The 57,671-nt window shown below is 48.7% G+C and carries 52 protein-coding genes and 3 pseudogenes (1 of these 55 running past the window's edge); 2 read left to right on the top strand and 53 right to left on the bottom strand.

Going from position 1 to position 57,671, the window contains the following annotated elements:
- From L2082_RS02715 to L2082_RS02495, 45 genes and pseudogenes are all read right to left on the bottom strand, one after another.
- Positions 1–1,046, bottom strand: the 5' portion of a protein-coding gene (locus L2082_RS02715) for a hypothetical protein (protein ID WP_446008812.1). Its footprint begins 868 nt before the window's first position; 1,046 of the gene's 1,914 nt are visible here — the first part of the coding sequence; its start codon is at positions 1,044–1,046; its stop codon lies beyond the left edge, outside the window.
- Between the two features lie 66 nt (positions 1,047–1,112).
- Entirely contained in the window at positions 1,113–1,523 is a 411-nt protein-coding gene (locus L2082_RS02710) for a desulfoferrodoxin family protein (RefSeq protein WP_446008811.1), read from the bottom strand.
- 27 nt (positions 1,524–1,550) lie between these two features.
- Positions 1,551–1,988, bottom strand: a complete 438-nt coding sequence (locus L2082_RS02705) for a DUF2304 family protein (RefSeq protein ID WP_446008810.1) — start codon at positions 1,986–1,988, stop codon at positions 1,551–1,553.
- A pseudogene (locus tag L2082_RS02700) lies at positions 1,985–2,860 on the bottom strand (DUF808 domain-containing protein). Before L2082_RS02700 ends, L2082_RS02705 begins: the two are co-directional and overlap by 4 nt.
- Before the next feature lie 694 nt (positions 2,861–3,554).
- The gene (locus L2082_RS02695) at positions 3,555–4,832 is read right to left on the bottom strand and encodes an APC family permease (protein WP_446008809.1); all 1,278 of its coding nucleotides are present in this window, start codon (positions 4,830–4,832) and stop codon (positions 3,555–3,557) included.
- Positions 4,833–5,074: 242 nt separating this feature from the next.
- Positions 5,075–6,409: an APC family permease gene (locus L2082_RS02690; RefSeq protein WP_446008807.1), complete on the bottom strand. Its 1,335-nt coding sequence runs from the start codon at positions 6,407–6,409 to the stop codon at positions 5,075–5,077.
- A 90-nt stretch (positions 6,410–6,499) separates the two neighbouring features.
- Entirely contained in the window at positions 6,500–6,913 is a 414-nt protein-coding gene (locus tag L2082_RS02685; protein WP_446008806.1) for a DUF1499 domain-containing protein, read from the bottom strand.
- 255 nt (positions 6,914–7,168) lie between these two features.
- Complete coding sequence (locus tag L2082_RS02680; RefSeq protein WP_446008816.1) at positions 7,169–7,441, bottom strand: hypothetical protein; 273 nt, start codon at positions 7,439–7,441, stop codon at positions 7,169–7,171.
- A 60-nt stretch (positions 7,442–7,501) separates the two neighbouring features.
- A complete protein-coding gene (locus tag L2082_RS02675; protein WP_446008805.1) occupies positions 7,502–7,903 on the bottom strand; it encodes a hypothetical protein in 402 nt (133 codons plus the stop codon).
- A 112-nt stretch (positions 7,904–8,015) separates the two neighbouring features.
- Positions 8,016–9,662, bottom strand: coding sequence for an FAD-dependent oxidoreductase (locus L2082_RS02670; RefSeq protein WP_446008804.1), 1,647 nt, complete (start codon positions 9,660–9,662; stop codon positions 8,016–8,018).
- A complete protein-coding gene (gene hflC / locus L2082_RS02665) occupies positions 9,659–10,618 on the bottom strand; it encodes a protease modulator HflC (protein ID WP_446008803.1) in 960 nt (319 codons plus the stop codon). The genes L2082_RS02670 and hflC overlap by 4 nt, the downstream gene beginning before the upstream one ends.
- Complete coding sequence (gene hflK, locus L2082_RS02660) at positions 10,615–11,661, bottom strand: FtsH protease activity modulator HflK (RefSeq protein WP_446008802.1); 1,047 nt, start codon at positions 11,659–11,661, stop codon at positions 10,615–10,617. The genes hflC and hflK overlap by 4 nt, the downstream gene beginning before the upstream one ends.
- Before the next feature lie 184 nt (positions 11,662–11,845).
- Positions 11,846–12,154 carry an SHOCT domain-containing protein gene (locus L2082_RS02655; RefSeq protein ID WP_446008801.1) on the bottom strand — a complete coding sequence of 103 codons (309 nt, stop codon included), beginning with the start codon at positions 12,152–12,154 and terminating at the stop codon, positions 11,846–11,848.
- Between the two features lie 19 nt (positions 12,155–12,173).
- Entirely contained in the window at positions 12,174–12,563 is a 390-nt protein-coding gene (locus L2082_RS02650; protein ID WP_446008800.1) for a DUF302 domain-containing protein, read from the bottom strand.
- 36 nt (positions 12,564–12,599) lie between these two features.
- Positions 12,600–13,328: pseudogene (locus L2082_RS02645) on the bottom strand (HAD-IC family P-type ATPase); the annotation flags it as partial.
- Between the two features lie 296 nt (positions 13,329–13,624).
- A complete protein-coding gene (locus L2082_RS02640; RefSeq protein ID WP_446011430.1) occupies positions 13,625–15,295 on the bottom strand; it encodes a heavy metal translocating P-type ATPase in 1,671 nt (556 codons plus the stop codon).
- Positions 15,296–15,663: 368 nt separating this feature from the next.
- Positions 15,664–16,410 (bottom strand): PRC-barrel domain-containing protein, encoded by a 747-nt coding sequence (locus L2082_RS02635; RefSeq protein WP_446011429.1) that lies wholly within the window; start codon positions 16,408–16,410, stop codon positions 15,664–15,666.
- A gap of 128 nt (positions 16,411–16,538) precedes the next feature.
- Positions 16,539–17,426 carry a F0F1 ATP synthase subunit gamma gene (locus tag L2082_RS02630; RefSeq protein WP_446011428.1) on the bottom strand — a complete coding sequence of 296 codons (888 nt, stop codon included), beginning with the start codon at positions 17,424–17,426 and terminating at the stop codon, positions 16,539–16,541.
- A 108-nt stretch (positions 17,427–17,534) separates the two neighbouring features.
- Positions 17,535–18,749, bottom strand: a complete 1,215-nt coding sequence (locus L2082_RS02625; RefSeq protein ID WP_446011427.1) for an AI-2E family transporter — start codon at positions 18,747–18,749, stop codon at positions 17,535–17,537.
- Positions 18,750–18,821: 72 nt separating this feature from the next.
- A complete protein-coding gene (locus L2082_RS02620) occupies positions 18,822–19,997 on the bottom strand; it encodes a class I SAM-dependent methyltransferase (RefSeq protein WP_446011426.1) in 1,176 nt (391 codons plus the stop codon).
- A gap of 139 nt (positions 19,998–20,136) precedes the next feature.
- Complete coding sequence (locus L2082_RS02615; RefSeq protein WP_446011425.1) at positions 20,137–21,312, bottom strand: baeRF3 domain-containing protein; 1,176 nt, start codon at positions 21,310–21,312, stop codon at positions 20,137–20,139.
- Between the two features lie 150 nt (positions 21,313–21,462).
- Entirely contained in the window at positions 21,463–23,061 is a 1,599-nt protein-coding gene (locus L2082_RS02610) for an alternate F1F0 ATPase, F1 subunit alpha (RefSeq protein ID WP_446011424.1), read from the bottom strand.
- A gap of 20 nt (positions 23,062–23,081) precedes the next feature.
- Positions 23,082–23,246: a YqaE/Pmp3 family membrane protein gene (locus tag L2082_RS02605; protein ID WP_446011432.1), complete on the bottom strand. Its 165-nt coding sequence runs from the start codon at positions 23,244–23,246 to the stop codon at positions 23,082–23,084.
- A 185-nt stretch (positions 23,247–23,431) separates the two neighbouring features.
- Positions 23,432–24,217: a F0F1 ATP synthase subunit delta gene (locus L2082_RS02600; protein ID WP_446011423.1), complete on the bottom strand. Its 786-nt coding sequence runs from the start codon at positions 24,215–24,217 to the stop codon at positions 23,432–23,434.
- 4 nt (positions 24,218–24,221) lie between these two features.
- Positions 24,222–24,503, bottom strand: coding sequence for a F0F1 ATP synthase subunit C (locus L2082_RS02595; protein ID WP_446011422.1), 282 nt, complete (start codon positions 24,501–24,503; stop codon positions 24,222–24,224).
- Positions 24,504–24,542: 39 nt separating this feature from the next.
- Complete coding sequence (locus L2082_RS02590; RefSeq protein ID WP_446011421.1) at positions 24,543–25,229, bottom strand: F0F1 ATP synthase subunit A; 687 nt, start codon at positions 25,227–25,229, stop codon at positions 24,543–24,545.
- Positions 25,213–25,557 carry an N-ATPase subunit AtpR gene (locus L2082_RS02585; protein ID WP_446011431.1) on the bottom strand — a complete coding sequence of 115 codons (345 nt, stop codon included), beginning with the start codon at positions 25,555–25,557 and terminating at the stop codon, positions 25,213–25,215. The genes L2082_RS02590 and L2082_RS02585 overlap by 17 nt, the downstream gene beginning before the upstream one ends.
- Positions 25,550–25,897: an AtpZ/AtpI family protein gene (locus L2082_RS02580; protein ID WP_446011420.1), complete on the bottom strand. Its 348-nt coding sequence runs from the start codon at positions 25,895–25,897 to the stop codon at positions 25,550–25,552. The genes L2082_RS02585 and L2082_RS02580 overlap by 8 nt, the downstream gene beginning before the upstream one ends.
- Positions 25,890–26,297: a F0F1 ATP synthase subunit epsilon gene (locus L2082_RS02575; RefSeq protein WP_446011419.1), complete on the bottom strand. Its 408-nt coding sequence runs from the start codon at positions 26,295–26,297 to the stop codon at positions 25,890–25,892. Before L2082_RS02575 ends, L2082_RS02580 begins: the two co-directional genes overlap by 8 nt.
- Positions 26,269–27,804, bottom strand: a complete 1,536-nt coding sequence (atpD, locus tag L2082_RS02570; RefSeq protein ID WP_446011418.1) for a F0F1 ATP synthase subunit beta — start codon at positions 27,802–27,804, stop codon at positions 26,269–26,271. Before atpD ends, L2082_RS02575 begins: the two co-directional genes overlap by 29 nt.
- A gap of 96 nt (positions 27,805–27,900) precedes the next feature.
- A complete protein-coding gene (locus tag L2082_RS02565; RefSeq protein WP_446011417.1) occupies positions 27,901–28,764 on the bottom strand; it encodes an ADP-polyphosphate phosphotransferase in 864 nt (287 codons plus the stop codon).
- Between the two features lie 510 nt (positions 28,765–29,274).
- Positions 29,275–30,441, bottom strand: a complete 1,167-nt coding sequence (gene clsB, locus L2082_RS02560) for a cardiolipin synthase ClsB (protein WP_446008912.1) — start codon at positions 30,439–30,441, stop codon at positions 29,275–29,277.
- A 46-nt stretch (positions 30,442–30,487) separates the two neighbouring features.
- Positions 30,488–31,858: a DUF2254 domain-containing protein gene (locus tag L2082_RS02555; RefSeq protein WP_446008913.1), complete on the bottom strand. Its 1,371-nt coding sequence runs from the start codon at positions 31,856–31,858 to the stop codon at positions 30,488–30,490.
- Between the two features lie 186 nt (positions 31,859–32,044).
- The gene (locus L2082_RS02550; RefSeq protein WP_446008914.1) at positions 32,045–32,815 is read right to left on the bottom strand and encodes a potassium channel family protein; all 771 of its coding nucleotides are present in this window, start codon (positions 32,813–32,815) and stop codon (positions 32,045–32,047) included.
- Positions 32,758–32,934 carry a hypothetical protein gene (locus L2082_RS02545; protein WP_446008915.1) on the bottom strand — a complete coding sequence of 59 codons (177 nt, stop codon included), beginning with the start codon at positions 32,932–32,934 and terminating at the stop codon, positions 32,758–32,760. Before L2082_RS02545 ends, L2082_RS02550 begins: the two co-directional genes overlap by 58 nt.
- A 1-nt stretch (position 32,935) precedes the next feature.
- Complete coding sequence (locus L2082_RS02540; RefSeq protein ID WP_446008916.1) at positions 32,936–34,222, bottom strand: TrkH family potassium uptake protein; 1,287 nt, start codon at positions 34,220–34,222, stop codon at positions 32,936–32,938.
- Between the two features lie 483 nt (positions 34,223–34,705).
- Positions 34,706–38,386, bottom strand: a complete 3,681-nt coding sequence (locus tag L2082_RS02535; protein ID WP_446011416.1) for an N-6 DNA methylase — start codon at positions 38,384–38,386, stop codon at positions 34,706–34,708.
- 127 nt (positions 38,387–38,513) lie between these two features.
- Positions 38,514–38,912, bottom strand: a complete 399-nt coding sequence (locus L2082_RS02530; RefSeq protein ID WP_446008918.1) for a YbaN family protein — start codon at positions 38,910–38,912, stop codon at positions 38,514–38,516.
- Positions 38,912–39,352 carry a hypothetical protein gene (locus L2082_RS02525; protein WP_446008919.1) on the bottom strand — a complete coding sequence of 147 codons (441 nt, stop codon included), beginning with the start codon at positions 39,350–39,352 and terminating at the stop codon, positions 38,912–38,914. Before L2082_RS02525 ends, L2082_RS02530 begins: the two co-directional genes overlap by 1 nt.
- Before the next feature lie 64 nt (positions 39,353–39,416).
- Positions 39,417–39,632 (bottom strand): annotated as a pseudogene (locus L2082_RS02520) (KilA-N domain-containing protein); the annotation flags it as partial.
- Positions 39,633–39,741: 109 nt separating this feature from the next.
- Positions 39,742–40,797 carry a hypothetical protein gene (locus L2082_RS02515; protein ID WP_446008920.1) on the bottom strand — a complete coding sequence of 352 codons (1,056 nt, stop codon included), beginning with the start codon at positions 40,795–40,797 and terminating at the stop codon, positions 39,742–39,744.
- Between the two features lie 16 nt (positions 40,798–40,813).
- Complete coding sequence (locus tag L2082_RS02510) at positions 40,814–41,776, bottom strand: DNA cytosine methyltransferase (RefSeq protein ID WP_446008921.1); 963 nt, start codon at positions 41,774–41,776, stop codon at positions 40,814–40,816.
- Positions 41,777–42,633: 857 nt separating this feature from the next.
- Positions 42,634–43,329: a TPR end-of-group domain-containing protein gene (locus tag L2082_RS02505; protein WP_446008922.1), complete on the bottom strand. Its 696-nt coding sequence runs from the start codon at positions 43,327–43,329 to the stop codon at positions 42,634–42,636.
- Positions 43,330–43,648: 319 nt separating this feature from the next.
- Positions 43,649–44,323, bottom strand: coding sequence for a glycosyltransferase family 2 protein (locus tag L2082_RS02500; protein WP_446008923.1), 675 nt, complete (start codon positions 44,321–44,323; stop codon positions 43,649–43,651).
- Positions 44,324–44,338: 15 nt separating this feature from the next.
- A complete protein-coding gene (locus tag L2082_RS02495) occupies positions 44,339–45,775 on the bottom strand; it encodes a DUF4139 domain-containing protein (RefSeq protein ID WP_446011415.1) in 1,437 nt (478 codons plus the stop codon).
- A 386-nt stretch (positions 45,776–46,161) separates the two neighbouring features.
- Here L2082_RS02495 and L2082_RS02490 point away from each other — a divergent pair, with 386 nt between their 5' ends.
- On the top strand, positions 46,162–48,234 hold the full coding sequence (locus tag L2082_RS02490) for an AAA family ATPase (protein WP_446010161.1): 2,073 nt from the start codon (positions 46,162–46,164) through the stop codon (positions 48,232–48,234).
- Positions 48,235–48,286: 52 nt separating this feature from the next.
- Here L2082_RS02490 and feoB read toward each other — a convergent pair whose 3' ends face one another.
- The 5 genes from feoB to L2082_RS02465 all read right to left on the bottom strand — a co-directional run bounded on the left by feoB (position 48,287) and on the right by L2082_RS02465 (position 51,611).
- Positions 48,287–50,449 (bottom strand): ferrous iron transport protein B, encoded by a 2,163-nt coding sequence (gene feoB, locus L2082_RS02485; RefSeq protein WP_446010160.1) that lies wholly within the window; start codon positions 50,447–50,449, stop codon positions 48,287–48,289.
- 2 nt (positions 50,450–50,451) lie between these two features.
- A complete protein-coding gene (locus L2082_RS02480; protein WP_446010159.1) occupies positions 50,452–50,685 on the bottom strand; it encodes a FeoA family protein in 234 nt (77 codons plus the stop codon).
- A gap of 154 nt (positions 50,686–50,839) precedes the next feature.
- Positions 50,840–51,064, bottom strand: coding sequence for a FeoA family protein (locus L2082_RS02475; protein ID WP_446010158.1), 225 nt, complete (start codon positions 51,062–51,064; stop codon positions 50,840–50,842).
- On the bottom strand, positions 51,061–51,246 hold the full coding sequence (locus L2082_RS02470; protein ID WP_446010157.1) for a FeoB-associated Cys-rich membrane protein: 186 nt from the start codon (positions 51,244–51,246) through the stop codon (positions 51,061–51,063). Before L2082_RS02470 ends, L2082_RS02475 begins: the two co-directional genes overlap by 4 nt.
- 59 nt (positions 51,247–51,305) lie before the next feature.
- Entirely contained in the window at positions 51,306–51,611 is a 306-nt protein-coding gene (locus L2082_RS02465) for a FeoA family protein (protein WP_446010163.1), read from the bottom strand.
- A 311-nt stretch (positions 51,612–51,922) separates the two neighbouring features.
- Between L2082_RS02465 and L2082_RS02460 the strand changes: the two genes are divergently transcribed.
- Complete coding sequence (locus tag L2082_RS02460; protein WP_446011414.1) at positions 51,923–53,197, top strand: GGDEF domain-containing protein; 1,275 nt, start codon at positions 51,923–51,925, stop codon at positions 53,195–53,197.
- A 112-nt stretch (positions 53,198–53,309) separates the two neighbouring features.
- On the opposite strand, the gene hisF is transcribed toward L2082_RS02460, so the two are convergent.
- The 3 genes from hisF to L2082_RS02445 form a co-directional block, all read right to left on the bottom strand.
- On the bottom strand, positions 53,310–54,887 hold the full coding sequence (gene hisF, locus L2082_RS02455; RefSeq protein ID WP_446010669.1) for an imidazole glycerol phosphate synthase subunit HisF: 1,578 nt from the start codon (positions 54,885–54,887) through the stop codon (positions 53,310–53,312).
- A gap of 210 nt (positions 54,888–55,097) precedes the next feature.
- On the bottom strand, positions 55,098–56,582 hold the full coding sequence (locus L2082_RS02450) for a radical SAM protein (protein WP_446010668.1): 1,485 nt from the start codon (positions 56,580–56,582) through the stop codon (positions 55,098–55,100).
- 107 nt (positions 56,583–56,689) lie between these two features.
- Positions 56,690–57,376: a protease inhibitor I42 family protein gene (locus L2082_RS02445; protein WP_446010667.1), complete on the bottom strand. Its 687-nt coding sequence runs from the start codon at positions 57,374–57,376 to the stop codon at positions 56,690–56,692.
- Between the last annotated feature and the right edge of the window lie 295 nt (positions 57,377–57,671).

Here is a 57,671-nt window from a genome sequence, read left to right as displayed (position 1 = left end):
ATATCTTCTTTGGAATGATGATAAAATCCCATAGCTCTCACCCCAGGAGCCCAGGAATAATTGTATTGCTGACTTTTCTTTTTTGAACCGGAGCGGACAAGCAGGGCCTTGAAATGGAGCTTAAGACGAAATAAATCTGCGTAAAGAAACAAATCTGTTTGGGCTGGTCGCTCTTTCTCCACCCGTATGTACTCTTGATTCAGCAACAGATCCTTTCGTTGATCCAGAAAATGCCCGAAAAAAAGAGCAATACTTTCCTGTATCCGCTGTTGGGCAAAGGACAGAACAATGTTGCCGCCCATTGCAGTAAGATAGATTTTTTGCCTCTTTTGCAGCTGTACAACATACACAGTCATGCCTGCGATATTTTGTGCTGTCTGTCTTCCCTGAAAAATTTCAAGCAAGGCTGCAAGTATCGGCTCAGGATTATCCTGCCCAACGTCCATGACAATAAGGAGATCTTCCAACAACGGCTGTGACTGCTTCTTTTCCTGAATAAATGAAGAAAATGATGAAAGCTGAGCAATAAAGAGGGGCCTGTTAAAAAGCTGACCAAATAAGGGGTGGCCCAGTACCTCCATCAGGCATGAAGTATTTTGCTCCAGCGATCGACGGAGGGCACTTTTTATCGTGAGCCGTTGCAAAACAGCAGGCCAGTTGATGGCATTAAGGGTTTGTCCAAACCGGGAATCAAGAAAACTTTTTCCTGTTGCTGCTGCATCTGGTAACTCCAGAACGAGCATCGCATGGTGAGGAATCAACTGCTGGGGCCGCAGTGATCGGGAATGGAGGTGCAATTGTTGCGCTATCCCCTGAGCAATCACTCGGGATACTGTTGACTGATCGTTTCTGATAAGGCGACGAACAATCCCTGTGTTGAGCAGATCCTCACCTGTGGAAAAAATTTTTTGCCAATATATCAGCTGGGCATCTTCCTGGGTATTTCTTCCAGAGGGTTGAATACCCTTCTCAAAATAAACAGCAAACAGAGACAGGACCAGGCACAGAGCAAGAAAGGGATAAACAACAAAGAACGAGCGCTTCATGGAGATAAACGGCAGAAGAACATTTTGCCCTCCTGCCGATAAAGGATTATCACTGCTTCTTCCAGGTCAAACCGTGAACTCGGTTACCCAAAGGTCATGGAGATTGCAAAAACTGGTTGCACAGGCCTTGCCTTTATAGCCTTCAGGCAAATCAAAGCTTGATTCCGGTTTATCGGCATGAGTGAAGGTCTTACCACCGATAACTGTACCATCTTCAAGCACAACGGTATGGCGAACAATGAAATGCGGTTCTGTCATGGGATGCGCTGTCACAACAGAAACCTTACCTTCAGCCACTGTTACTTTGGGCGCATGGCTGCCTGCCTTTCCTTCCCATTTTCCCTGTTGTTGCTCAGTGTACACGATTCCGGCATGGGATGCTGCTGTCTCGCCAGCAAACACAGGAACAGTTGAGGCAACAGCAACAGCTGAAGCAGCAACAGCACTGGTTTTCAGGAACTCTCTTCGATCAATCATCTTAGATCCTCCAAGTTGTAACATGGTTTATGTTTTTTTGTGCAAACGAGATATATCCTGCTCTGGTTTGCACAAAGCTTTGCATCCTTGCTGGGCTTTGATCTCTTTTCGCATTTCTTCAATCCTGTCATGGGCAGCATGCAGGGCCTCTTTTCGTGTTATTTCAGAGACGTTCTGCTCAATCTTCTCAATAGCTGACAGCAACTTAAACAACATCAGGAAGACCATGAGAAAACCCATGAGGACCACAGCGTTAAAATTATCAACCACACCCATAATCCGGGCAAGAATCAGGGTGAAATTAGGGTAAATAGCGATCAAGGCCATTCCGCCCCAGACAGCTAACCGGACAAAGAGCTTGAAAAGGGTCTGACCGGTTTCCCGGTTGACAAACTCTTTAATGCCCAGATAAAGCATGGTTGATGAAATAGCGACAACAATGACCTGATAAAGGTGTATTTTCATTTTTTCTTTATTTCTGGGGCATGGTGGAGAATGAACAGGACAACAGAACCAATCACCAGACCTGCCACAAGACTGGCAAGCATGGTTGGCATAAAATGGAGTCCATCATGCACCACTGCAATATTATGTACGTACATGCCTCCACCCACGAGGAGCATGGCGATGGTGCCCACAAATTCGAGCAACCTGATGATCTTCGGGAGCGAGGCTATGAGAAGCTTGCCCACCTTGGTAAGTATTGTAGACAGCAATCCCGTTATTGACTGTGCATACTGAACCAGATACAACCCCATGTCGTCAAGCTTAACCAACAAAGCAACAAGACCATAGACACCAACTGTGGCTAATAAGGCTATGAAACTCACCACCAAAAGCTGCATAACCAATTGCTGATCCATGACTGATTCCAGGGCGATAACGATGATTTCTATGGAAAGAATGAAATCTGTTCTTACAGCAGAGCGTATTTTTTCTTTTTCAGAGAGTTTTTTTACGGAGGAGGGATGGGAAGCATCTCCATGCGCATTTTTTGCAAAACGATGGAGAAGCCATTCGTAAATTTTTTCTGTTCCTTCAAAGCAAAGATAGGCTCCACCCAGGAGAAGAATGGGAACGATGAGTCAATCCATATAGGTACTCAGGAGGAGGGCTGCGGGCAGGATGATGATTTTATTGATCAGAGATCCTTTGGTGATGGCCCAGATGACCGGGAGTTCCCGCGAAGCGTGGAAGCCAATGGCTTTTTCCGCATTGGCCGCTAGATCATCGCCCAGAAGACCAGCGGTTTTCTGGGCTGCTATCTTGCTCATGGCAGAGGCATCGTCCAGCAGCATGACTATGTCGTCTAATACTGCAAGTATACCGCTCGGCATGTTTTATCCTCTCATGAACGTCGATTTTCCTCATATGTTCTTATGTGCTTGTTTGTGGCGGCAATGGGTAACTGTACTCGTTTTTTCTATTCCATGCAGAGATTTTTTTCTCTCTGGATTCAACTGATAAACGCATGACATGTATTTTCTTGAATATCAGTTATATAGATAGAGGTTGTAGACTTATTATACGAATTCAGGCTTGCTATCGGGTGTTGTAGAATTTCCGGTTTGTCAGAATGATTTTCAGCGGAACGTTTCGCATATTTAAGTTTGGCAGTAATAGCGTTATCAGCGATTCACGGGCCGTACAGATATAAATATCTAAAACAACTAAACAAGATTAAGAAAACCTCACGAAATGATTTTCTATCTTGCTGATTTTATAGAACTAGCTGACCTTTCACTTTCTTTTTATAAAAAAATATCTTACAAAACTCTTTCATTAATTATTTTGCAATATACAATAATTACAATATTTTAAGTCGTTTTGGTATAAATTCTCGATAAATACAAGAAAGTAGTAAAATCAAATTGTTACAGACGTAAAGGCACTGTTATACACAAGGGATCTAGAAGCTAGATGTAGTAAATCCAGGGTGCTCACGCCTTAATACATTAAAATAGTTAATTTTAAATAAATTGCAAGAAATTACGTTTTGGTCCGGGAATAGCTGTAGCGTTATCTACCCGCTCAGCTAGGACGGCTTTCCGTCTTTACGTGACGGAGCAGTAGCGGACGCCCGAATATAGCGATGAGCACCAGCAGGCCGAGGAAAACGAGTGCCAACGGATCAGTTGAGATCAAGCGAACAACAAGAGCAACTGAAGCAGCGGTCGCGGCCAAGGCACCCGATCCTGTGATGATCCGCAGACCTGCCCGCTGCTTGAAAGCAAGGCCGCAGACAACGGCAAATGTGAAGAGAAACGAGAGGCTGGCAGCCTCAACAAGGCTGGTGAGCGTTCCGACAGCGGCAAGGACTGCTGCCGCCGCACCGAGTCCGACGACCGCCCGATTCGGTATGCCCTTTGCGTTCTTGTGATCCAGCACGGCTGGCAACTCGCCATCCTCGGCCACCCTGTATGCGAGACGTGCTGTGGCGAACAGGGTGGCATTGATGGCCGACCCGGTGGAAAATGCCGCAGCAATCGTGACGATAATGACACCGACTGTTCCGAATGCCTGTCGCCCGGCAATAGCCAGCGCGACCTCCTTGTGCAGGACCACCTGATCCGCTCCGATCAGCATGGCCGTGCCAACGGCAACAGCGATGTACACCACGATCACAACGACAATCGCCGACAACACTGCGCGGGGCAGTGTCTTTTGGGGGTTATCAATATCCTTGTAATCGTAGGTCAGCAGTTGAAAGCCCTCATAGGCCATGAACACGGATGCCGCTCCGAACAGTGCCGCGCTGATTCCGGCATCCGGCACACCCTGCGAAAGCATCCGGGTATCCCACTGTGCAAGACCCCCGCCAGCCAGTCCTACAAGCACGACCAGTTTGAACCACACAAGAAAAATCTCGATACTGCTGGCCTCGCCCACACCCCGCAGGTTCAGCCCAATAAATAACGCCATGATGGCAACGCCAGCCATACGCGGGAACCAAGGACCAAGTCCCGCGACATGCCCGAGGTACTCCCCGAAGGTAAACGCATACACCGCATTTGTGAGCACATACCCGACAATGAGAACCCACGAGAGGCTCCCGGCGATCCCTTCCGCATTGACCTTGCGGAGAAAAGTGAACGCCCCGCCTCCTTCATCGTAATGGGCGGCTAATTTCACGTAGCTGTACCCGGCGGCTAGGGCGATAAGACCCGCAATCGCAAAACTAAGCCATGCCCATGCACCGGCGATTCCGACAACCACACCGAGCGTTGAGAAGATGCCGCCGCCGACCATGCCGCCTACGGCCATCGACCATGTCGCGTTGAAGCCAAGCTTAGATTTAGACTGATTCATATTAACACTCTTCTAAGTAACAAAAAGTTTATGTTTTTGTTATTTTGAAGTTTGGCCCCGGCCACAGGCCGGGGGGAGCGCATTCAAATTGCAAAATACGGTACCCTAGTTCCACTGTGGCAATGGAGCGCAGTGGAATTGCCGTCCGGTGAAGCACCGGGGTATGTGCTCTCATCTTTGCCCAATCCTGGAACGACTAACATCTCGGGCAGTGAGCGGTAGAACATAGAATTTGCTTATCGTCATCCATGTTTGTGGCCTTCTGGCACGATAGGATTCTGTCGCAAAAACAGGGCTTCCATAATCAGGATAGCCAGCATTACGGCACCAGCGACACCAACCACCAGTGGATCGCTAAATATCTTAATCCAGACGAAGCCAGCCAGAACGATCAGATCAAGGATAATGGCGGCGATCAGAAAAACGAGTCGAGCACCAATTTCATGCCGGAGATACCGCAATATCCCCCAATGTATCGCAATATCCATAATCAGATAAAAAATAATTCCCAAAGCCGCAATGCGCGTCACGTCAAATAATATTGTCAACAGCAAACCAAAAACGATTGTATAGACGAGAGTATGCTTCTGGATGCTACCGGGCATGCCAAAATGGCTATGGGGAACGAGTTTCATTTCAGTCAGCATAGCCAGCATCCGGGAAACCGCAAATATGCTGGCTATGATGCCGCCTGCTGTTGCCAACATGGCCAGAACAACCGTAAACCAGACCGCGTATTCGCCAAGGGCAGGCCTTGCGGCTGCGGCAAGCGAGTAATCTCTTGTTTCGATGATTTCCTGAAGTGATAGGTTACTTGCGACGGCAAAACCAACCAGCGTATAAATCACAACACAAAGAGCGATGGAGATCATGATGGCTCTGCCCACATTTCGTTTCGAGTCTTTCAACTCCGAGCCACTGTTGGTGATCGTGGTGAAACCCTTAAAGGCCAGAATGCCAAGTGCCGTTGCGCCGAGAAAGCCCGCCATTGAGGCGTCAGGAACCGCTGTTGAGAAATTCACTTCCACCGTGTCAGCCACCATTACGCCGACAACGCCAAACAAAACGATGCCCCCAATCTTGATAAATCCGATCACCGACGCTACACCCTCGATCATACGGTTGGCGGACAGGTTGATCAGAAAAGCCACTAGCAACAATCCTACACCCAGTGTCGGCACCAGCAGGCTGGTATCGTCGATGTCAAACAGCTGTAATGTATAAGCACCAAATGTACGCGCCAGAAAACTCTGGGCAATCACCATGGAAAAATACATCAAGAGGGAATAAAAGGCTGTTGTCACGGTGCTGCCATAAGCCTTTTTCAGGTACATGGCAATCCCGCCAGCCGAAGGATATGCATTCGACATTTTGACGTAAGAGTATGCGCTGAATGAGACAATCACCGCAGCCGAAAGAAAAGCCAGGGGGAAAAGGCTCCCGGTCATCTGGGCCATCTGACCCGTCAAGGCAAATATGCCTGCCCCAATCATAACGCCGGTGCCAAGTGCAACTGCACCGAGCAATGTCAGGCTATCTTTACGATAATGCTGTGTCCTATCTTCGTTTTTATTCATAAGACCACCTTATTTATTTTATCCAAAATCGGCGATTGCTATCCTCATTACACAACCGAGATCGAACGGCCAGTTTCCTGACTGACCTCATTATTGTTGGAGATTTGCCTTTAATTTAATTCGAATTTCTTCAATTCGTTTTCGGTTAACGCCAAAGTCTGAATGTCCAACACGAGATGCCGATCGAATATGTATGATTACATCTTCTTTTTCAATTGCTGGAAAATAAAACTCAACATCATCAATAAAACGAAACAACTTAGATTTAAACTCTGCTCGAATATAATTATCCTGAACTACGATAATTTTACTTCGCTTCCATGCTTTAAGAATCTTCAGGAGCCGGTTTTGTGCCTCTTGCTGTGTACCAACGAGAAGGATGGGTTGGATAAAATGCTTTTCATCTGTCGCTTGACTGTTAACACAATTTGGCGTTTCCGGGCATTGCATTAGTTGGTCCTTGTCAATTCCTAACGGGTGTGGATCTTTTGCTTCGACGGTCACGAAAAGTCAGTTAGTTAGTTACGGGTACCATGGTAGTTTTTCTAATAAAATCAATGGTAGTTGTTTTAAAAGAGCCACACCCAATTCCTAACTTAGGCATAGTTCCTGTACATCCTATTAAAAGAAAACAAATTATTAGAACAGCGGGATGGGCTTTATCATACGGCGATTGTATTTTGCTTATTCATTGTGATTACGAACCAGCTATACCGGCTCCGAAAATGACTATAGATTTCATTTTTAATAAATTGATATTTAATTCCAGGTAGTTGTGATGGTCAATATTATTTGGCTACCCCGCTGCTCTGCGGCGGGGTAGTTCATTAAAACGGCCATACCCATAACAGCATGGGTACGCTCACCGCGACCACAATGACTTCCAGTGCCAGACCCAGCCGCCAGTAATCGCCAAAGCGAAATCCTCCCGGACCAAGGACGACCGCCCGATTCGGTATACCCTTTGCGTTCTTGTGATCCAGCATGGCCGGCAACTCGCCATCTTCGGCCACCCTGTATGCGAGCATTCATCTATTTTTTTACAGGCTGTCGAAGACTGCTTTGAAAATGCTTTTTTAGCTGATGGGAGATTTAGTTAAAATACTCCCGGACTTTCGCTGCAATCTGGGGGTCTGTCATCTGATCAGCTGTTTCCACCGCTTGGATGAGGTGAGCGAGGTGGTCATCTTCTAAACGATTTTTCAGCTCACTTTTTGCCTCTCCAGGACCAAAAAGCAAAATGGATTCGGCGTTACGAAGCGCCGAGATGACCTCATCGTAGTAGCTGTTGAGTTTGTCGGCAAATTTTACATCCTGTCTGCCATCCGCTTGAACCTTCTGAGCTTCATAGGGGGTCGTCGAACGTACCCCGTCAAACCGTCCGGGCTGTTTTTCTGCCTTTGATTCGATAACGCTTGTTTTCTCGCCCTTGCCCGAAACCGTCACAATCAACGCCTTGCGATGATCAATCCACAATCCCATATTTGTTTTCATATCTTTCCCCTTTCTTCTTGTGATGAATATTTGTGAAATCGCTATGCCTTATGTTCGGATTCATTCCAAACAAATATAAAACAGGTCATTAACCGGATACTGTTGCCGAAATTTATGAAAGAAAAAAAAGCCAAAGGAAAAATATAATTAGAGATAAAAAAATACAATCGATAAGTTGTGGTGCTTTAATTGCGTATAAAATATCATCAATTTTGGATAAACTTTTAATCCACAGGGGTTGATGTTGGTCTAAAACTTCAACTTTCTCGTCAATCGCTTTTGCGGCTCTTCTGCCGCTTTCCACAGCACCTTCAATACTCCATACTTGAGCTTGCGTCTTCGTGTGGGCTCCGGCTAAAAATAGATTTGAAACCGGCGTTTTCTGGGCAGGTAAATATGCCTGGGTATGCGTTGAATTAACCCATTTAGGCTGAAGAGATGTAATCCCTTCAGCGGAAAATTCCCACTCATGCCAAACTTCAATTTTAATAATTGGAAATTCTTTTAATCCTTTACCATTATTAGCCTCTTTGATTAATTCATCAAGCGCACCGCAACTTAAAATTTGTGCTTTAACTTCTTCGATAAATTCTTCTTTCATACAAGTATTTACCGGCTTATGGTAAATCCTTCCCGGAACGCTGCTAATACAAGATGTACCCGTCCAAAGAGATTTAATATCTCGCCCTAAATCCACTTCGTTGCCCCAAACTTGTTCTTCGGCGAAAAGGGTTAAATTAAATTCGGAATCACTGACCACAACGGCAGTCCTCTTTCGCGGAAATTTAATTTCTTCGGCAAATGCAACTCTAAAAGAGACTTGAGTATGAGGGCCGTCTTGAATAAGGGGTTTAAATAAATTTAACTCCGCCTGCCTCTCAAGCGCGGGGGTCTGGCTTAAAATATCAGCCGTAATAAAAGGATTAATGGCTAAAATATAAATGTCGCCTTGAATTTTTTCTTCGCCACAAAAAGCAGAGATTATAGTCGTTCCATCAAACTCTAATTTTGTCAGAGCTTTCTCCCAATAGAAGTTTACTCCTTTTTCTTTAAGGTACTTAACCCAAGGATTAAACCAGTATTCACTGCTGGGGCCTGTAAACAGCAGCCAACCGGCTCCGGTTCCTTGCGTCCACGCGGGACCATATTGATCAGCTTTATGTCGGTGTGCGGCTTTTGTGGTCAGTTGTTTTCTGAAAAAATCACCGGTAGTGTGTAATGAAACATTTGACCAATCCGAGCCAATCCACGGACCAAAACAGGAACGCCAGGTTTTATAGGCTTTATCTCTAAGTAAAGGTTGCCAGGCTTGAGCCGCATTACGTCCGGCATATTTTATTTTACTTCGATTATTGGCGGTCCATGTTTTAAGCATCAAATAAGACCATTTAATAAATTCAAACGTGTTCATCCTGAACATTTTAGGAATACTTTTAAGTCCTTCGTCGTAAAATTGTGCTTTATCGGTATCAGGGAAAATTCCAAAATCAACGGGGCGGGAGAGGGCTGAATCATAGATGCTTCCTTTTTCATTAAAAGGAATTTTTTTCATTAAATCAAAAGCATTATGATACCAAGGCCCCATACCGTGCCAGGAATATTCCGAAGGCATATTGTCTTTACCAAGCCGGGAGCTTCTAAAGAATCCACCCGGCTGATCAAGAGCTTCATACACCGAAACAGTGTATCCTAATTGGATTAATTCATGGGCAGCACTCAATCCAGCTATACCAGCTCCAAAAATAACTATAGATTTCATTTTTCCCCAGGGCTCGCCTGCTTGATATATTGATAGAAGTCGCTGTCCGTGGTGAGGATCAGTACTGAATTCTTATTCGTTTTCTCCTTGTAGCTTTCAAGGGTGCGCAAAAAAGCATAGAATTCTGGATTTTTATTGTACGCTTGGCCGTAGATTTGCGTCGCTTCAGCGTCGGCTTTGCCTTGGACCTCCTGCACTTGGCGGTAGGCCGTTGAGCGGATCTGGCGCAGCTCTTTTTCCATTGTGCCGAGGATCTCGGCACTGCGGCCCTCACCTTCGGAGCGGAACTGCGCGGCGATCCGTTTGCGCTCGGAGATCATGCGTTCATAGACCTTTTCGCGGACACTTTCCACGTAATCCAGGCGTTTGATGCGCACATCCACCAGTTCGATGCCGTATTGCGGGATGATCTTTCGTGCCTCAGTCAATATCGTGCGGGTAATCTCCTCCCTGCCCCGGGCAATCTCCCTTTTTAGCTCTTCTTCGCGCTCCTTGGGGATTTCCTTCAGAGCCTCGTCCTCGGGCACTTTCCACGATGCGCTGCGCACGAGTTCAACGAGTTCACTGCTCGACACCTGGTCGCGTACCACCGAATCGAGTATATCATTCAAGCGCGACTGGGCCCCCTCTTCGCTGGCCACATTCTCCAGAAATTTTTTCGCATCGGCAATCCGCCATCGGGCGGTGGTGTCCACCCAGATGAACTCGCGCCCCTTGGTGGGAACCTGGTTGGGGTCGCCGTCCCAGACCAGCAGACGCTTTTCGAATCGCCGGACCTCCTGCACAAGGGGCAGTTTCATGTGCAGTCCCGCCTTGGTCACCGGTTCCCCGACAGGTCGGCCAAACTGCACGACTATGGCCTGCAGACCTTCTTCCAATGTATATAGACCGCCATAGAGTGCGATACCGATCACCAGCACAATCGCGATGATGACTGCCTTCAAGGTAAACTTCATGGTTGCCTCCCTTGTGTTGATGGTTGCCCGCTGGATTCCAATGGGAGCCAGGGCACCATGGCCTTCTGGTCCTTATCCACAATATAGAGCCCTTTCATGGCTGACAGGAAACCGGTCATGGCCTCCAGATACAGCCGCCGGCGTGTGACCTGCGGTGCCTGTTCGTATTGTCCTAAAATGGCCTCAAAACGGGTGGCCTCTCCTTGGGCCCGGTTTACGCGTTCCAGTGCGTAACCTTCGGCCTCACTGATGCTTTGCGTAGCCACCCCTCGGGCTTTGGGGATTTCCCGGTTGGCCTGTTCCTGGGCTTTATTAATCGTTTGCTCTTTGTCCTGACGGGACTCGTTGACTTCATTGAAGGCCGGTTTAACCGTATCCGGCGGAGTTACATCCTGAAGTTCGACGGTAACCAGACGTACTCCGGATTCATAGGTTGTCAGGATTTTCTGGATCTCGTTTTTAGCTTCACTGGCCACTGCCACCCGCCCGGTGGTCAGTACATCGCTGCCCAGACGGTTGCCGACCGCTCGGCGCATGACCGCCTCGCTAGTGTCGCGGATTGTTTTCGAAGTGTCGCGTACCTGAAACAGATATCTGATCGGGTCTTCGATGCGGTACTGGACGATCCACTGAACATCGATGACGTTCAAATCCCCGGTGAGCATCAGCGACTCGTCCTTGTAGGCACCGCGCGTATCATAGCGGGTCTTTTCACCGGGAACGGTGGAAACCGCGACCGTCCGAAACCCGAACTCTTCTTTGAGTACGCGGGCCGTGGGCAGCAGACTGACCTTTTCGATACCATAAGGGAATTTGAAATGCAGTCCCGGATCGGCCGTGCGCATAACCTTGCCGAAGCGCTGTACAATCCCCGTCTCCTCCGGTTGGACGGTGAACCATGAAGTCCATAAGACCACCACCACGGCAACGACAAGGATGAGGACCGGCCCGCCTTTGAATTTTTCAAACTGTTTTCGAATTTTCTTCAGCACATCATCCAACGTCGGTTTGGATCCCCCTAGGGGTTGATTCCGTTCAGTCATAACTTACCTCCTCATTAATGAGCCGATCAGCTTCATCAACGCTTGTTTGTTCAGGGCGAATACCTTTGGACTATATGGATTCCTGCTCCTCTTCCAAACCGGTTCCTGAGATGGCGGACATGGTTCATGATCTTTGCATAATCCGGCAGGGGTGCTTTGGTATTTTCAAGATTTAAAGTTAATTTTATGATTCCAAATCATTTTTCATCCGGTCAAATTCCTCTTTATTGATTTCACCATTTGCATATCGCCTGTTCAAAATATCCAAAGGCGTTTCAATGAGCGAACTATCGGAGCCTTTTGATTTTGAAATCCGAATCAGGAAATAAATACCGATACCCGATAAAACCAAAATGATTAACCACATAAACCCTCCTCCATAACCGTATCCCATCATATGGCCCCTGCCGCCCATAAAGTTGCCCGGACCCTGTGCACAGGCAACAAACGTCAGTGGTATAAGATTTGCCAAAGCAGAGAATATTCTTTTCATAAGCATTTTCTTTACCTCCTTAACTTATTGAATCAAAAACTTTCTTCAACTTCTTTTCGATTGCGGAAGCAATCTGCTCCAATTCAGCATTGCCGATCATTTTCATAGCCACTTTCGGTTTGATGACTGAAACAACGGTTTTATTCTGCTTTTCGAAAATCACGACATTGCAGGGAAGCATCAACCCGATATTTTCCTCGGCAAGAATAGCTTTGTGGGCACTCGGCGGGCTGCATGCACCCAGTATCATGTACTTTTTAAAGTCGATATCCAGTTTTTCCCTGAATTTTTCCGATACGTTAATTTGTGTCAGGATACCAAAACCTTCCTTTTTCAACTCGTTTGTAACGTTATCCAGTGTTTTTTCAAACGAAGTGTCAATTTCTTTTGTAAATCCGTAATCAATCATTTTTAAACCTCTGTTATAGGGTTTTACGAAAATTCTTCAAATCTTGACGTTGCGCAACCGCAGTGCATTGCCGATAACCGACACGGAACTGAAACTCATTGCCGCCGCCGCGATCATCGGGCTTAACAGCAGGCCGAAAGCAGGATACAGCACACCGGCTGCAATCGGCACCCCCACCGAGTTATATACAAAAGCGAAAAACAGATTCTGTTTGATGTTGCGCATGGTGGCACTGCTCAACAAACGGGCGCGGACAATGCCCCTGAGATCTCCCTTGACCAGTGTAACGCCCGCGCTTTCCATGGCAATATCGGTACCGGTGCCCATGGCAATACCGACGTGCGCTTGGGTCAGAGCGGGTGCGTCGTTGACGCCGTCCCCGGCCATGGCCACAATCCGGCCGTCATCTTGAAACTTCTTGATCGCCTCGGCTTTCTGGCCCGGCAGAACTTCGGCCACCACCTCATCCAGATCGAGTTTGGCGGCCACCGCCCGGGCCGTGGTATCACTGTCGCCGGTCAACATGACAATGCGGATATTATCCTGATGAAGCAGTTTGATCGCCTCGGCGGTGGTCTCCTTGATCGGGTCTGCCACGCCTATCAGGCCTGCGAGCTTCCCGTCAACCCCGACAAACATGACGGTCTGGCCATCCTTGCGCATGGTTTCGGCTTTGGAGGCCAGTTCCTGCACATCTATCTTCAATTCCTCAAAAAGTTTGATATTACCGAAGACGATCTGTTTGCCATCCACACTGCCTTTAACCCAACTTTGTGACACGGAGATCGCAATTACTTTGAAATCAACAGGTTAAGTCTTTCGGGAAGTCATTCTTGGCACCACATATTTTTAATTTTTATTTTTTCTTATAATTCCAATATGATAACATTTTTCTGATGAGCATGACAATAGTATACACGAAAACTCGGTGATTTCAAGCCAAAAGGGCCACTTCTTGGCACCGCAAAACGGTTAGACAATGTAACTATTAAATATTACGGAAAAAGTAATTTTACACCCAACGAACAATCAGGCAGTTAAATCAAGTTTGATAATTATTCTCACAAAGTTGGGTTAACACCTTTGCCGGTCTTCGATTCAAAATCGGCGGCTTCGACCAAGTCGATATCTCTTTCTTCGGCACCATTAACGATGGCCGCTGCCAACGGATGTTCACTCCCTTTCTCAAGACTGGCGGCCAGACGCAGCATTTCCGTCTCATTGCCGCCAGCAACTGTACTGACAGCAACGACCTTGGGCTTGCCTTCGGTGAGTGTGCCGGTTTTGTCCACTACCAGCGTGTCCACTTTCCGCATGACTTCAATGGCCTCGGCATTTCTGAACAGGATTCCCATGGAGGCCCCCCTGCCGGTAGCCACCATGATCGACATGGGGGTGGCCAGACCCAAGGCGCAGGGGCAGGCAATAATGAGTACGGCTACCGCATTAATCAAAGCATGCGCCATTTTCGGATCGGGACCGAATATACTCCACACAATAAAGGTAATGACGGCTGATCCCACGACTGCTGGCACAAAATAACCGGCCACCACATCGGCCACTTTCTGGATGGGGGCGCGGCTGCGTTGAGCCTCGGAAACCAGGTGGACGATCTGCGCCAACAGTGTCTCTGATCCTACCCGTTTGGCTTCCATGATCAGCGTTCCTGTACTGTTGACCGTTGCCCCGATTAATTTGTCACCCTTATTTTTCTCTACAGGCATGGACTCACCGGTGACCATTGACTCGTCGATCGAGCTTTTCCCTTCAGCGACGACTCCGTCAACCGGTACTTTCTCGCCCGGTCGCACCCGCAACTTATTGCCGGACTGCACCTCTTCGAGTGGAATATCTTCTTCAGTGCCGTCATCCCGGATTATTCGGGCGGTTTTGGGAGCCAGCTCCAACAGGGCCTTGATGGCTGAGCTGGTCTGGCCGCGGGCCTTCAATTCCAGAACCTGCCCCAGCAGAATCAGGGTAACGATGACGGCAGCGGCTTCAAAATAAACAGCCACAGCGCCCTCTTTTCCTCTGAAGGAAGCCGGGAATATTTCCGGGAATATTGCCGCGATCAGGCTGTAGATGTAAGCAACCGACACACCCAGTCCAATCAGGGTGAACATATTGAGATTCCAGGAAACGACGGACTGCCAGCCCCGCACAAAAAACGGCCAGCCGCACCACAACACGACGGGTGTGGCCAACACCAATTCGATCCAGACAAGGACATTTTTCGAGACGACCCGCGCCAATGGGTTACCGGGAACCAGGTCGCTCATGGCCATAATAAAAACCGGCAGCGTAAGGATCAGGCTGACCCAGAACCGGCGGCGCATGTCGGCCAGTTCGGGATTTTCATCCTCCTGACCCGTCTCACCTTTTGATTCCAGGGCCATGCCGCATTTTGGGCAACTGCCGGGCCGGTCCTCCAAAATTTCCGGGTGCATGGGACAAGTGTAAAGAACATCTTCTTTTTCGGTAGCATGGACTTCCGGTTCATCACTTTTTGCCGCCTGTTCATGTTTTGCAGGATAAGCCGAGGGATTTTCCTTAAATTTTTTCAGGCAATTTTCGCTGCAAAAATAGATTTTCTCTCCTCCCTGTTCGGTATGATGGGGGCTATCCTTGCCGACGTCCATGCCGCAGACCGGGTCTTTCAGGACGTTTCCCTCTGCCGCTTTATCCGGATGAGGTGTTTGATCATGGTGATGATGCGCGTGCTCCTGATTCATGTTCTTTTCTCCTTTTTTTACAAGAAAACTTCAGGGTGTGGTTCGTCCAACGCTCCCACTGCTCCATCCTTCGTTTGTTTCTCTTTCCCTGCGCACAAGGCAGGTTCGGCTTCGAGCGATTCGCAAACGCACGCCAGCACCTTGATAAAAAGCGAGTCCGCACACGACGGCAAACGTGAACAGGAACGTGAGGCTCCAGGCAAACCCCTCTGCATTGATCTCGCGGAGAAAAGTGAACGCTCCGCCCCCTTTGCCGTAATGGGCGGCAAGCTTCACGTATCTGTACCCCGTAGCCGGGGCAATCAGACCAGCAATTGCGAAACTGAACCATGCATGATTACTGGATTCATTAGGTCGAACTCAGGTTGTTACCAGTATTTCGGACGACCGTAGAAATCGTATAACCGTACTTCATACTCACGGTTCACCACAGTCGAAGGGTCATATTCCGGGCTGTCCTTGACCTGCTCTCTGGTCAGAGCAACACTCACCTTATTATCCGTCCAGTCTACCGAATCTATCCAGGTCGGCGGCACCAGCACCTTCTTCCCCGGCAACCAATTGCGGGTGTCTACTACCATATACCGGATAATCCAAGTCTCATCATCTACGATAAAGTCTTCCACATGGCCAACCTCATCATCTGTCGCTTGAATGTGGTAACCCGTTACTTCATGAACAGAACGGAGATGATCATCTCCTGAATCCACTTCGGTAGTCTTATTTTCTGGCAATATTTGATCATATAACACTCCCGGGTAAGTCACGGCTCCCCATGCATAAGGGCCACCACCCCAGTAATAAGGCCAGCCGTAATATTGGGTCCAAAGGATTTCATGCTGTCTGCTGACCGGTGCGTCTTTATCAAGTCCCGGTGCTTCTTCGATCCGTTTTTTCGTCAACCGGATTGGAAAAACTCTGGAACTCCAGTCGGGTTCGCCAAGTGAAATGGGAGATAAAAGGACCTTTCGTCCCGGTAACCATTTGCCCGTGTCCGCCACCATGTACCGAATGGTCCAAAAACGGTCATCAAATAATAAATCTTTGCAACGGCCGATCTCCCCATCTTCTGCCTGTAGGACATAATTGTGAATCTCTTTTACACTGCGTAACATTTTTTATCTCCTTTCTGAATTTGTATAATAAGTGCATAACCTCCACAGATCCCCTGATACAGGGGGAACAGCTTTTAATAACGTCAATACCCGCCGTCAATACCTGCCGTATCATTTTTCCTTGATGTTCAGCTATTCTTCAGCGATTCAAAACCCGAGACGACATCGAACAGTTCCTCGTCAATGCCGCTCTGGCGCAAACTATGGAACGTCCGATTGAGGCTCTCCAGCAATTCGTCGATGTTTTTGTCGGCACGCTGCATTGCCGCTAGGCGGCTCGCGTTTTCGCTTGCAAGTGATTCGGCGCAGGCCCGGAAGAGCGAAACAAAAAGATATTCGCGGATGAGTGCGCGCAGAGTCGTGCTGTCGCCCATGATCTCGGGTAAGTTTCCTGTCGGCCAAGGAAGCTTGGCGAGCTTGCGTCGCCAGTTTTCATCCAAAGGCAGCAACCGCTGACTAACCGGTGCATAAACCGAGCCCGATCCGGGGCGGTTGTAGAAAAGGTAAAGCGGCGCAACGCCCTCGTCCGGGCTGCGACCTGCCTCGCTTTCCACCAGAATCTGCCCGACGAGCGGGGTGATGGCCTTGACGGAATTCGGTACCCCGAAGAGGCCGACCAAAGGCAGGCCCGCATCGGTCAAACGTGCATGAACACGTTCGCCGACAGCCCAGACCTGAAGTCTGCCGGGCAGCGTTGCGAGGGTCTTCATCGCGTAATCGGCCACCACGTCATTAAATTGGCCCACCAATCCCTGATCGGAACCGAACACGACCGCGTTTACCTCAACCGTATCCGCTTGTCCTGTGCCTCCAGTTAAAAATGCCGTTGAACCGGCACCACGGAAACAGACGCTCAACCCCAGCTCCACCGTGCGATTGTAGTCGGCCAACGCACTCACCGATTTTTCGTATTGTCCGATGCTCGAAGCGGCCAAGGCCTTCATCGTGCGGACGACGGATTGGAGATCTCCGGCACTGCTGATTTTTCGGCGCAGACTCGCCGTAGTCTCGCTCATGATGTTTCCTCGGGTTTAGGCGTATCATCGCCTTATACGTTGAACTTGCCGCCGGGTGTGGATCTCCCGGTTTATCAGTCACTATTCAACGATTATTATCAATAGATATCAATGCTTCTCGCGCAGAACCATTTGTGATAGACGATCCAGGTCTGCGTCCGTTACCGTTGGAAGAAAGCGTTTTCGATAAAGCTCGTCGTGTACGATATTTACAATGGCAACCAGGGGTGCGGCGATCAAAACCCCCAGCACCCCGAAGGCGGCGACGCATAAGAGCATGGAAAAGATCACCGCCACCGAATGGAGCTTCATGCTACGCGCCATGATCAGGGGGCAGATTATATTGTTTTCTAAGACCTGCACGGCGAGGTAGGCGAGCAAAACCCAGAATGGCGTTATGCCGCCTTCGCCCATAGCGAACAAGAGGGCAGGTACCGCGCTCAGAATGGGCCCTAGGTAGGGAATCGCTTCGAAGAATCCCGCGATCACCCCCAGCACCAAGGCATCCCAAAATCCGAAGAAGAGCCACATGAGGAGAAACACCAACACGCCGACTGACAGCATCGCCAGCAGTGTCGCAAATGCCCAAGTGGGAACAAATCTTCCAACCCGTTGCAGGATGATCAAGGTCTGTTCATGGTGGCGCTCAGGTACAATCAAAAAAAAGGTGCTGAAAATCGGGCGTGGATTCATTAGCGTAAAGATTACGCCGAAGAAGATCGTCGCCAGTACGATCAGCACCTGAGCCGTGTTGAACGCAACCACTGTGAAGCTGCCGACCACACCCTGAATCATCTGGCTTAGCCTAGAACGAATAGATTCCGATTCTTTCCTAGTTTTTGGCGAAACCGGTTGAGAGGTTTGTCGAGCGGCTTCGGGTTTGACCTCATCTGTCGCAGTCCGGGCAATTTCAGTGGTGACTTCTGTCTGGAGTTTTTCCTCGGAAAGCACTGCTTGTTGCTCCATTTTGATCAGGGGCTTTTGGAGACGTTCCCAGTAAGAGGGTAACCGTTCCGAGAGCTTGGTGATAGCGTTATTCATCGGCCCAAAGAAAGCCCAGCCCGTCAAGGCAATTACCACAACTAATGCCGACACGATCAGCCCGGTCGCGCTTTTTCTTCCGGCCTTCAAAGCCCGCATCCGTGAGATCACCGGATTGACTGCGAGCGAGATCAACACAATCATCAGAAACGAAAACAGAATAGGAGACAGCAGCGAGAATGTTTGGATGAACGCAAACAGCACCGCTCCCGGTATTAAATAGGAAAGGAACGAGCGCGGCCTTTCTTCTATTTTTTGATTGTTTGGCATGTTTTTTTCCATTGTTATCCTGTCACCCGATTTGTCAGTCAAAATTCAACGGTTAATATCCATAAAATAGGACCAAGCCCCAGATTATGAAGTGCTGACAGACTCAGTATGCTCCAGAACTACCCGGTACGCATCCATCCCGCGACTGCGAAATGCCTCAGCTGATCCCCAGAGATACAGTCGAAAACGACGATAAAGCATGTCTCCCCAGCGGTTGATAATTTCATCACGGGCGGCTTCCAGGTTCTCAGCCCATGCTTTGCAGGTGAGGTAGTAATTTCGCCGGTCGTTATAGACCTCCAACACCTCCCACGGGCTTTTCGCCACTTCGGCCAGGAACGCGTGCAGGCAGAAGTAGGCATGGTCGCCCGGAAAGATGTAACGGGACACGAAAGTGGCTTTGGAATACTTTTCTCGGTAGGCGCTGGCATCAAGATAGACGCGCCCTCCGGGTTTCAGCAACTCTTGTAGATGCCTCAGCACCGCCGAATAGTCGGGCAGATGCTCCATCACCCCAAGAATAACAATGGCATCGTAAGGAGCGGGGGAACTGTGCTCCCAGAAATCCTGGTTAAACACTTTACAGGGAAGCTGCTGCTTTGCTATCAGGTCGGTCAGAAAGATATTGGACTGCTGTGAAATGGTCAGGGAAGTGACCTGAATGCCGCGTCGTCCGGCATGTTCTGTGAAACTGCCCCAGCCACCACCAACATCCAGGACGCAATCTCCCGGTTTCAGCCCGCAGGCATTGATGGCAAAATCAAGTTTGCGTCGTTGGGCGGTTTTCAGGCTCTCGTCGTCCCCTGCGAAAACGGCTTGCGAATAGCAGCGGGTCTGGTCCAGGAACTTGAGATAAAATTCGTTGCTGAAGTCATAGTGTCCTGCAATGGCCTGCCGGTTGCTCCGTACCCGGCCGACAAAGTATGGCGCTATTCGCTGCCACATGGATTGCAGCGGATGGCGGTCGCTCAATAGCCCGCGGAGACTGGCAAACCCCAGCATGTCACCGGCAACATCCAGACTGCCTGCCATGTACGCTTCGCAAATTTTCACCTCATCCAATTTGAGCAGCGCCGCCAGGCCCTGACGATCCTCCACCAGTATCTTGACTGCGGGATCACCTTTTCCCAGACGATAGACTTGCCCGCCCCATAACTGGATCTCAATCGGGAGCCGTAGCTTGTCGGCGATCCGTTTTTGAATCCGCTGGAAGATTCTGTCATAACGCGTTGCCAATGAAACTTCGGAAAATTGTTCCATCCTTATCTCCTTTCAGAAAAGGCCTCTTCCGCAGAATTTGTGGTTAGAGGTCGGTGAACTCCGCGAATTTCGTCCCGTATGGGGACGGGGCAGCCCCGCGACTCTTTTGATAGCGCAACCGCCCGATGGTCTTATTGGCTCAATACCGGTAGATTGCGGCCAGTCCCGACAGCCCCGGCATCTGCTCGGTCGGAATGATCAGGACCTGCCCGGTCGACTTCTGTACCAGTTCGCCCAGATCGTCAAGCAGATCGTCGAATAGGTCATCGACTTGCGGGTGGCTCAGGTTCGCAACTTCGACCCGCCCTGTCAAGCGGTCGAGCCGGCCGGCGATTTGGCGGTCGGCCTCGATCAGCAGCGTAGCGACCCGCCCGGTGACCACAGCCCGTGCAACCTCTGCCAAGTCCTCACTGCCAAGCCCCTTGGATTTCGCCACAGCGAATCCGTCGGTCAGTGCGGCCATCCGCGCCTGATACTGCGGCTTGATGACTTGCCAGGCGCGTTCCCGAAGTTCATCGATCGGCAGGGCATCAGGATTGATAGTGAGTCCTTCTGTCATCAGAAACGGATTATGGCTGATCTGGTGGAAAAGATGATGATACTCCGGCAACGCCGCCAGGATCAACGGCAGACAGGATGTGCGGGAATGGTGTTCGAGCACTGCACGGTCGACGGCTCGAAAAAACCGCTCCGTATCAATTTTCAAGTCGTCCTTTTTACCGCCATGTCCATGGTGCGCCGACGTGCTCGCCTGACCGACACCGCCATAAGAGGCGACGGTCAGATGAGAGTCGGTCAGCTCATCGCCCAGTGCCTCGGTGATTGTCTGCGGGACTCCCGGTGCTGGATCGATCTCGTCGAATGCGTCGCGGTTCCCCTCGAAGAGCTGGATATTGTCAAGGCTCAATCCCAGAACCTGATAGCGGTCGACCGATTGCAGAAAACGACGCAAGGGATTGGTGTGAAAGCTGTCGGCCGCGACGGTTAATTCGACAACCGGCCGCTGAAGCCGGAACACTCGAAACAGGTCCGGCCCGCCCAGCACGGCCAATCCATCCAGCGTAAGGTTCCAGAAGGCATGATCGTCAGCCAGGGCTTCAAACGGTTCCAGAAGGAGCCGGGGCTCGACCCCCGGATACTGTTGCTGGAGCGACATCTTCAGCTCTTTTACAAGATTTCCAAAACGGATTCGGTCCTGTTGATTATCGGGATGATGCCGATGGGTCGGCTGGTAAAGTGAGAGACAGGGCGGCTGGTGAGCCGATGCCAATTCGGCCAATGACTCGATAGTAAGCAAAGTAGTCTTCTGTGTCATTTTCGTTTCTCCTTTTTCGTGATTCAGTCACGACAAAAACTCAAAAATTGCCAAACAGAAATGTAGGAAATGTAAGATCGCCAACATTGAATATCTTCGGTGTCGCTGATATACGGGCGCAGACTCGCCCTGGTCTCGCTCAAGTGTCGCTCAAGACTCCTCCTCGGACGCAGACTGAACCTCCGGTTGGTCTTTCGGCTCCTCCTCCGGTTCCGACACGGGCTGGAATCCTTTGAGCGATTTGCGGGCGATTGCAATGATCGTTGCACGATCTTCGTCGCTCAACTTGTCGGCAGTCTCCAGTCGCTCGCAGACCTCCGCCGGGATATCCGCTGCCGCCTTGCGCACGGCCTGCTCCGCATCCGTCATCCGCTCCGGCGGCACCTTGTCGAACAGCTCGGCGGTTAAGGCCAGCAGCACGGCGATTTGTGCGGGCACGGCCACCGGGGTGAATTCCGGCTGCTTGAGGCAGGCGCGGATTCGCCGTCCATGTTCGATAATCTTGCGGGTATCTTCATCCAGGCGGGCACCGAACCGGGCAAAGGTCTCCAGTTCCTCGAATTGAGCATAAGCAAGCTTAAGGTCGCCCGCCACCGCGCGGAAGGCCGCTCGTTGCGCCTTGCCGCCGACCCGCGAAACGGATTTGCCCACATCAACCGCAGGCAGCACGCCCAATTCAAACAGGGACGGCGAAAGGTAGATCTGCCCGTCCGTGATGGAAATCAGGTTGGTTGGAATGTAGGCGGAGATGTTCTGCGCTTCGGTTTCGATGATGGGCAGGGCAGTGAGCGAGCCGTTGCCGAGTTCCTCGCGCAGATGGGTTGCGCGTTCCAGCAGCCGCGAGTGGATATAAAAGATATCGCCGGGAAAGGCTTCGCGACCGGGCGGACGGCGCAACAGGAGCGAGAGTTCGCGGTAGGCCCGGGCGTGATGGGTGAGATCGTCGTACACTATCAGCACGTCTCGACCCGCTTCCATGAAATGTTCCGCAATGCTGGTCGCGGCGTAAGGAGCGATGTAGGTAAGGCCGGGCGGGTCGTTGCCCTCGGTCACCACAAGGACGGTGTAGTCCATCGCGCCTTTTTCCCGCAGGGTGGCCACGGCCTTGGCCACAGCGGACGCACGCTGGCCGATGGCGCAATACACGCACAACACATTCTGGTCGCGCTGGTTAAGAATGGTGTCAATGGCAATGGTCGTCTTGCCGGTCTGCCGGTCACCCAGAATCAACTCGCGCTGGCCGCGCCCGATGGGAATAAGCGCATCAATGACTTTGAGACCGGATTGAAGCGGCACAGTAACAGGTGCGCGGTCCATGATGGGCGGGGCAGGTCGTTCGATGGGCAGACGTTCCTTGGCGGGCACCGGCCCGTTGCTGTCAAGAGGCCGACCGAGCGGATCAACAACGCGTCCCAGCAATCCTTCACCCACGGCCACGTCCATGACCCGGCCTGTGCGTCGGACTTCATCGCCCGCATGGAGCTGCCAGTATTCGCCGAGCAGGACCACACCCACTTCATCTGCATCCACGTTGAACGCGATGCCCGGCACATCTCCGGGAAACATCACTAATTCATCAAAGCCCACGCCGGGCAGGCCGGACACCTTGGCGATACCGGTGGCGATGCTGGTGATCGTGCCCACCTCACGGGGTATTAGTTGCGGCGTGAAGGCTTCCCGCACCTGACTTATTTGGGCAAACGCGCTGTCGAAAACGTTCTGGAGGCCCTCAGCTTCCTCAGTTTCCATGCTTATCGGTTCCTTCATCCTCAGTTTGTTTTTCTTGTAATAATCCAGATCGCATGAATCAGCCCCGGAATATAGCCCAATAAGGTCAGGAGAATATTGATCCAGAAATGGAGACCGAAACCGACCTGCAAAAAGACCCCTACCGGCGGAATGATGACAGACAGGATGATACGCAAAAAATCCATAGTATTTTCTTCCATGTTATACCCTCGTTATATGATGAAAAGTTACGCGGTTGAACCGCAAGAATGCATTCGATTGGATCGAAACCATGCAATCGGTCGGATCGAAACCATGCATTTGATTGGATCGAAACCATGCATTTGATCGGATCAAAACCATGCTCAACAGCGTAACGCCTCATGGCGTGTTACACTTCGGCTTCCGGTATATCCTTTGCGTGCAGGATGTCATTGACCCCCTTTTCCAGCGATGCCAGATAATCCGCAATGCTCCAGGCCACCTTTTGTCCGTTCGCGGTGAGTTCAATACCGCCGATCAGGTCCGGCTCGGTCTTGAACCGGAGGTGGATGTCAGCCGAAAAGGTTTCGTTGACCGCCTTTTGTATTGCCGCACGCTGCTCGGCAGGCAGATCACCTCCGCTCCGCACAAGCGCAGGCTCGGTCTCGGATGTTTTTTCCAGGGCCTTGGCAAGTCCTGCTTTTGCCTGGTCGTCCATTTTGCGCAAGCGGCGTGTAAACGCCTCGCCCAGGCGTTCTTCCAAACTCGTCCCGGCGAGATCGGTCAGCGTCCGGCGTGCGATGGCAAAAACTTCCTGCTGCGTCCGATGGATGAGTGCCTGATGCAGGTTCTCTTGTTTGTTTCTCAAAGTTTCCTGTTGTGTTGCACGTAAAGCCGCAGCAGCCTGCCGCGCTTCGTCAAGGAGACGATCATGTTCGGCCTGTGCCTCTTCTGTTGCCTTGCTCAACAACGCGGCACGCTGCCGGTCCATTGCCTCATTCTTATCCCGGAACTCGTCGCGTTCCTGTCGGGCCTCGGCCTTTGTCGCGTCGGCATTTGCCAATTCCGTGGCGATCCGCTCTTCCCGCGCATCAATGGCGTGCAGGATGGGCTTGTACAGAAATCGCTTCATCAGCCACACCAGGACAAGAAAGTTGAGTGCCTGCGCACCCACGGTAAACCAATCGATTAACATAGGTCTACTGTCCCGCAGCTTGGGCGATAACGTAATTCCAGAACGGGTTGGCGAAGATCAGAATCATCGAGACCACAAAGCAGTAAATGGCTGTGGATTCGATCATTGCCAGACCGACAAACAGGGTCCGGGTTATCGTGGCCGAGGCGTCGGGCTGCTGTGCCAGCGAACTCAGGGCTGTCGCGACAGCTTTACCTTCAGCCAGGGCAGGCCCCAAGCACCCGAAACCGGTGGTAATGCCGGCAATGACAATGGATGCCACCGCAATAATAGTCATGTCGTACATGGTATCTCCTTTGCTTGTTCTCGTTCATGCTGCAACGGTTTACTGCGCTTTAACCTTGGTCTTGTGGACTTGGGCGGCGGCCGCGATATAGACTGCGGCCAGGATGCTGAAAATGTAGGCCTGCACCATGCCGGTGAGCAGACCGAGCAGCGTCATGACAATGGGAAAGAGGAACGGCGTGATCGTTAACAAAATCGCGATAATCATGGCCCCGCTCATCATGTTGCCGAATAAACGGACGGCCAGGGCCAGTGTCCGTGAAATTTCGCTGATGATGTTAAAAGGCAGTATGATGAACGTCGGCTGCACATAGGATTTGAGAAAACCGCCTATCCCCTGCTCGGCAATGCCGAACAGCGGCACAGCCACAAACACGCACAGCGCAAGTGCCGTCGTGGTCGAGAGCGAACCCGTGGGCGGCTCAAAGCCCGGAATAACGGTGCCGAGGCTGGCTGCGGCGACAAATAGGAAGAGCGTGCCCAGAAAGCCGAGATATGTCCGAGGCTGGGTCAGGCCCACCTCTTTGATTTGCTGCTCAATGCCGGTCACCACGATTTCCAGCAGGTTCTGCCAGCGGGAACGTTTCAGGTCAACGGACAGTTTGTGCGTGATGAGTCGGGCGCCGATGGCCAGCACGAGCATCAGCACCCAGGTAAAGATAATGGTGGCGTTGAGTTTGAAAAAACCGAGTTGCCAGAAAATAATCTCGTCAGGACTGAGTCGCATCGTTGACCTCCTGTGTCTCTGCATCAGATATGCGTGTTGTCGTAAGCCGTGTCACCCGTGTCACCCGTGTCACAATCGGGCGGGCCATGACAAAGCCCAGAAGACACATCAGCAGCCGTTGCCACTGGCCTCCCGCGACAAAGTAAAATCCGGTCAGGGCAAGGCTCATCCGCAGCAGCCAGCTGCTGAAAAACCACAAAGCCGGTCGTGTGGACGAAACTGCCTTTTGCACTGTCCACCACAGTCCGCCGAAGAACATTGCTCCGAGTGCTCCTCCGGCAACCCAGGCCGGTGTCAGCATCAGTGTCAAGGTCAGTGTTTCAGTCATCATTGTCCCCCGTATCCTCCTGTTCCTCGTGCATGGCTTGGTCTTCTTTGGCAATCCAAATCCAGACATTGAAACAGCCGATCACAAGTCCGGCCATTAACAGCGCCAGGGTCCAGGAATACTGGCCCGGATGCCGGTTATCCAACCAAAGACCAAGCACCGCACCAAGTAAGGTCGGCACGGCCACGGACCAGCCGACCAGTCCCATCATGCCCAGGCCGAACCAGACACCCGGTGTGGCGTTACGTTGCGCTTTGAGCTTACGTGCCGCCTTTGTGCCGATTTCCCGACTGAACGCTGTCCCCTCTTGCGCCTGCTTGCTGTCTGATTGTTCACTCATGCTGAAACTCCGCTAAACGGCGGATAAAACCGCTCTCTATTTTCGCCATCACCGAGCGGACGTTCTGCTCTCGTTCGTTGAGGTGCAGAAACTCCCGGTCCACTGCTTCACGCAGTTTGCCGAGGTCTGTTCCGCTTATGGCGTGGCGTACAGAGACGAGCACATCCAGGCCAGTCTTGACCAGTATTCCTTCATCAACAGCCACGTACACTTCGGCCTCCCCTGCATGTTCGTAGATCAGAATCCCCGGCACGAGTGCCGCAACGCAGTCCAGTCGGCGCGGCAGGAGTCCGAACGCGCCCTCAAGGGTCTCCGCAACGATGCGCGAAATGCCAGTTGTGTCGGCAACGATTCGGAACGGCAGAAGAATTTTAAGATTCATGCGTGTCGGCTGCTGCATGTTCGACCTCCGGCGTTGGTTGCGGATCAGATTGCGGATCAGGTTGAGAGTCGGGTTGTAAATCGGCGGCAGGCGGTGGGTCGCCCTGCGTCTCAGTCCGGGACGCAGAGTCGGCTTTCGCTTGCCCCTTTGCTTCGTCAATCGCCCCGATCATGTAGAGGGATCTTTCCGGGGAATCTTTGAATTCATCGCCCAGGATTCGTTCGCAGCCATCCAGCGCATCCTGAAGGCTGACGAGCTTGCCTGTGAGGCCGGTAAACTGCTCGGTCGTGAAAAAGGGCTGGGTGAGAAAACGTTCCAAGCGGCGGGCCCTGGTGACCACGTTGCGGTCCTCCTGCGACAGTTGTTCCAGACCCAGCATGGCAATTATGTCTTTGAGTTCCGCGTATTGGGCAAGCGTCCGCCGGATTTCCCGGGCCAAGTCGTAATGCCGCTGGCCGACGATACCCGGCGTGGTCATTTTGGAACTGGACGCCAGCGGATCAATGGCCGGATAAAGCCCCTCGCCAGCTCGCTTGCGCGAAAGCACGATAGACGCGGAGAGATGGGAAAACGTATGCACCGCAGCCGGGTCGGTCAAATCGTCCGCCGGTACATAGACCGCCTGAATGGAGGTGATGGCCCCGGTGTCGGTGTTGGCGATGCGTTCCTCCAGCCCTGCCAACTCAGTGCCCATTGTGGGTTGATAACCCAGGCGCGATGGCATTTGCCCCATCAGGCCGGACATCTCCATGCCTGCCTGGATAAAGCGGAAAATATTATCGATTAGCAACAGCACGTCCCGATGCTCGTCGTCCCGGAAATACTCGGCCATGGTCAGCGCGGCGTGGCCCACGCGAAACCGGCTGCCCGGCGGCTCATCCATCTGCCCGAACACCATCACCATGTTCTGCAACACGCCCGCTGTTTTCATGTCACGATACAGTTCCTCTCCTTCACGAGACCGTTCGCCGATCCCGCAAAAAATACTGACACCCTTCTGCTGCCCGATCATGTTGTGAATCATTTCAGTGAGCAATATTGTCTTGCCCACGCCTGCCCCGCCGAACAGGCCCGCTTTGCCGCCGCGTTCCAGCGGCACCAACACGTCGATGATCTTGATTCCGGTTTCAAAGATCTCGGACTTGGTGGAACGCTGGGCCAAGGTCGGCGGGGCGCGATGGACAGTGCGCCATTGGATATCTGTCGGTGTTGGTCCGTGGTCGATGGTGTTGCCGAACACGTCGAACATGCGCGAAAGAATGCCCTTGCCGACCGGGGCCTTCAACGGCCCGCCCGTGTCCTCCACCGCCATTCCGCGTGCAAGACCTTGCGTGGGTGTCAGGGCAATTCCGCGCACATGCTGTGCATCCTGCTGCGCCAGCACTTCGATGACGATCTGTTGGTCCGCTCCTGCGCGTAGCACCGAGTAGATCGACGGCAACTGCTTATCAAACCGTACATCCACGACACTGCCGCGTACCGAGACCACTGTGCCGAGATTCGTGGAATGTGCTTGATCCTTCATTTTTACCCCCCTGGTCTCTTGGCTTATTTATGACCGGATTTTTTTTGCGGTGTTCTGGCGTCCGACTTGAGCGACGGCAATCTTTACAATACCGTCTCAGAGCTTTTTGCGAATCTCCTGCAATTCACGGCGGCGTTTGGCGGTGGTCTTAGGATAGGCCATTTCAAGTTCGTTGAACGCATCAAGGATGATTTGAGAAACAATCAGCCGGGCGTTCTTTTTATTGTCGGCAGGAACGACATACCAAGGCGCGGTAGCGGTGCTCGTGGCACTCAGGCACGCCTCATAGGCCTGCCTGTAGAGGGGCCAGCTTTTCCTCTCGCGAACGTCTGCAAGGTTGAACTTCCAGTTTTTGTCCGGTTCATCAATGCGGTCAAGGAAGCGCTTTCGTTGTTCGTCCTTTGACAGGTGGAGAAAGAATTTGATGATCCGCGTGCCGTTGCGGTGGAGATGCTTTTCCAGATCCACAATGGAGCGATACCGGTCTGTCCAGATCGTCTTCCCTTGGGGCAGCTCCTGCGGAAGGTTTTGGCTGCTGAGAATATCGGGATGCACACGGACAACAAGCACCTCTTCATAGTAGGAACGATTGAAGATACCGATCCGTCCGCGTTCCGGCAGACGGCAGGTCGCGCGCCAGAGAAAATCATGTTCCAGCTCGTCGGCACTCGGCTGTTTAAAACTGAAAACCTGACAGCCCTGCGGGTTGACCCCGGACATCACATGCCGGATGGCGCCGTCCTTGCCGGCGGCGTCCATCGCCTGGAAGATCAGCAGCAGCGAGTAGCGATTGGAGGCGTAGTGGAGGCGTTGCAGAGAACTTAACTGATCAATGTGTTGCTCCAGAATTTTGTGATACTTCTTCTTTGACTTGTACAACGGCTTCACCTGCGTCGGCCATTGTTTGAGCTTAACCGACTTCCCCGCAGGAACCCGAAAATCTTTTGCATTGATCTTCATATCAAGTCCTTTATATTTGGTTGATCGTTTGTCGAAGCTGGCTCCGCTACAATCCCCGCCACGTATTTGCTCTTGAAATTCTTTTCACAACCGCGATGATTGAGGGGGCAGCTCCGGCCCATCTTTCATGGTAGCACGGTTACCCCATATTAGCTCTGGATTTCGGTACCAAATGCTTGTTTTTCTTTTGAGGTCGAATTCGCCGACTCCTCCTGGGTTTGTTTCGGTTGCCAACGCTCCTGCAACGCAGGCGACCGGCAATTTACTCAGACCACTGTTTTATTTATGAATGTTAAGGATTTCTTCCTTTTCATCCAGCCAGTCAGAAATTTTCATTTGTTTTTCCTCTCCTTCAGCAATCCAAAACGGTTCAAGGACTCTTTCCGGGTTCCTTTCTATGAAAGTGGTCAGCGAAGCTGATCAAGCCTCCCTTCTTTCATGTTTTGTTGTCCCGGTCGGTTGAGCCGGAATGCAGGGTATACAGAAAACGTCTCTGCGCAACTTTGAAAGCTAATAACTCTTGCCGCCAAGTCCCGCCAGACCAAGCAATAATCGGGCAACGCCATAAGCACTCCAGTTGATGATGCGTCGCCACAGCGGCTGACTGTGCCATGAGTCCTGATCCACTTTCAAGGCCCCATCCTGAATATGCTGACAAAGGCTGATGCGTAATTCTTCGGCAAACTGCGAATCATCGATGATGGCATTGGCTTCGCGGGCTAACAGCAGGCTGAAGGGATCAATATTGGAAGAACCGACCGTGGACCATCGTCTATCAATCACCGCCACCTTGGCATGCATGAAGCTTTTCCGGTAGTCGTATATTTCGACCCCGGCATTGAGAAAGGCTCCGTAAAGTGCATGGGAAGCGTAATGCAACAAGACATATTCCGTGCGTCCCTGTAACAGCAGAATAACCCGTACGCCACGCCCGGCCGCCCGTCGAAGCGCACGCCGAAAATGCTTGCCGGGAAAGAAATACGCGTTGACGATGATGATTTCTTCCTGTGCCCGGTTGATGGCCTCAAGATAGGCATCTTCGATATCGGAACGGTGGCGCAGATTGTCGCGCACCACCAGGGCGGCACGCTGCTTGCCGGAGGGAACGGCTTCGGGTATGGAGTGTGGTCGAGTCCGCCATTCCAACTTGAAATTGAGCAGGGCTATCCTGTTCCACAACCTTTCGTTCTCTTTTGCGAGCATCGCCAGCAAGCGGCCTTCGATGCGCACGGCGTAATCGTAGCGGATCGACGGATCCTCCGGGGAGGAGTTCATGTCGTCAATGATGTTGATGCCTCCGACAAAGCCCAGACGATAGTCGATCATGACCAGCTTGCGGTGCAGTCGCCGCAGACGGTTTCGTCGCAGAGTGAAGGGGGATATCTTCGGGTGGTAAATCAGCACCTGCACCTTGTCGATCAAGAGCTGTCGATGTATAGCGTCGAATATTTTATTTGAGCCGAAGCCGTCCACCAGAACACGCACGGTCACCCCGCGCTTTACGGCCCGCGTCAGAGCCGCCGCCATGCGCCTGCCCGTTTCGTCGTCGGCAAAGATGTAGGTCTCAAGGAAAACGACATGTTGAGCGGTATTGATGGCCTGCTCAAGGGCCAGGAAGTAGGCAGCACCGTTTGTCAGCAACTGGAGACTGTTACCGTTAATAAATTGGGGTTTCATAGCAGTTCAAGCTCCGCATTCAACGTGCTGCCTGCGTACGTGCATTTTAGAGGCCGGAATCTGCCGACTTGTTCAACATCTGCTTCGCGGTCCGGTAGCGCTTTTCCACTTCTTGGCGGTCGTCGTTTTCCGACAGCCCGCCGCGTGCCCCTCGGACGATCATCTTGGCGTGCCGTAACAGTGTGGCCTGGTCCTCCAGCCGATGTGTGAATCCTGCGACCACGGTGATTGTTTCCAGCATGCGGATGGTCACTGCGGCACTAGAGCGGCCATATTGCCGGATCTGGTTGAACGCCGCGTCCGTGAGGTCCGAAAACGTGACGACAGGCATAATGACCCGAAGCTGATCCTGAGAATCACGGCAAAAAGGCAACGGCATGTCTCGACGAACCAAACGACACAGCGCAGAACCCAGGTGATCCACACACATCATTGCCGTGAACGGGTCATTTATTCCGGGGGAGAGGGCACGTACCGCGATTTCGACGAGCTGGTTGACCATGAACTCAATGTCCTGCCTGGACGTTCGCTGGTTACCCAGGACAAAGGCGGCATTGACGCGGTCCGCGAACCGGTCGGACAGCCGCTCTCCCGGCCATATCAGTGCCAGCGGGCAACCGGTCGCGACATAGTGTCCGGGACCCTGCTTCAGTCGAAGAAGGACATCTTCCTCCACGGCCAGAGCGATCAGGGCAGCTGTATCAATGAACTGGATATAGCCGTCCCCGGTCGCGATCAAAGGAGAGGCTTCCTGAGCAAACACGTCCGGGAGAGCGGCATCGGGCGGTTCCGTCGGAATCCGTGTCGCAGCCTGTTCCGCCCCATGTTCCGTCCCCTGTGCGATGTTTTCCGGGAACATCCGCTCTATACCCGCGATCAGCTCGGTTCCGACCACTGCCACGATTTCGTTGGCCTGAATAGAGACGGACACATGATGGATGAAATAGATCAACACCCCCACGCTCACCACTGCGAGCAGTACGCCCAGGGAGGCCGACAGGTGGGGGACGAAGAGGACTTCATCAGCACGGCGGACGGTGCGCAGGACGAGCAGGCAGTAGAGGAAGGTGGCGATAAAGGTGCCGAGGACCGCCTGGGTCGTGGTGTCGCGCATGAAATTGCGAAGCAGACGGGGGCCGAGCTGTGTCGAGGCCAGCGACAGGGTGACCAGGGTCATGGAGAAGACGACACCGGCAAGAGTAATCATGGAAGCGGCAATGCACCCCAGCACGGCGCTTGTCCCCTCGGCTCCGCCGGTAAATGTCCAGCTCCAGTTACGCTGCACCCAGTTTGTCACTGGCGCATCAAGGGCAACGGTCAGAAAGGCCAACGCTATTGCCCCGCCCGCCATGACTGCCGGGAGAAACCAGAAGCTGGAATGAACGCGATCCCATGTTTTGAAAATCTGTGCTCTCATGACGGTTTCACCGTATCCTCTCCAAAATCCAGGGTTATAGGATATTTTCAGGCAGAATTTGAAGCAGTATGCTGAGATAATGGATGCCAAGGAGGGCTTTCGTACTTTTGGCTCATACGGTCATGAATGAGTCTGTTGATGAACCCATCCATATACTCAGAATCAACTTAACTATTTTAAATAATGTTATTTATTTGTAAAAAAGCTTGACGGTGTAGCAGGTGACATGTCGGAATCCGCCGACTCCTCCCGTGCCTGTTTCGGTTGCCAACGCTCCTGCAGCGCGGGTATATTCTTGCTATGTGTGAGAATCACAACTTCGTCGCCTGTTCGAAATGTTGTCTCTTCATCGGCGTGTGCAAACGTGCCGTCACGGTAATAGCAGATGGCCTTGGCTGCGGCAGGCAATTTCAGATCTTTGGCCGCGACCGCATCTTCCTCTTCGGCAATCAGAATGAAGAATCGGGCCTCGTCCTTGATGACCGTGGAGAGTTCGATATTTTCGCCGCCGCCCACCATATCCACCAGATAACGGCTGATTGTGCGGGAGGGAATGATTGTGTCCTTCAGACCCAACTCATGGCAGATGCCCTCGAACTGCGGATCACCGATGCTCGTCACGACTCGCTTGAATCCGAGAGAACGACCGACAAGGCTGGCAATGAGGTTGGCCTGATCGCTGTCGGTCAGGCAGAACAGGAAGTCGGTCTGTTCAGGATTCACTTCGCGCAGGATGTCGGGCTGGCTGCCGTCACCCTGCAGGAAACTGCAATCCATCTCTTCGGACAATTCATCAATCTTGGCCTTATCGGTCTCGATGATAATGACTTCGTGGCCCTTCTTGACGAGTGCCCGAGCGGTTTCAATGCTGACTTCGCCGGCTCCGATAAACACAGTTCTCATGTTTCCGCCATTTTTCTGCCAAACCACGTTCCCGGATATAACAGCACCAACCACGCCATGATTTCCAGTCTTCCCATCAGCATGTCAACGCATAAAATTCCCTTGAGCAATGGGGGCAAAGCCGCACTTGTCAGTCCTGCGGACAGCCCCGCCGTTCCTGTTGCCGAAACCACTTCAAACAGCGAGTCCAGCGGGCTGTAAGCCCATTGCCACAAAGGGCAGCCAGGACAGCGCGACTATGGTGACGAACAGCACGATCAGCAGCAGGGCCGCGCGGATCTCTTCGTCCTGTAACCGGCGGCCTGCCAGCCGGGGTTGGATGACCGCGTGTTTCGGCAGACAGGTCCGCAGGATGATCAGGCGCAACACGCTCGCCGCGATCAACAGCCGCAACAGTTTGAATCCGCCTGCGATCGATCCTGCACCGCCTCCCGCAAGCATCGAGAAAATCAGGATCAGCTTCGAACCCGCATCAAGTTGCTCGCACGGCATTGAGGAAAATCCGGCCGTGCTCTGGGCGGAAAGGGCGAGCAGGGGCGCGTGGCGGAATACCTGCGGCCATGCCATGCCGGCACTCAGCCGCATGGAGGCTCCAACCGCCAGCGCAACGATCAGGGAAGCGATGAGGACGGCCCGGAGTTGCAGGAAATCCACGGCAACCCGTTGCTTTTCCTTGAACATGCGGTAATAGAGGGCCAGCGGGATTGCACCGGCGAGGCAGATAAGGCTAATCCACATCTGGGCGGGCCAATCGAACATCGCAAGGCTGCCGTCATGCGGGGCAAAGCCCCCGGTCGAGATTGCCGCGAATGTATACAGCACTGCATCGAATAACCCGATTCCTGCGAACAGGGAGCCGATGATGCCCAAGGCGGTTAAAACGCCATAGACGACCAAGGCCCGCCGTGCGTGTGCCCATATGCCGCCGATCAGGTCGTCGCTTTCCGCCTCTGTGACAGCCAGGCCCTTTGCCACCAGACCCGGCTGCATAACGAGTGCCAGGGAGAGGACAACGACACCCAGTCCCCCGTACCACTGCATCCAGGCCCGGGCAAAAAGAAAGGTCTGCGGCGCGTTAACGAGCGTCGCCTTTGTACTCAGTCCCGTGGTTGTCACGCCGGAAACGGCTTCGAAGAGGGCATCCGGAAACGTTAATCCTGAACCCATCATCGGGTAGGACATCACAAGCGGGGTAAAGAGAAACATCAGCGTGACCAGCACCATGCCTTCATTGGCCTGTACCCTGGCAGGAGCCTTCAGCCGGGCCAAGCCACCTCCCAAGGCTGCCAGCCCGCCGATCACAACGCTATACCGCAGACTGATGGGTATGTCGCCGAAGATCAGCGACACTGCCAACGGCACCAGCGTCAGCGCGGCAAGCACAAGACATAGTTGACCGAAATACTTGAAGACCACGCGCAGTCGGACCGCATACCTGAGTTCTGTTGCCTGTTGAGCCATAAACGAATCCTTCTCCTTTACGCCAAGGAGGCAGGCGATCAGATTTCAGTGTCGTCCGGCAGCACGGCTTATGAACAGTACGGCTATGTCGTCTGATATTGTAAAGATACCACTTGGCATGTTTTTCTCCTTGGATTTCCTTGGTTACTCCTATGAGTGCTAAAGCTCTGCATCAGCCGCCAAGTTGCCAGGGAATTTGGGTGCGGCTCTTCTAGTTTAATATTAACATTCTGATATCATAACAATAGTCACATTAAAATTGTATAGATTCACTTGAACTACTCGCCTTTTAAGAGGGTAAAAATATACCTCATATTTACCACCACATTAAAAGGATCAATTCAAGCGAAAACATCTTAAGTGAAATAAAGAACTGACACTTTTTCAAGATGATAGTCACTCTTTAAAAGAGCCGCACCCATCAACTTTACGTAACTTTTGTTAGAATAATTTTGGTCGGGTACTTACATCTCTTTAACTGGACTACAAATATTTCCTCAGAATGGCTTCTTTTTGAGCAGGAATATCGTTGATTGTCGCTTCCATTTTAGCGATTTGGTTTTCGATTTTTTCTATCTTTTTGACGATTTTCTGTTGTTCGTTGAATGAAGGCGTTTGGATAATTACCTTATTCAAATTTTGCACAGATAGACCAGGTTGAGCTATTCCCGTTGCATATTGATTAAGATTCGACTCTCTCAGCTTATAGTATAGCCAAGTCACATCTGTGTCTAAAAGTGAAGTTACTACAACAGCGTGTTCGGTTGCGTGGAATTTTCCATTAACAAAACAGACATTACCACATAATGCCCCCTGTCTTCCAATAAGGGGGTATTTACCTTCGTGGGTAAAAGTTTCTGTATAACCGCGTTGTCCATTTCCACCGTAACAAGGATAGCGGTCATCAGCATCTTGATCAAAGATATCGTGTGCCGATACAAACTTACCTGCCTTCATAGAACATATTTCAGCAAGTGGCTTTGAAGCACCTTTTGCCATGTTTATTTCAGATATGATTTTGTTTTGAGCTTCCTCAACACTCTCTTTCGCCTTCTTTTCCTGATCCTCAAGGCCAGCGATTTCTGCAACGATCTTCTCCTGAATGTCTTTAGTTGGCACAGGGACTGAGAATCTAAGAATTTCATCTTTATCACCGCGTGGCATCTTAATCCCTTGTTTACCAGACATAACATAGTCAAAAAAATGATCCGTGCTTAAGATATTAAAGAGATATTTAGGTAGTATTTGATCTGGATTTAAGCTCCGAAATACTAAAACATCATTGGAACAACCTCCAGCTTTGTTGGCAAACCAGATTTTTTTAAGATAGGGGCGAATATTTGACAATAAGATGTCGTCGGTCTGATATTTTGTAACTCTGGAAATACTTGGAACTCCCTTAAAATCAACAAGTCCATTTCTGTTTTGTTGCAAATTATCGGTAGTAACATAATCGGACAGCTGAATATCAGACGATGGTATTTTTTCTGTAACATAAGGAGCAATCTTACCAAGTCTTTCAGTGTCCCATCGTGTTTCTAACTTAATTTTTTTTTCAGCGGACAAACTCAAGGACTTGTCAAACTCCGCACGACCAAGATTTAACATATCGACTAAATCAACACGACGAACATTCTCTTTCAGGCTCTTATCAATATCTCTCGAATAGTTGCCAGCAAAAGCATCGTAAATGTATGTACTTGCTTTTTCTTTATTGTCAAAGCAGTCTGCATCATAGAGTTTGGTACACTCGTCAATTGATTTTCCCCGCTGAATCGGGTGAATACCTTCACTGCCACGACGGTTGCTGAACTCATATCCAAGAAACGCTTTTTCCGCTTTCTTCTCACCGGACTTTACAAGAACAGTCTGCTGACCGTAGGTAAGAATAAAGTAAACCAGCTTCTCTTTTTCACGCTGAATTATTTCATTGAGAAGAGCCGTGTCGCTCAGATTGATTTTCTGGTTATACTCTTGGAAAATCTCGTGTGCTTTTACTGCATCAATAGGAGCTTTTTGAAAAAGAGTACGGTAGTCATCAAAGGTTAGCCCTTCCCACACTTGGGCAACATACTTTGCAACAGGTTTTTCAATACCATTGACTGTAATATCCTGAAGGGTGGTGGCAAAATTGTTTACACAGTTTTCAATATCTTTGGCTAAACGATTTTTACGACGACGGAGAAAGAGCGTTACCGTATTTGTATTTGTTGCCATAAAGGTATTTGAACCGAGTTCGGCAATAGCGATGACCTCAAAACAGCGAAGAATAATTTCACGGGTTTTAGTGTAGATACCACCATTGCTGAGAATAGAACTCGGCAGAATAATTCCCGCTACACCGTTATCTTTAAGAAGCTGTTTGGTACGCTCAATAAAGAGACACTCAATTTCACTACTCTGATCAGTGAGCTTGTTGTAAAGTTCAAAATCTTTTTCGTTGTAATATTTGCGGGCGTTGTTACGAAATGCTGAAACAGAGTAGGGTGGATTAGAGACAACGATATCAAACTGGCGGTTATCCTGCGAATTATCAGAGTCAACAACTTTGAGTTTTCGATTATACTCTTTTGTTTTTTTGAAATTCCCAAGCCCGTCACTGTGAACTACATTTGCGATTCCATCACCGTGAAGATAACAGCCAACCTTACCGACTTTAACCAGACGATAATCTTTTTCGATGCCATGGATGTATTGATTTGCCCACTCAAAATGGTCTGTTTTCCACGATTTCAGTTTTCTGCTGGTATCTGAAATATAGTCATCTGGTTCAGATGCGTTAATAAGCTCCTGAATAATGTGCATAGACTCCGTAAGGAAGTGTCCACTACCAGCAGCATAGTCAATAAGCGTCGGAAGAAGATTGTTTTTTTCACCAGCTTCAAGTTTCTGTTTGACGATTGTGTCAATAGGAAGACTGCGAATAACAAACTGAGCAACGGGTACGGGAGTGAAGAATTGCCCTGATTCCTGTTTAAGTCCTGTAGTAAGAAGCAGTTCAAAAAAATCACTGAGGTACTGCTGTTTTTTCGTATAGCGAATTTTGTAGTTTTGAAGGAGTTCCACAACCTCTTTTACAACTTTTCCGTTATCTTCAAATGAGTCGTGGTCGAATACCTCTTTAATTGCAAATTCGTTGTTTTTCTCAAGACGAAGACGGGTAAACTCTTTCAGTAGAGCATCTTTCACAGAAGCATCAATGTCATTTCCGAATTTGTCATCAAAGTTTTTTTCAGAAAAGTCGGTAACCCTTTTGTCAAGAAACTCCTGCATTCCTTTTGTGTAAAGATCGGTGAGTCTTTTTTGGAAAATTACATTATTGTCAACACCTTCTATCCACTGGAATTTGAGTTCGTCGTTTGGCTTTGTGGATTTTTCATCATAGATTTTGCAGAGAAAGAGCGTAAAGATCTTATTAAATGCGTTTGGCTTGTCCGACACAACATTGTGACGAAGGATTTCAAGAAAGCGATTGAAAATCTTACTGCTGTCTTCCTGCGTAATGTTTTTGAGGTGTTTAGGAGTGAGCGCCTTACTCTTAAAGTGATACGGTGCAATACCTTCTTCAAGAATTCCGTTGTTCTTGGTGAGCTTATTCCAGATATCGTAAAGATCTTTTACATTGTCTGTCTGGCGATAATCGTCTTCAATTTTGATAATTTCGTTGGAGTAAGAAACAGTGTTGTCTTTGAAAGATGACGCATACACCATCAGATAATCGGAAGAACTGTCCTGCTGAAAGTAGCTGAAAAGCTGTCCGCCGTCTTTGTTAAGCTTCTTCAACTCTTTTTCATACTCTATCCCATCGGTTTTACATTCAATCATCAAGAATGAACTGCCATCTTCACGGGTGACAAGAATATCAAGATAGATATTAGAACCTCGTCCAACAGGATATGATTTTTCGAGGATGATGTGCTGTGGCTGGTAGCCCTGTTCGAGGAGACGATTCACACACTCAAAGACTACCCAGCTTTCAGGTTGTGAGAAATTCAGGGTAGTTTCACGCTCTGCACGAATGAGTTCGCCGTAGTTGAACCTTTCGTTTTTAAAGTCAACTTCAAGTGCGTAGTTGTCAGCTTTGGAGTATTTCTTTTCAAAAACTCCCGTGGTTCCATTCTTAGGTGTGAAACCTATCGCTTTTACTAATTTTTTATGATTCATCGGTTCCCTCTTTCATCGTTCCAAGATACTGTCCTATAGCCTCACGAACAACCTATGCAATGGAGGCTTTCTTATTATCTGCTATTTTTTTAAGTTTAAGTACTCGTGCAAAGATGGGTCCATTATACTACTCAGGTTGTTCCCTAATTCGCCAGAGAAAGAAAAGAAGGGCAAAAGCGATCCCGATCAATAACATTTTAATATAAATATTATTTTTCAAAAAGAAGAGTGATATTGAAAAAACAATAATAATCAAAAAAGACGCTTTATATTTTATTTTTCGTGATAAGGTTCTTGTTTCTTCCCATTCTCGGATAATCGGGCCAAACCATCTATTATTTAAGAGCATCTGGTGAAACCTTGGCGAACTTTTCACAAAAAGTGCAGAGGCGATAAGTAAAAACGGTGTGGTTGGAAGCAGAGGAAGCAGTATACCTATTATCCCAAGGAGAACAAAGAACCAACCGAGAAGAATGAACAGATGTATTTTGAAAAAGCTTTTCAGATCTGAAAATATTGCACGCATCAGAATGTCACGTTGTATCGCATGGGCTGATTAACTGTACTGGCTTTTGTGTCCTTGTACTCCCGGAAGCCCTGCAAAACATCGGCAAAAGTCCTGGGGCTGTATTTCTCGAAACCGGCATCGTCCACAAAGGCGAAATCATATTGGGCTTGCGACTGCGCCTTGTTGACATCCTCGCACCATTGCCGCAAACGTGCCATCTTCGGCGGCACGTCCAGATCTGCCTGCCCCTTGGTTTCAACGACCACCATGCGCCCATCCTGCAACCGCACGATGAAATCTGGATAGTAGTTCGAGATGTCGCCGTCCGCCTTGACATAATCCAACTTGAAATGCACCGCAAGATAGTTCTTGGCATAGGCGGCCACGTCCGGGCATTGTTCAAGGAAAGCAGCAAACTCCAGCTCAAACTGACTGTCACCAATCAGTCGGTTGAACACGGATTTCTGGGGAATTATGTAGCTCTGGTCTTTTACAACAAAAGGCCTGGTCGTGCGCAGCTTGGTAGAGCTTGAACTCCACGGAAATCCATAATGCGAACTCAAAGGCGATGTCCCGATGGGCAAAGGTGCCTCCATAGCGGCCTGCTTTGGAGACGATGCCCTTGGCGTTGGTGCGGGTAATCCATTGTTTCGGGGTCAAGGTAAAGCTATTCAACCCAGCCTGCATTTTAAACCCGTCGAATTCGACGGAATTAAAAATGGGGTTGTGGATCCCTTCTCATATTCCCAGTAATTACAGCGCATTCAGGTTGCGCACTCAATTCTGGATAATGTAGTCGCCCCGCTCCACATCCCAGTGGCGGACGATGGTCTGGTTTATTGATTTGTTAGCTGTTTTTTTGTAAAAAATTATCTACTATTTTATATTGGTTCTCGTTAAGAGTTGATTTACTATGTTTCAGACATAAAGATTTCCATAGCATCTGTTTATTATGAATACCATTGCTTGTGTCAATCCCCCAATAATGTTTGATATCGTTATTTTGTATAGATATTATCTCAGTTAATATTTCATTTAGATTATGGAATATATGTTCAAATATACGAGGGAATTTTGCAGCACCAAAATTGATTTTACCTCCAGCACTAAAGGTATCTCTCAAGGCGTGATTAACAATTCCAAAACGTGAAACTAACCAAGTGGCTAAACGAGTATATTTTTTAGAATCACCCCCTAAAAGACTTGGGAAATATGCTAACGCAATAACTCTTAATTTGTCTTTTTCTTTGGGAGGCAGATTCCCCCAAAGCTTTACACTTACGTCACGTACATTCTCTTCGTTGTTATCTATCCACCATAAATCATCACCTTCTTTGAGGTTAGATCTGAAATAATCTTTAATTGGATCAAATGGATTTGATAAATTTCTAAGTGTATTGTATTCAATGCCTACTTTTGCAAAAATAGATTCGCCAATACCAATATCCATGTCTATTAAATAACGTGGGGAGTGCGTAATTGCGACATCGTATAGGCATTCATCATATTTACGGCATCTAAACTCGATAGGGTTTGACAATTTCCCAAAAAGAAGATGTATGTTTTCAACATGTTCAATTCTCGTTCCTTCAAAAATACTACTTCCTACAGATTTCCATTTATTGTCTTTTGTTGTTTTTATCTCAAGACCATATGCTTTGCTCTGATTTACATAAGCAACAATATCTGGAAATTTTTGCCCTGAAACCAACTCAATATTATTTTTGAATACAGTTTTTTGGGCTTTTACATTCAATATTTCATAAACGTCTTTCTCAAGATGTGTTCCACCTCTTGCAAGGTAATACTGATTTCTTGCAAGTGCATCTTTTTGCAAATGTTCAACAGATGATTGTAACAATTGTTTAAAAACTTTGTAATCACTATTGTGGGCTATGATCATGAGATTACACCTCATATTATTGTTTAGTTTTTAAAAATTTTTGCATACCTTTAGCCAAATGCCAAGCTAAAACGGGCGGAACAGCATTACCGATTTGCTTGTATGCACTGGATGTAGATGGGCAAAAAATAAAATTGTCAGGAAATGATTGTATTCTTGCCGCCTCGCGTGCTGATAGTCTTCGCTTTCCATTCCAGTGAAACTCAATATTTCCATGATGTTCTGCCCTCATAGTTGGCCCTGGCTTGTCAGAAATGACTGAATTATTTCCCTGTCCTTTGTTTTTTTTGGCTTTCGACCAGTAGTGATTATCTGTTTCTCCTTCCTCTTTACTTTCCAGATCACCTATTGCAGTTTTTAAATCCATCCAATTTTTATTTTCTGGCAGGTAGTCTGAAAATGAAAATTTTGGTAGAATATCCTTTCTACTGCCAATAATTATAACCCTTTCACGTTTTTGGGGTACTTCAAAATCAGCCGCCAATAAAAGTTTACAAGACACATGATACCCTAATCTTTTAAAATCACTTGTTATTTTATCTATTACAGTCCCATTATTAATTGTGAGTAATCCTTTAACATTCTCTGCCAGAAATACTTTTGGTTTAGTTTGTGAGATAACTTCGCACATGGCCTCGTACAGGGTTCCTCTTTCACTATTAAAACCTTTTCTTTTACCTGCATGACTAAAATCCTGGCATGGGAAACCACCAAGGACAATATCTGCTTCTAAAGGAACTGGAGCATCAAACAACCCAATATATTTATTGGCAAGTAAATCTCTAATATCAGCACAAACGATATGATGCTTGAAATTTTTCAGATAAGTTAGACATGCATTTTTTTCAATGTCGTTTGCCCATATGATATCAAAATTGTTAGCTGGATAGTTTTTGTTCAGAAAAGTAAACCCACCCAAAAAACCCAAATCTAAACCACCACAGCCGCTGAATAATGAAATTACAGTATATCTTTTCATTTTAACTCACCGATTGCTCAATAAAAAATGCATAAAATTAATTAAAATTAATATTTATTAATATAAATCAAAAAGTTATAAAGAAAAACCAAAATATAAAATACCGATACTTTTCCGGTAACTCCTTGCCCGCTTCCAGATATCGAACGATCTCCTGTTTTTCCTGATCAGTCAATTTCAGCATGTATTGTCCTTATCTGTATTCATGATGCCGCTCCCTCGGACATTGGGAATATATAATGGGCTGGTCAGCCTTGTAAAATGCGGATTCCGCACCAACAGGATATTTTCTGGTTCTCAAAGTCCGGCCTGGGACCCCTTATTGTTGAAGCTCTACTTCCTTGGATAAAGCCAAGCTTCACGATGTCTTAGGAAAGAATTTCTTTGTCAGGAGGAAACAACCTTCTCCTGATAACTGAGAACCTATTATCAGAAGTAAACAACCTTGTGTTGATAACAAATAACCTTCTCTTGATAGCTACGAACCTTCTGTTTGTAGCAAACAACCTTTTATTTATAACCAACAACCTTCTGTTGGTAGCTGCGAACCTTCTGTTTGTAACAAACAACCTTTTATTTATAACCAACAACCTTCTGTAAATAAACCACACCCCTTGCTTAATTCAATCACAAAGAAGCAAAAATACTCACAAACAGAATAAGATAAATATTGCGGAGCTTCACGGTGTCTTAGGGGAGTCAGCAGAAATATCTTGCCCATTATGCTGGGCATCACAGGGGCGAAACTATGTGTTCGCCCTGGTATACCGGGCAGACACGCAGGTCTGCCCCTACAGCCCTCAAGCGAGGGCGGAATATTTATTTTCTGCTACCCCCCCGGAAAACCTCCTTATTCGTTATGCATATAAATCAAGGTCTCCTGTCAACACATTGAACTCCTGGCAATCTCTTAATTTTTCAAAATTCGATTCTGATGCCAACTCGTCTTTCAGTGCAGCTGAAAGCTCCAGTGCTTTCTTTATATCTGCCAAAGCCTCATTAACAAGATCCAGTTTCGCCTCTGCACAAGCTTTCTGCCAATACGCCATAGCATATTCGCTGTCGTTCTGCAGGGCCTGATTGACTAACGATAACGCCCTGGAATCTTCACCAATATCTAAAAGTGTATCTGCCTTGTAGGTTAATGCCTCAACGTCACCAGGATAGATCTCTAAAATCTGGTCGTAAATCTTTATTTTTTCCTGGTCATTTATTTCAAGGCCAGCTCTCATCCATAATGAATGAACAAGAGTGCTATTAGAAATATCTTGCTGGGCCGCTACAATTTGTTCAGAACGTTTTTTTAGCGCAGCTTCCATATTGTTGAGCCTGTTTTCATATTCTGCAGTAAGCTCTTCCACCCTTTTTCCTGTTATTAATTCAACATTTTCTTTTATGTCTCTCAATGATTTCCAGCCCACCAGAACCAACAGAGAGGCTGTTGCTGTGATGATGTAAAAGATATTATTTGTTGTATCTGTTGTATATCTGATTGCTCTATCCGAGGCTTCCAGTTTTGCAGCAACTACCTTTTCCGTCACCTCCGCTTTCATCGCCTGCTGATCCTGCCGCAGCTGCTTGAGCTCATCAAGAATATATCGTTCGATAAAGGGTTTGTATAATGGTTCCTTTATCGTTTCTGCTTCAGTAGTTGAGGCATGAACCTGAAACAGGCCACTGCAAATAATTATCAGGAACAATAAAGTAATTGATCGAATGCGTAATACCAACATAGTAAATGTGCTCTCTCTTCTTGTATAAAACGGAGCTTCACAATGTCTGTACCAAAGCAGAGCGTGGGCACGAGTACAGAGTTTCACCCCTGAGCCTTCAGGCGGTGCGGAAACCGCACCCTATCAGATTCCCTCTCCATCAGGCAACCATCTTCCAGACCATCCTGTACAGGGTCACAAGACCGTTCAGAAAACCCTGCTTGGTCTTCTTGCCCTTGGAGTACTCAGTATAGCGGGTATGCACCGGAACCTCGGTAAAACGGAGGCGATTATTTTTAATCTCCCGGATGACCTTGCTGTCGTATTCATATTTATCTGCCTTGGTGTCAATAATCAGGGCTGCATAGCGGGAGTAAGCCCGAAAACCGGACTGGCTGTCTGAAACCAATAAGCCGTAGAAAAGCCAGGTAAAAAAGTTTCCTACATTATTGGCAAGTACTTTGATCTTGGGCATCTCCTCCCGCTGGAGGAGACGGGAACCCAGCACCACATCACTCTTCCCTTCAAGGATCGGGGTAATCAACGGCCTGATATCTGCCGGATCATGCTGGCCATCACCATCCATGGTCACCACAACATCTGCATCCAACAGATTGGCCGCCATAATACCGGTCTTGACCGCAGCTCCTTTGCCGCGATTCACCTTGAGGCGTAGAGCCAGTGCGTCATGGGCAGAGGCCACGCACCAGCTCTCATCCTTGCTGCCATCGTCAACCACAACAATATGTTGGAAACCGTGGGCACGTACATCCTCAATAACCTGGCCAACAACCCTGGCCTCATTATAGACCGGAATAACAATAACTGTATTCATCTACGATCAGTACAGTTAATATTTCACCCGGACCCGCCAGGTCAGAGTGGTACTGGATTTTGGTTCCACCGTGATCTGCCAGACCGCAGCACTGGAACTCTCCTTGTCATGCGGGGCAGACTCCTCAATGATCTCCCAATCTCCAGGCATTGGTTCCTGTACCCGCACAGTCACGGCCTCTTCCTTGGCATTTTTCAGAATAATTTCATAGGCTGTTTCAAAGGCATAGTTATAACGGCTGAAACCAGAGAGCTTTTTAAAGTCTGTCTGCTTTTTATCTGCGGTCACATCAAAGGCATCGCCCAGTTTCAAACGAATGGTCTCATTTTCCGGGGTATGGTCGATCCGATCCTCACCAACAAATTGGAGGCTGCCAGAGCTGTCTTTTTTATAGACCCGCATAATTCCAGCAGGTAAGGGCTGACCAATGCCTGCTTCTTTGGAGTTTTTCAACTCAACAAAAACCCCGACCTTGATTTTCTTTCCCAGGTCTCCGACTCGGCTGCTGTAGTAATAATTCTGACCATTGAGAAGAAACTCTTTCTTGACCTGGACGCCATTGGCCTGCATCAAAGCGACCTGCTTGGACTGTTTCTCCTTAATGGTGGTGGGCCGGTTCAGGGTGTAGAGATGGTATTCAAACATGGATTCTTCAGCCATGCCACCCAATGATTCCTCATCCAGTGCAGCCTCCATCCTCATCACCGCCCTGGGCTGCGGTCGTTCTTTTACCTGGTTCACATCACCAGCCACAAGCTTGAGTTGCGCATTTTCATAGGTTGCACCGCTTTCATTGTTCAGGGTGACCCAGCCGTTAAGATCAAGGGTGGTATCGTCCTCCCCCAGTTCGGCAACATAATCAGCCTTCCAGGAAAGCCCACCGGTCAGATAACTGAGAACCACTGGCTGCGGCTCCCCGGCCTTGCTTTTCACCAGCATGGTCAGGGTTGGACGGTCACGCAGATTTTCCGGCACAGAGGGAAAGATCAAACGTCCTGGAATGCCGGACTCAATGTGATCCCCCACCCGAAGTACAGTACCGCTTCCGTTACTCAGGACAAAGGCTTCCTGCTCAGTCTCTTCACCCGTGGTGGGATGGGTTTTGACAAGGGTTACTGTTTGGCCTACATATTTCTTCAATAAAGATTGCGGAGAGAGCAGGTCATACTCAAAATTTTGCTCCAACACCTCAAGGCCTGGTGCTGCCAGAAGAGCTGTCTGGGGACGAATTTTTGCGCTGACTTCACGAAAGGCCAGGGTGTGCAGGCCAGGCTCCACCCCTAACTTACGGGCATCACGAACCAAGGCGAGATCCTGATTATAGATAGTGACAGCAACAGAAGTTTGATCATTAAGGGTGGAAACGATTTCTCTGGTATTTTTTTCAGGCATGGCAGAAACTGTGGATAAAGGGAGCAGAACAAGCAGACAAAGACATATGGTATGAAACATAAGCATCTCCTGATAAAAGGGATTAATATTGAAAAGGGACTTGAAAGCAGAGAACTAATACTGTAAAAATATTCTTTCTCTTTGTATATTGCTCTTTACTGAACCACAGATTACGCTGAAATTACACAGGTGTCAATCGAACAGTTCAGACGATTCCTGGAATGTCAACAACTGGTTGAGTGTATTTTTTTTTAAACAGCTCCCATCTCGGCTCTCTTGCCCGAGACAATACAACATAAAGCATGAAAGGCGGTTGATGATTCCAGGGAGTACGTCCGTACTTTTATATAACTCTTATCCTGCCCCTTGGGGAGAGATAACAACAAAATGAATGTTGACAGGGCAACCCGGATTACCCCCGCACTTTCATATAAATAAACAATATAATGTATCTTCAGCACTTTGGCCTTGAATCTTTTCCGTTCACCCGCCAACCCAATCCCGATGTGTTTTTTACTCAGGCCGGACGAAAAAATATTCTGCAAGCCCTGCGTCATGACCTTCAGCAAGGGCATGCTGCCATGCTTCTTACCGGGCCACAAGGGGCTGGTAAAACCATTTTCTGTCAATTGATTCGCCATCGCCTGAAGGGCAGTTCATGCAAGGTTGTTTTTCTAAATAATCCAGTTGGCTCCTTTGAGGCTCTGCTCAAACAGATTTGTGAGCAATTAGGCATGACCTCAACAACAGATACAGGGCAGGATATTACAGCAACCTTACAGACGTTACAAACCTTACTGCAAAAACAAAAAGATCAGGGACGACGGGTTCTTCTGCTCATTGATGAGGCGGAAAAGATGTTCCTTGCTGCGCTGGAACGCCTGTTTCGCCTCTTGAACGAGACCAATACTACCTATGGAATGCAGATCCTCTTAGCGGGCCAAACTGCTCTGAATGCCTCCATTGAACAGCTCAGCAGTTATTGCGAAGACGTTCGGATCACATCAATCTATGAATTAGAATCCTTTTCCAAAGAGGAAACCGCTGCATACCTTACCTATCGCCTTCGGGCTGCAAAAAGCATAAAAGAAAAAAAAGGGGGAAAAGGGGCAAGTGCCCCTGTTTTTTCAGAGGATGCTGTAGAAAAAATTACTCGTCTTGGCAAAGGGATTCCTGGCCTCATGGATGAAATCGCAGAAACATCGCTGAAAAAGGCCGCTTCAAACAAAGCTGATACTGTCCAACAACGCCATGTTTCCCTGCCAGAGAAACCCCAAACCCCTTCTGCCCCCCTTGATGATAATAAGGCTGGAAAAAGACGGACAGGCCTCCTCTTCTTACTTCTCCTGCTCCTTCTTATTCTTTTCTTTTTTGCCCGGCCCTCTTTCTTTACCACGCAAAAAGAAACACCCCAGTCGCCCCTTCAGCCTTCCACAACGCTTTCTCCTGAAAATAAAGAAATTGCAATTGGAACAGCTCAAGAAGAAGACACGGCATTCCCCTTTGCTATTATAGAAGAACCTGGAACGGTTGACCCGCTTACAGAGCCACCACCTTCTTCCTCAAGCGAGGAAGAAAAACCGTCCCTGCTTCCGCTTCCTGTTCCCCAGCGTCCAGATTTTAAGCAACAAGAGGAAGAAGATGACAGGACAAGAGAGGATAATAAGATTACTGTAAAGGAGCAGGAGGCAGGTCTGCCCCGGCAAGACACTTCAAACAGGTCTGAAGAAACTGAAAACAAAGATCAGGAACAGACTCTCCAGCAAGCTCCTGATGCAACGGAACAAGAGGAAGAAGAAACTGTACCAGTGCTTTCGCCAGAAGAATTAAAAGAAACCGTACAAACAGACTCTACCAGCGAAGGAGACACCGAGAGCTTAACAACAGCAAAAAGACTCCCTGTTATTCAGCCAGCCTCAATCATTGAACTCAAACCAGGCATGAGAAAGACGAAACCGCCTGCCCCAGAAAATTCTTCCCCGGAAACAAAGAACAATACAAATGCGGCCCCACCAAAGCAGAAAACCCTGATGCCGGTTGCTTCTGCGCAAGGAATCAGCCCCACGGCCAGAGAGGCTGAAGCCGCTCAGCTGCCGAAAATTACAATAACTCCGATTTCTTCCCCCTCCCGTGCAATCACAGCAGATCAACTTTTTGCTCGCTATCTTGAGGCAGGAAACCGATGGAACAAGGAAAAATATGGAGATAAGTTTACAGTCCAACTCCTTGTCCTGTCTTCAAATGATGCTGTCGAAAAGATAAAAAAAATGATCATCCGGGATGAGTATCAAGAACATACAAGAAAACTCCATATTCTCCGCAGGGAAACTCTTCCACCGACTCTTTTTGTCTGCTATGGAGTGTACAAGAGTATTAACGAAGCGCGGAACGCCAGAAACGCTATGCCGCTTTTTCTTCGGAAACATCACCCCTATGCCCTTTCTATCTCTGATGTATTGGCAAAGGCAAGGGATGAGGAGTCTCTTCTGACTGAACAACAAAAAACCGGCTCGCCATAGGCTCTTGCGGATTCCTTCTCCAGGAGCCAACCAGGCCACAGATTCAGCATTCCTATCCCAGACCGAGCACAGTACCCAGTTGAAAAATTCCAACCGCCATACTAAAGGCAAAAACGGTATTAAATCCCATGGAAAAAAACGCCCATTTCCAGGATCCAGCCTCTTTTGCTATGGCAACCACTGTAACAAAGCAGGGGGAATAAAACATAATAAAAAAGAGAAATGCCAAAGCGGCAACAGGATTCCAGTGCTTATCGCTGGCAAGTCGGTCTGTTAAGGAGGTTGTCTCTTCTGGATCTACTTCACCCAGGGAATAGGCTGTACCTAGAGTAGAAACAATAACCTCTTTGGCTGCAAATCCACCCACCAGAGCAATATTGGTTCGCCAGTCAAAACCTGCAAAATGGCTGATCGGTTCTAAGGACATACCAATACGACCAGCTATGGAATGCCGGAGCCCGGCCTCTGCTTCCAGCTGATCAATCCGCAGAAGTTCCTCAGCCTTATCAGCAGAAGTCACAACCTGCTGGCGCATGGCTTCAAAATCAGCAACCTTATCTGAAGGCAAGCCAGGATAGGTCATCATAGCCCAAAGCAGGATAGAAATACCCAGAATCACCGTACCAGCTTTTTTAATATACTGCCAGGTTCGCTCCCAGGTATGGATGAATAATCCCTTTAGGGTAGGAACCCGATACGGGGGTAATTCCATAACAAAGGGGGTGGATTCACCTCTGAGCAAGGTCATACGCAGCAGTTTGGCGACCAGCAAGGCCACCAGCCAGGCAACAAGGGTTGCCAAAAACATGTACCGGGCTTGATGGGCAGGAAAGAAGGCCGCGATAATCAAGGTCAAGACCGGTAACTTAGCCCCACAATTCATAAAAGGCACAGTCAACAAGGTGGCCATTCGCTCCTTGGGTGAGCGCAGGGTTCTGACAGCCATTACACCGGGTACAGCACAGCCCCCGGCAATTCCCCCGGAAATAATAAACGGCATGACCGAAGACCCGTGCAACCCAAAAAAATGAAAGATCCTATCCATCATAAAGGCAACCCGGGCCAGATAGCCAGAATCCTCTAACAAGGCGATACCAAAGAACATGAACATAATGATGGGCACAAAGCCAAGCACACCACCGACTCCGTCAATAACCCCGGAAATAATCATGGATTTGATCGGGCCATCTGGCAAAGCGCTTTCAGCCAAAGAGCCAAGAAACGCAAAACACATACCCATCCAATCAACCAGAAAACCAGACCAGTTAAACGTAAAACTATACAGGCCAAAAAGAATCGCTGCCATCAAGAGCGGACCAACCACCCGGTTGGTCACAACTTTATCAATCTGATCCGAGGCATAGAGTCTGTCCTGATCTGTGATACGGGTCACCTCGCCCTGGCGAAGAATAGAACGAACAAACCCGTAACGGTGATCTGCAATGACTGTTTCAGGGTAGGCATCAATGGTATCCTGAAGATGACGGGCCAGGGTCTCGCTTCGATCAACCAGTTCTTGCCCCACCTTCATATTCTCCAGCATAACCTTAGCCACGATCTGCTCATCGTTCTCTAAAATCTTCAAAGCAGTCCAGGATGCAGGATAGGCCGAACCAAGAAGCTTATGCTCTTCAAGGACCGGGATCAAATCTTTCAGAGCCTCATCAATATCAGCTCCGTAACGAATCAGAGTTCGGGGAGGTGCAGCACCTGTCTGACTAACCTTTTGCACGGTTTTCAGCAGCTCATTAACTCCTTTTCCTGAACGGGCAATAACAGGTACAACCGGCACCCCTGTAAACTCACTGAGTTTTTCAGTATCAATACGAATACCACGCTTTTCAGCAACATCAATCATATTTAGCGCTATGACCAACGGCACGCCCAGCTCAAGAAACTGACAACTCAGATACAGATTGCGCTCCAGATTAGAGGCATCAACAATATTAACCACCACATCTGGTTGTTCATTCACCAAATAATCACGAGCAACCAATTCTTCCACAGAATATGCGGTCAATGAATAGGTTCCAGGGAGATCAACTACCCGAATCTCATTTCCTTCGTGGGTGCAGATACCTTCTTTTTTCTCAACCGTCACACCGGGATAATTCCCCACATGTTGATGTGCTCCGGTCAGATTATTGAACAGCGTGGTCTTACCAGCATTGGGATTACCGGCAAGAGCGATATGTAATGAATCTTTCGCGGTCATCTTCATGCTCCTTCTTCGATACGTACTTCAATAAAATTTGCTTCATTATTGCGCAGGGTCAATGTTTGCCCGTTTATGCGCAATTTAACCGGATCGTACAAAGGAGCACGACCAGTAATCCTGATTTTTGTTCCTGGAACCAAGCCCATTTCTCTGATCCGCAGGCCCAGAGGCCCGCCAATTTTCACTGCCGAAATAATTCCGGTTTGACCGCTCTGCAAGGTACGCAGATTCATTATCTCCTCTCCTTCCTTTATCTATTAAGGTAGTTTTAAAAAATTTAGTTGCAACTAACTTTGAGAATAAAAAAAATGACGAATCACAAAAAAAACGGCTATCTCTAAAAAATCACCAAAGTGTAGCTTGTACAAGACAATCAAAGATTCCACATCATTTTGTTGCAACGTCAATATGATCAGCCTCGCTATTGCGCAAGGTCAGGGTTTGCCCATTAATACAAATCTTCACAGGATCGTATAAAGGAGCACGACCTGTTACGGTAATCTCGGCACCCGGTACAAGCCCCATCTCTCTGATCCGTAATCCAAGACTCCCACCTATCTTCACAGAAGCAATGGTACCAGACTGCCCGGTTTGCATTTTCCGTAAGTTCATTTTTTCTCTCCCTGCTCATCCTGTTGCTTAGCCTGAGGAAAACATCCTGTCTTTGTATCTTCTCCACAGCCCGAGCAACCACTGGAACAGGAACATTTTCCAGACCGATAAAAGCGAAACAGAGACCTCCCAACAAAAATGCAGGCAATAAGGACAACCAGCATGACAATGAAATCTTGCATAACCTTTCTCTTGAGAAACTTATTTAGTCAGTACTAAAAAAACCACAAAAAAATACTGGTCAAACAGGACAAACAAGAATATTTTGGGCCGTTAATGTATCAAGACTCAGGGTTCCCCCATTAATCCGTATCATACACTGTTTTCGTCCCCGCCCCCGCGCAGGGCAAAGTAACTCCAGTACCGTTCCGGGCAGTACCCCCAAGGAGGCCATCCTGCCACAAGCTGTACGATCGCCACTCACTTTGCACACCCGAACTCTGCTACAGGCGCAGCATTCCGACAAAGGGCGTATTTCATCTAAGGGCTGTTCACACCGCTTTTTTATTCTGCGCAGACAACAAGAAAATACATTGCGTCTCTTCATCATGACATTTTTTTCTCACAAAAAGTTAATGGAAGTTAAATGTTAAATGTTAAATGTTAAATGTTAGGTACAGCAAACTTTCCTTCCTGTCAACATCTTTTACAAGGATTTTTTGCGAAAATCAAGTATGATCAAAGAGGATTTAACAAAGTAACAGCATCCTCTTAAAATTTTTCCTGTTATACAGTTTTCATTCAAGCTTGTTTTTACAGGCCTGACATGATATTTTATCTATAATCATTGAGAGTTTTTAAGATGTCTCCTCAAACATCCGCCTGCCCGCAAGCTTATACAGACAGGACGAGCAACGTATGACCAAAGTTACTCCGCCGAAAAAAGGTCAGCACCCATCGTCAAGAAAGGGATTATTCTTTGAAAAAACTGACACCCAACCTTCTGTCCCTTATGAGAAAAGCTCTCCGTTCTATTCTTTACTTAACGGTCAGCGGGTTGGTCAGATCCCCATAGATGAACATAAAGAAATTGACAAAGAAGAACTGATTGGCTACCGCAGGACAGTTGCGGGCTTAGAGTGGCTCTTACTGCTCCTTGTTCTTCTTTGTACCAACCTCCCTTGGGTACATGTTCCAGAACCGATGGTGCTCTACGTCAGCATGGCGTCCTTTGCCATCTTTGTCTGTACACTTCACTATATGTGGCGCAGTCATGACGAAACACGCTGGAAGTTATCCCTGAATATGTGGGGGATGACCTTTTTTATCACAGCTGTTGTCTGGGAAACCGGTTCCCTCTCAAGCCCTCTCCTCCCCCTTTATTTTGTTGTCATTATGCTGGCAGGTACCACTCTCGGGGCCCTCTCAACCATTCTGGGTACCTTCCTGATTACTGCATGCTATATATTTCTTGGTGCTGCTGAACTGGGCTTTTTCCTGAATAGTGCCTCAGTCACCTTTCAGGCAGAGCATCTTACCCAGCCCATTATCCAGCTCTTTCTCCTCTGGTTGCTTGCTTATTTTGTCACCCTGATCTCCCAAGAAACAGACAGAACCAAGGATAAAATCCGGCAATTATCGCGCACAGATCAGCTGACAGGACTGTGGAATATGAAGATGTTGCTCATTTTTATGCAGCGGGAATATCAACGAATCCTGGCAAAAACCGGAAAATTTTCTGTTCTTATGATTGATGCTGATAGTCTGAAGGCGGTCAATGATCTCCATGGCCATCATGCCGGAACCCTGCTCATCGTTACTATTTCAGAAACCATGCGCACGGTATTGCGAGAAGAGGATATGCTCGCCCGCTTTGGCGGCGATGAATTTGTGGCCTTTCTCCCGGATACAACCCGTGATACAGCATTTGAAATCGCAGAAAGAATGCGTATAAAGATAGCTGAAGCCCCTATTAATTACGAAGGAAATATACTTAGGATAACAGTAAGTTGCGGTATTGCCTGCTATCCTGAACATGGCCAGGATCTGACTCAAATAATGAAAATGGCAGACAAGGCACTATACCAGAGTAAGGGCTACGGAAAAAACAAATGTACCATTTTTGATCCTACAAAAGCTACCCGACCTGTACCTGCGGATGCGAACAAACAAAAAATGCGGCATTCAATTTGAGGACTGAAAAAGTATGAAAAACATTCTACGTTGGTGCCCACCTTACAACAACAGTGGGATCCTTCCAACCCACAAGCCCGACCCCGCAAGATCGGGCTTCAAACCCATATGTTCAGCAGGATCTGACTTCCACCTCATTATCCCCCAAAAACTGCTTCACCTCTCCAATGGGAACTTCTTTCCGGTGAAAGATTCCAGCAGCAAGGGCTGCCTCAGCATCTGTTTTTTGAAAGACTTCCAGAAAGTGCTCAGAGCAACCTGCCCCACTTGAAGCAATGACCGGAATAGTGACAGCCTCCTTGACGGCATTAATCAGCTCCAGATCAAAGCCGGAATTGGTTCCGTCTTTATCAATACAGTTGAGGAGGATTTCACCGGCTCCGAGCTGTTCACAGACCTTTGCCAGAGTAACAGCATCCAGATCACGACCTTCACGCCCTCCTTTAACCGTGCACTGGTACCAACAGTACTGCTCTCCCTCTGGTCCTGGAAAAACGGTTTTCACAACAGGGTGCGATGTATCTTCCGGCTGCTGGACATACACCCGCCTCGGGTCCACAGAAATGACCACAGCCTGATTACCGTAGACCCGTGCTATCTGTTCAATAGAACTCAGCCCTGTGGCCTTACCGGTTTTGAGCACCTCTTCGACAATCAGCACAGCATCAGAGCCAATGGAGACCTTATCTGCTCCGGAACGAAAATACTCTGAAGCAACCTCAAGGGCTGAGTACGATTTGCCGTTACAATCGATAAAGTCACGGATTCCACCACCAACGGTCAAAGGAACAAAAACCTTTTCCGAGGTCCTTTGCAACACCTCCATCATCGGCATATCCTGGAGAGGAAAATCACGAAAAGCAGTGATATTAAGAAAGGTTACCTCGTCAGCTCCTTGCTCATAATAATCATGGGCCAGCTCAACCGGCATTCCCAGGTTACGTACATCCCCGTCCTCGCGCACATCATACTGATCCCCCTTGGTCACAACCAGATCACCTTGGTCATTGGAACGAACATCAAGGCAGGCAATAATACGCTCAGCCAGCTTGGTCTCTGTTGGACAGGATTGCGGAATAACAGCTTCCCGGCTGCTATCAAGAAAATTCTCCAGCAACTTAAGACCAGCCTTACCGCTCTTTTCCGGGTGAAATTGGGTGGCAATAATATTGCCCTTCTGGACAGCGCTGACAAATTCACAGCCATAATCCGTGGTCGTGAGCACATCAGCAGTATGGGCTGTTTCCACATGATAAGAATGGACAAAATACAGTTTTTCCTGACCAGTAAAGCCGTGAAAGATCCTTGATGGTTGATGCACCTTGATCCCGTTCCAGCCGATATGGGGAATCGCCAACTCGGTGTCAAACCGCTTCACCCGCCCCGGAATAATGCCCAGCCCGGCCTCTTTCGGGGCCTCTTCACTGGACTCGAACAGGGCCTGAAGCGCAACACAGATCCCAAAAAAAGGTCGGTCTTCATGGAGATACCGCAGGAGCGGCTCAATAAGCTGCTGTTGCCGCAGGCTGTGCATCATGGCACCGTAGTTGCCTACTCCGGGAAAAACCAGCCGCTCCGCTTTTTCAATATCAGCGGGCGAATTGACCCTGACCACTGTTTCGCCCAAGCTCTCAAGGGCATTGACAACTGAGCGTACATTACCAGCACCGTAATCTAGCAGGGTAATCATGGGAATCTGTCCACCTTGTCTATCTAAAATTTTCTGAGGATTATCTTCGTTGCAAATTACCAAAAAGATACTTAGAAAGGTTTGCGGGACAAGTCAAGAAGTATGGCTTTGGGAAGGGAATTTTCTTGCGATGCTCCGGCCTCTCGACTGAGCAGTGAAGCCGGAGTTTACGAGAAGTAAAGAGAAGACTTTTCGACGTAATCAAGCCAATCAAGCAAAAGAGGGAGAATTCAACTTTTGCAACAAAGCCTCCGCCTTATCACGCTGTCCGATCTCCATATACACAGCGGCAAGATCATGATAGGGATCTAAAAAGTTCTCAGGTGCGGTATCAATAGCCTTTTGGAGACAACGAATACCCTTTTCTGTCTGCCCCATTTTATGAAGGGATAAACCAAGGCCCTTATTCGCATAAGAATTGTCAGGTTCTTTGGCAAGAATCCTTTCGTTTGCCTCTTTGGCCTCTTCGTAATTACTCATAAAAAAATGGGTAAATCCCAGCAAGGACAGAGCATCAATACGCTCGGAATCTTCTTTGACAAGATGCTCAAGAATGAGAGCAGCCTCCTGAAAGGAATTTTCCTGAGCAAATCTTTGTGCGGTTGTAAACAGGGCATCTCTGTCCTGATAATCAGCTATTTTTTCCTGCAACTTCAGCCTTGCGGTACGGTAAACACAATACGGGTTGGCAGACTTCATGGTCTTATTCATCGTTAACCGGGTATTAGGACAACCTCCCAGACATACATCGCCGTAGGTACAGGTCTTGCACTCTCCTCCAAGATCTGTCTTTTTCATATTGCGTGACCACTTGAATGCATCAGAACCATTCCATATATCGACAATACTTTTGTCCCGAATATTTCCTTCGATAAAGCTACGATCTCTGATGGAAGTACAACCCAATACATCGCCATTATGCAGAATACCAAAACCACGGGTACCTGCATTACATCCTGCCCATTCTCCGGCGGAAGCTGGTCCAAGACTGTGCATGCGAATAAGTTTTTCTTTTTCAGTATAATACCCTAAACAGTCTGCCGGGTAGATAGTGATCTTTTTCTCTTTGGCCACTTCAAGGCAGAAATCCAGAATACCATCAACCTCATCAGGATCAATAAGCTCATCCTGATGGTTCACCATATTCCCCATGGGAATACAAATCTGTATTTGCCAGGAATTTACCCCATGCGCAACAAGAGCATTTTTTATCTCTGGAAGTTCTTTAATATTTTTCTTATTAACACTGGTAATGGCACCGGAATATTGACCATATCTTCTCATCAGATCAAATGATCGCATATTTCTGGCAAAAGACCCGGCTTTCCTGATGGCATCATGGGTTTTCTCAACACCGTCCAGGCTGATGGCAACCGTGCCGATATCGCAGGCTCTCATTTCCTGCACAGTCGCATCATCAAGCAACCAGCCATTGGTGATCATATTGGTAATAATGCCATTCTGTTGTAGGCGGCGGGCCAACTGAGGCCAGTCCTGACGGGTCAGAGGCTCCCCGCCGGACAGGGTGATCCATTGCATACCCAATTTCCCCAGATCATCACACAGGGCAAAGGCCTCTTCTGTGCTCAATTCATCAGGCAGGGCCTGGGCGCAAGCCGAACCGCAATGCATGCAGCGCATATTACAGGCCATAGTGGTTTCCCATACTGCTGTGACAGCTTGATAGTCAGACATAATAACTTTCCCTGTTAAAAAATAAAAAGGTGCCGCCTGTCAGACAGCACCTGTAATGACGCATCGTTATTTTTTCGATATTCTGCCGTTGTTGAACAGCAAGGAGATTATCTTGAAGGGAAATTATACCGCATCATCGGGGGAAAGTTGTATCTCATCATCGGCGGGACGTTGTACCGCATTGTTGGAACATTGTACTTCATTGTCACTGGCGGGTTACAACAACAGTCATCACCCTCGCAAACAGGCGGCTGTATACCGTATTTGGGCTGTGGCTGATTGCAGCAGTCGTCACCAGGAGGACATACGCCATAGTAGAGGCATGGATCAATAGGCGCAGAGTAAACAGGCTGCGGAATATTGACGTTATACAGCGGTGTCGGGGGATTTACATTATACTCCATTACTGGTACACCCGATGCGGCACCACGAACCGTTGCTGTTGGTCTTGCTGTAAAGCCTTCAAGTCGCAAGGCATCATCTGTATCAGCATCCTTGGCTTTCACCACTGTAAAGGTATAGACAACTTTCTTTTTCGGTTTTTCAACTTTCCAGGGAGCTGTCAGGACAAAAACAGCCTTACCGCTTCCTTCACCAATCCCACGAAAGCTGAATATCTGGATGATCGGGGCGACAGGCCGTGTTGAGGTAGGGTGAACAGATGTTCCCACGAGATTAACGTCACCTTCAAGGGAAGCCAGCTCCCAGCCATACCCGGTGGACCCCATCATGGATTCTAATGACACATCTACAGATTGACCAACTTCAAGTTTAACTTCTTCCTGGATCGCCATGTGTATGCTCCTTTTGAAAAATGATTAACATTGCATTGATGAGTGAGTGCTATTAATTATTTGCCGAAAGATAACAAATAACTCCTCTGTCGAAAAGATTAATCCAGCCAAGGCCGTGCCAGATCACATCGTAGATCGGGTTGGCTATGGGCATTGATTCCCCCTCGTTTTTATTTCATCGTAGAAAACCACCCCCTCTGGGGGTGGTCAGAGTTCAACGGCTCTGCCTGTTGAACAGTCATGTTTTCGCAAAGGGCAGGTTATGTAGATGTCGCATTTTATCAACGGATCAATC

The organism is Candidatus Electrothrix sp. (assembly GCF_052785085.1).
The sequence above is the reverse complement of the archived record's forward strand: the minus strand, read 5'-3'. Positions and strand labels throughout refer to the sequence as shown.

Excerpts from the sequence above, each read along its gene's own strand:
- L2082_RS02500 (WP_446008923.1), bottom strand. The coding sequence starts at position 44,323 with ATGAATACAGTTATTGTTATTCCGGTCTATAATGAGGCCAGGGTTGTT.
- L2082_RS02690 (WP_446008807.1), bottom strand. The coding sequence starts at position 6,409 with ATGAATAAAAACGAAGATAGGACACAGCATTATCGTAAAGATAGCCTG.
- feoB (WP_446010160.1), bottom strand. The coding sequence starts at position 50,449 with ATGACCGCGAAAGATTCATTACATATCGCTCTTGCCGGTAATCCCAAT.
- L2082_RS02670 (WP_446008804.1), bottom strand. The coding sequence starts at position 9,662 with ATGAAATCTATAGTTATTTTTGGAGCTGGTATAGCTGGATTGAGTGCT.
- L2082_RS02595 (WP_446011422.1), bottom strand. The coding sequence starts at position 24,503 with ATGTACGACATGACTATTATTGCGGTGGCATCCATTGTCATTGCCGGC.
- L2082_RS02460 (WP_446011414.1), top strand. The coding sequence starts at position 51,923 with ATGACCAAAGTTACTCCGCCGAAAAAAGGTCAGCACCCATCGTCAAGA.
- L2082_RS02480 (WP_446010159.1), bottom strand. The coding sequence starts at position 50,685 with ATGAATCTGCGTACCTTGCAGAGCGGTCAAACCGGAATTATTTCGGCA.
- L2082_RS02510 (WP_446008921.1), bottom strand. The coding sequence starts at position 41,776 with ATGAAAAGATATACTGTAATTTCATTATTCAGCGGCTGTGGTGGTTTA.
- L2082_RS02575 (WP_446011419.1), bottom strand. The coding sequence starts at position 26,297 with ATGCAGCAGCCGACACGCATGAATCTTAAAATTCTTCTGCCGTTCCGA.
- L2082_RS02710 (WP_446008811.1), bottom strand. The coding sequence starts at position 1,523 with ATGATTGATCGAAGAGAGTTCCTGAAAACCAGTGCTGTTGCTGCTTCA.
- L2082_RS02605 (WP_446011432.1), bottom strand. The coding sequence starts at position 23,246 with ATGGATTTTTTGCGTATCATCCTGTCTGTCATCATTCCGCCGGTAGGG.
- L2082_RS02675 (WP_446008805.1), bottom strand. The coding sequence starts at position 7,903 with ATGAAAACAAATATGGGATTGTGGATTGATCATCGCAAGGCGTTGATT.
- clsB (WP_446008912.1), bottom strand. The coding sequence starts at position 30,441 with ATGAAACCCCAATTTATTAACGGTAACAGTCTCCAGTTGCTGACAAAC.
- L2082_RS02635 (WP_446011429.1), bottom strand. The coding sequence starts at position 16,410 with ATGTTACGCAGTGTAAAAGAGATTCACAATTATGTCCTACAGGCAGAA.
- L2082_RS02610 (WP_446011424.1), bottom strand. The coding sequence starts at position 23,061 with ATGGAAACTGAGGAAGCTGAGGGCCTCCAGAACGTTTTCGACAGCGCG.
- L2082_RS02490 (WP_446010161.1), top strand. The coding sequence starts at position 46,162 with ATGTATCTTCAGCACTTTGGCCTTGAATCTTTTCCGTTCACCCGCCAA.
- L2082_RS02705 (WP_446008810.1), bottom strand. The coding sequence starts at position 1,988 with ATGAAAATACACCTTTATCAGGTCATTGTTGTCGCTATTTCATCAACC.
- hisF (WP_446010669.1), bottom strand. The coding sequence starts at position 54,887 with ATGATTACCCTGCTAGATTACGGTGCTGGTAATGTACGCTCAGTTGTC.
- hflC (WP_446008803.1), bottom strand. The coding sequence starts at position 10,618 with ATGAAGTTTACCTTGAAGGCAGTCATCATCGCGATTGTGCTGGTGATC.
- L2082_RS02620 (WP_446011426.1), bottom strand. The coding sequence starts at position 19,997 with ATGGAACAATTTTCCGAAGTTTCATTGGCAACGCGTTATGACAGAATC.
- L2082_RS02540 (WP_446008916.1), bottom strand. The coding sequence starts at position 34,222 with ATGGCTCAACAGGCAACAGAACTCAGGTATGCGGTCCGACTGCGCGTG.
- L2082_RS02655 (WP_446008801.1), bottom strand. The coding sequence starts at position 12,154 with ATGAAAAGAATATTCTCTGCTTTGGCAAATCTTATACCACTGACGTTT.
- L2082_RS02450 (WP_446010668.1), bottom strand. The coding sequence starts at position 56,582 with ATGTCTGACTATCAAGCTGTCACAGCAGTATGGGAAACCACTATGGCC.
- L2082_RS02505 (WP_446008922.1), bottom strand. The coding sequence starts at position 43,329 with ATGAAAGCGGAGGTGACGGAAAAGGTAGTTGCTGCAAAACTGGAAGCC.
- L2082_RS02585 (WP_446011431.1), bottom strand. The coding sequence starts at position 25,557 with ATGACTGAAACACTGACCTTGACACTGATGCTGACACCGGCCTGGGTT.
- L2082_RS02580 (WP_446011420.1), bottom strand. The coding sequence starts at position 25,897 with ATGAGTGAACAATCAGACAGCAAGCAGGCGCAAGAGGGGACAGCGTTC.
- L2082_RS02695 (WP_446008809.1), bottom strand. The coding sequence starts at position 4,832 with ATGAATCAGTCTAAATCTAAGCTTGGCTTCAACGCGACATGGTCGATG.
- L2082_RS02470 (WP_446010157.1), bottom strand. The coding sequence starts at position 51,246 with ATGCAAGATTTCATTGTCATGCTGGTTGTCCTTATTGCCTGCATTTTT.
- L2082_RS02600 (WP_446011423.1), bottom strand. The coding sequence starts at position 24,217 with ATGTTAATCGATTGGTTTACCGTGGGTGCGCAGGCACTCAACTTTCTT.
- L2082_RS02475 (WP_446010158.1), bottom strand. The coding sequence starts at position 51,064 with ATGAACTTACGGAAAATGCAAACCGGGCAGTCTGGTACCATTGCTTCT.
- hflK (WP_446008802.1), bottom strand. The coding sequence starts at position 11,661 with ATGACTGAACGGAATCAACCCCTAGGGGGATCCAAACCGACGTTGGAT.
- L2082_RS02515 (WP_446008920.1), bottom strand. The coding sequence starts at position 40,797 with ATGATCATAGCCCACAATAGTGATTACAAAGTTTTTAAACAATTGTTA.
- L2082_RS02625 (WP_446011427.1), bottom strand. The coding sequence starts at position 18,749 with ATGGAAAAAAACATGCCAAACAATCAAAAAATAGAAGAAAGGCCGCGC.
- L2082_RS02615 (WP_446011425.1), bottom strand. The coding sequence starts at position 21,312 with ATGACACAGAAGACTACTTTGCTTACTATCGAGTCATTGGCCGAATTG.
- L2082_RS02495 (WP_446011415.1), bottom strand. The coding sequence starts at position 45,775 with ATGTTTCATACCATATGTCTTTGTCTGCTTGTTCTGCTCCCTTTATCC.
- L2082_RS02630 (WP_446011428.1), bottom strand. The coding sequence starts at position 17,426 with ATGAGCGAGACTACGGCGAGTCTGCGCCGAAAAATCAGCAGTGCCGGA.
- L2082_RS02445 (WP_446010667.1), bottom strand. The coding sequence starts at position 57,376 with ATGGCGATCCAGGAAGAAGTTAAACTTGAAGTTGGTCAATCTGTAGAT.
- L2082_RS02680 (WP_446008816.1), bottom strand. The coding sequence starts at position 7,441 with ATGAATGCTCGCATACAGGGTGGCCGAAGATGGCGAGTTGCCGGCCAT.
- L2082_RS02590 (WP_446011421.1), bottom strand. The coding sequence starts at position 25,229 with ATGCGACTCAGTCCTGACGAGATTATTTTCTGGCAACTCGGTTTTTTC.
- L2082_RS02650 (WP_446008800.1), bottom strand. The coding sequence starts at position 12,563 with ATGATTGATTACGGATTTACAAAAGAAATTGACACTTCGTTTGAAAAA.
- L2082_RS02565 (WP_446011417.1), bottom strand. The coding sequence starts at position 28,764 with ATGAAGATCAATGCAAAAGATTTTCGGGTTCCTGCGGGGAAGTCGGTT.
- L2082_RS02535 (WP_446011416.1), bottom strand. The coding sequence starts at position 38,386 with ATGAATCATAAAAAATTAGTAAAAGCGATAGGTTTCACACCTAAGAAT.
- L2082_RS02530 (WP_446008918.1), bottom strand. The coding sequence starts at position 38,912 with ATGCGTGCAATATTTTCAGATCTGAAAAGCTTTTTCAAAATACATCTG.
- L2082_RS02555 (WP_446008913.1), bottom strand. The coding sequence starts at position 31,858 with ATGAGAGCACAGATTTTCAAAACATGGGATCGCGTTCATTCCAGCTTC.
- L2082_RS02465 (WP_446010163.1), bottom strand. The coding sequence starts at position 51,611 with ATGAAGAGACGCAATGTATTTTCTTGTTGTCTGCGCAGAATAAAAAAG.
- L2082_RS02640 (WP_446011430.1), bottom strand. The coding sequence starts at position 15,295 with ATGAATCAGGAGCACGCGCATCATCACCATGATCAAACACCTCATCCG.
- atpD (WP_446011418.1), bottom strand. The coding sequence starts at position 27,804 with ATGAAGGATCAAGCACATTCCACGAATCTCGGCACAGTGGTCTCGGTA.